Origin of the sequence: Bacillus sp. YBsi01 (assembly GCF_038406745.1) — a bacterium.
Lineage (GTDB): Bacteria > Bacillota > Bacilli > Bacillales > Bacillaceae > Bacillus > Bacillus siamensis.
In genome coordinates, this window is record NZ_CP151679.1 from 1,318,198 (window position 1) to 1,374,006 (window position 55,809).

The 55,809-nt window shown below is 46.5% G+C and carries 66 protein-coding genes, 1 pseudogene and 2 riboswitches (1 of these 69 only partly in view); of the genes and pseudogenes, 9 read left to right on the forward strand and 58 right to left on the reverse strand.

The window, feature by feature from the left end:
• Positions 1–86: 86 nt before the first annotated feature.
• The 7 genes from AADZ70_RS06585 to AADZ70_RS06615 all read right to left on the reverse strand — a co-directional run bounded on the left by AADZ70_RS06585 (position 87) and on the right by AADZ70_RS06615 (position 6,117).
• Positions 87–671: a genetic competence negative regulator gene (locus AADZ70_RS06585; protein ID WP_016939122.1), complete on the reverse strand. Its 585-nt coding sequence runs from the start codon at positions 669–671 to the stop codon at positions 87–89.
• Positions 672–822: 151 nt separating this feature from the next.
• The gene (locus AADZ70_RS06590; RefSeq protein ID WP_342007898.1) at positions 823–1,611 is read right to left on the reverse strand and encodes a metallophosphoesterase; all 789 of its coding nucleotides are present in this window, start codon (positions 1,609–1,611) and stop codon (positions 823–825) included.
• An 86-nt stretch (positions 1,612–1,697) separates the two neighbouring features.
• Positions 1,698–2,156 (reverse strand): YpbF family protein, encoded by a 459-nt coding sequence (locus AADZ70_RS06595; protein ID WP_327815358.1) that lies wholly within the window; start codon positions 2,154–2,156, stop codon positions 1,698–1,700.
• A gap of 63 nt (positions 2,157–2,219) precedes the next feature.
• Positions 2,220–2,996 (reverse strand): LysM peptidoglycan-binding domain-containing protein, encoded by a 777-nt coding sequence (locus tag AADZ70_RS06600; protein WP_016939125.1) that lies wholly within the window; start codon positions 2,994–2,996, stop codon positions 2,220–2,222.
• On the reverse strand, positions 2,974–3,561 hold the full coding sequence (locus AADZ70_RS06605; RefSeq protein ID WP_047475711.1) for a CPBP family intramembrane glutamic endopeptidase: 588 nt from the start codon (positions 3,559–3,561) through the stop codon (positions 2,974–2,976). Before AADZ70_RS06605 ends, AADZ70_RS06600 begins: the two co-directional genes overlap by 23 nt.
• A gap of 14 nt (positions 3,562–3,575) precedes the next feature.
• Complete coding sequence (locus AADZ70_RS06610) at positions 3,576–5,066, reverse strand: ATP-dependent DNA helicase RecQ (RefSeq protein ID WP_342007899.1); 1,491 nt, start codon at positions 5,064–5,066, stop codon at positions 3,576–3,578.
• Positions 5,059–6,117: a helix-turn-helix domain-containing protein gene (locus AADZ70_RS06615; RefSeq protein ID WP_064779062.1), complete on the reverse strand. Its 1,059-nt coding sequence runs from the start codon at positions 6,115–6,117 to the stop codon at positions 5,059–5,061. The genes AADZ70_RS06610 and AADZ70_RS06615 overlap by 8 nt, the downstream gene beginning before the upstream one ends.
• A 270-nt stretch (positions 6,118–6,387) precedes the next feature.
• Between AADZ70_RS06615 and AADZ70_RS06620 the strand changes: the two genes are divergently transcribed.
• Positions 6,388–6,636, forward strand: a complete 249-nt coding sequence (locus AADZ70_RS06620) for a ferredoxin (protein ID WP_003153403.1) — start codon at positions 6,388–6,390, stop codon at positions 6,634–6,636.
• Positions 6,637–6,776: 140 nt separating this feature from the next.
• On the opposite strand, the gene AADZ70_RS06625 is transcribed toward AADZ70_RS06620, so the two are convergent.
• Positions 6,777–7,349, reverse strand: a complete 573-nt coding sequence (locus tag AADZ70_RS06625) for an ECF transporter S component (protein WP_015240114.1) — start codon at positions 7,347–7,349, stop codon at positions 6,777–6,779.
• Positions 7,350–7,496: 147 nt separating this feature from the next.
• Positions 7,497–7,631, reverse strand: a riboswitch (FMN riboswitch).
• A 205-nt stretch (positions 7,632–7,836) separates the two neighbouring features.
• On the opposite strand from AADZ70_RS06625, the gene serA reads away from it, so the two are divergent.
• Positions 7,837–9,414: a phosphoglycerate dehydrogenase gene (serA, locus tag AADZ70_RS06630; RefSeq protein ID WP_016939129.1), complete on the forward strand. Its 1,578-nt coding sequence runs from the start codon at positions 7,837–7,839 to the stop codon at positions 9,412–9,414.
• Positions 9,415–9,459: 45 nt separating this feature from the next.
• On the opposite strand, the gene AADZ70_RS06635 is transcribed toward serA, so the two are convergent.
• From AADZ70_RS06635 to AADZ70_RS06700, 14 genes are all read right to left on the reverse strand, one after another.
• Entirely contained in the window at positions 9,460–10,512 is a 1,053-nt protein-coding gene (locus AADZ70_RS06635) for a sugar dehydratase (RefSeq protein ID WP_342008048.1), read from the reverse strand.
• A complete protein-coding gene (gene sigX, locus AADZ70_RS06640; RefSeq protein ID WP_016939131.1) occupies positions 10,487–11,071 on the reverse strand; it encodes an RNA polymerase sigma factor SigX in 585 nt (194 codons plus the stop codon). The genes AADZ70_RS06635 and sigX overlap by 26 nt, the downstream gene beginning before the upstream one ends.
• Before the next feature lie 190 nt (positions 11,072–11,261).
• Complete coding sequence (locus AADZ70_RS06645; protein WP_016939132.1) at positions 11,262–13,043, reverse strand: ATP-binding protein; 1,782 nt, start codon at positions 13,041–13,043, stop codon at positions 11,262–11,264.
• Positions 13,040–13,762 carry a DNA-binding response regulator ResD gene (gene resD, locus AADZ70_RS06650; RefSeq protein ID WP_045925486.1) on the reverse strand — a complete coding sequence of 241 codons (723 nt, stop codon included), beginning with the start codon at positions 13,760–13,762 and terminating at the stop codon, positions 13,040–13,042. The genes AADZ70_RS06645 and resD overlap by 4 nt, the downstream gene beginning before the upstream one ends.
• Positions 13,763–13,842: 80 nt before the next feature.
• Complete coding sequence (ccsB, locus tag AADZ70_RS06655; RefSeq protein ID WP_342007900.1) at positions 13,843–15,018, reverse strand: c-type cytochrome biogenesis protein CcsB; 1,176 nt, start codon at positions 15,016–15,018, stop codon at positions 13,843–13,845.
• A gap of 18 nt (positions 15,019–15,036) precedes the next feature.
• The gene (locus AADZ70_RS06660; protein WP_095241741.1) at positions 15,037–16,665 is read right to left on the reverse strand and encodes a cytochrome c biogenesis protein ResB; all 1,629 of its coding nucleotides are present in this window, start codon (positions 16,663–16,665) and stop codon (positions 15,037–15,039) included.
• Positions 16,662–17,201: a thiol-disulfide oxidoreductase ResA gene (locus AADZ70_RS06665; protein WP_047475705.1), complete on the reverse strand. Its 540-nt coding sequence runs from the start codon at positions 17,199–17,201 to the stop codon at positions 16,662–16,664. Before AADZ70_RS06665 ends, AADZ70_RS06660 begins: the two co-directional genes overlap by 4 nt.
• Before the next feature lie 84 nt (positions 17,202–17,285).
• On the reverse strand, positions 17,286–18,020 hold the full coding sequence (gene rluB, locus AADZ70_RS06670; RefSeq protein WP_016939136.1) for a 23S rRNA pseudouridine(2605) synthase RluB: 735 nt from the start codon (positions 18,018–18,020) through the stop codon (positions 17,286–17,288).
• Between the two features lie 92 nt (positions 18,021–18,112).
• Entirely contained in the window at positions 18,113–18,649 is a 537-nt protein-coding gene (gene spmB / locus AADZ70_RS06675) for a spore maturation protein SpmB (RefSeq protein ID WP_003153387.1), read from the reverse strand.
• A 4-nt stretch (positions 18,650–18,653) separates the two neighbouring features.
• A complete protein-coding gene (locus AADZ70_RS06680) occupies positions 18,654–19,244 on the reverse strand; it encodes a nucleoside recognition domain-containing protein (protein ID WP_003153385.1) in 591 nt (196 codons plus the stop codon).
• Positions 19,232–20,383 carry a D-alanyl-D-alanine carboxypeptidase family protein gene (locus AADZ70_RS06685; RefSeq protein WP_342007901.1) on the reverse strand — a complete coding sequence of 384 codons (1,152 nt, stop codon included), beginning with the start codon at positions 20,381–20,383 and terminating at the stop codon, positions 19,232–19,234. The genes AADZ70_RS06680 and AADZ70_RS06685 overlap by 13 nt, the downstream gene beginning before the upstream one ends.
• A 113-nt stretch (positions 20,384–20,496) precedes the next feature.
• A complete protein-coding gene (locus AADZ70_RS06690; protein WP_045925491.1) occupies positions 20,497–20,982 on the reverse strand; it encodes a DUF3907 family protein in 486 nt (161 codons plus the stop codon).
• A gap of 90 nt (positions 20,983–21,072) precedes the next feature.
• Positions 21,073–21,666, reverse strand: coding sequence for an SMC-Scp complex subunit ScpB (gene scpB / locus AADZ70_RS06695; RefSeq protein WP_342007902.1), 594 nt, complete (start codon positions 21,664–21,666; stop codon positions 21,073–21,075).
• The gene (locus AADZ70_RS06700; protein ID WP_016939140.1) at positions 21,656–22,411 is read right to left on the reverse strand and encodes a segregation/condensation protein A; all 756 of its coding nucleotides are present in this window, start codon (positions 22,409–22,411) and stop codon (positions 21,656–21,658) included. The genes scpB and AADZ70_RS06700 overlap by 11 nt, the downstream gene beginning before the upstream one ends.
• Before the next feature lie 208 nt (positions 22,412–22,619).
• Here AADZ70_RS06700 and AADZ70_RS06705 point away from each other — a divergent pair, with 208 nt between their 5' ends.
• Both AADZ70_RS06705 and AADZ70_RS06710 read left to right on the forward strand, forming a co-directional pair.
• Positions 22,620–22,709 carry a YjcZ family sporulation protein gene (locus AADZ70_RS06705; protein ID WP_016939141.1) on the forward strand — a complete coding sequence of 30 codons (90 nt, stop codon included), beginning with the start codon at positions 22,620–22,622 and terminating at the stop codon, positions 22,707–22,709.
• An 86-nt stretch (positions 22,710–22,795) separates the two neighbouring features.
• On the forward strand, positions 22,796–23,317 hold the full coding sequence (locus AADZ70_RS06710; RefSeq protein WP_047475701.1) for a DUF309 domain-containing protein: 522 nt from the start codon (positions 22,796–22,798) through the stop codon (positions 23,315–23,317).
• A 65-nt stretch (positions 23,318–23,382) separates the two neighbouring features.
• Here AADZ70_RS06710 and ribT read toward each other — a convergent pair whose 3' ends face one another.
• The 9 genes from ribT to AADZ70_RS06755 all read right to left on the reverse strand — a co-directional run bounded on the left by ribT (position 23,383) and on the right by AADZ70_RS06755 (position 30,043).
• A complete protein-coding gene (gene ribT / locus AADZ70_RS06715) occupies positions 23,383–23,757 on the reverse strand; it encodes a GNAT family N-acetyltransferase RibT (RefSeq protein ID WP_003153373.1) in 375 nt (124 codons plus the stop codon).
• Positions 23,758–23,873: 116 nt separating this feature from the next.
• Positions 23,874–24,338: a 6,7-dimethyl-8-ribityllumazine synthase gene (gene ribE / locus AADZ70_RS06720; RefSeq protein ID WP_003153372.1), complete on the reverse strand. Its 465-nt coding sequence runs from the start codon at positions 24,336–24,338 to the stop codon at positions 23,874–23,876.
• Positions 24,339–24,370: 32 nt separating this feature from the next.
• Positions 24,371–25,567, reverse strand: a complete 1,197-nt coding sequence (locus tag AADZ70_RS06725; RefSeq protein WP_045925493.1) for a bifunctional 3,4-dihydroxy-2-butanone-4-phosphate synthase/GTP cyclohydrolase II — start codon at positions 25,565–25,567, stop codon at positions 24,371–24,373.
• A 14-nt stretch (positions 25,568–25,581) separates the two neighbouring features.
• A complete protein-coding gene (gene ribE / locus AADZ70_RS06730; RefSeq protein ID WP_045925494.1) occupies positions 25,582–26,229 on the reverse strand; it encodes a riboflavin synthase in 648 nt (215 codons plus the stop codon).
• Positions 26,210–27,325: a bifunctional diaminohydroxyphosphoribosylaminopyrimidine deaminase/5-amino-6-(5-phosphoribosylamino)uracil reductase RibD gene (gene ribD, locus AADZ70_RS06735; protein ID WP_342007903.1), complete on the reverse strand. Its 1,116-nt coding sequence runs from the start codon at positions 27,323–27,325 to the stop codon at positions 26,210–26,212. Before ribD ends, ribE (AADZ70_RS06730) begins: the two co-directional genes overlap by 20 nt.
• A gap of 131 nt (positions 27,326–27,456) precedes the next feature.
• A riboswitch (FMN riboswitch) is annotated at positions 27,457–27,603 on the reverse strand.
• 119 nt (positions 27,604–27,722) lie between these two features.
• The gene (locus AADZ70_RS06740; RefSeq protein ID WP_049628716.1) at positions 27,723–28,067 is read right to left on the reverse strand and encodes a hypothetical protein; all 345 of its coding nucleotides are present in this window, start codon (positions 28,065–28,067) and stop codon (positions 27,723–27,725) included.
• 246 nt (positions 28,068–28,313) lie between these two features.
• The gene (gene lepB, locus AADZ70_RS06745; protein WP_032864909.1) at positions 28,314–28,889 is read right to left on the reverse strand and encodes a signal peptidase I; all 576 of its coding nucleotides are present in this window, start codon (positions 28,887–28,889) and stop codon (positions 28,314–28,316) included.
• 80 nt (positions 28,890–28,969) lie between these two features.
• Positions 28,970–29,461 (reverse strand): CcdC protein domain-containing protein, encoded by a 492-nt coding sequence (locus tag AADZ70_RS06750; protein ID WP_016939148.1) that lies wholly within the window; start codon positions 29,459–29,461, stop codon positions 28,970–28,972.
• Positions 29,462–29,611: 150 nt separating this feature from the next.
• Positions 29,612–30,043 (reverse strand): peptidylprolyl isomerase, encoded by a 432-nt coding sequence (locus AADZ70_RS06755; protein WP_038463262.1) that lies wholly within the window; start codon positions 30,041–30,043, stop codon positions 29,612–29,614.
• A 283-nt stretch (positions 30,044–30,326) separates the two neighbouring features.
• Here AADZ70_RS06755 and AADZ70_RS06760 point away from each other — a divergent pair, with 283 nt between their 5' ends.
• On the forward strand, positions 30,327–31,229 hold the full coding sequence (locus AADZ70_RS06760) for a DUF1002 domain-containing protein (protein WP_016939151.1): 903 nt from the start codon (positions 30,327–30,329) through the stop codon (positions 31,227–31,229).
• A 45-nt stretch (positions 31,230–31,274) separates the two neighbouring features.
• On the opposite strand, the gene lysA is transcribed toward AADZ70_RS06760, so the two are convergent.
• The 24 genes and pseudogenes from lysA to AADZ70_RS06880 all read right to left on the reverse strand — a co-directional run bounded on the left by lysA (position 31,275) and on the right by AADZ70_RS06880 (position 51,462).
• The gene (lysA, locus tag AADZ70_RS06765) at positions 31,275–32,594 is read right to left on the reverse strand and encodes a diaminopimelate decarboxylase (RefSeq protein WP_047475694.1); all 1,320 of its coding nucleotides are present in this window, start codon (positions 32,592–32,594) and stop codon (positions 31,275–31,277) included.
• Positions 32,595–32,717: 123 nt separating this feature from the next.
• Positions 32,718–34,199 (reverse strand): spore germination protein, encoded by a 1,482-nt coding sequence (locus AADZ70_RS06770; RefSeq protein ID WP_342007904.1) that lies wholly within the window; start codon positions 34,197–34,199, stop codon positions 32,718–32,720.
• Positions 34,153–34,761, reverse strand: coding sequence for a stage V sporulation protein AE (locus AADZ70_RS06775; protein WP_095241744.1), 609 nt, complete (start codon positions 34,759–34,761; stop codon positions 34,153–34,155). Before AADZ70_RS06775 ends, AADZ70_RS06770 begins: the two co-directional genes overlap by 47 nt.
• A 3-nt stretch (positions 34,762–34,764) precedes the next feature.
• On the reverse strand, positions 34,765–35,115 hold the full coding sequence (gene spoVAE, locus AADZ70_RS06780; RefSeq protein ID WP_007409415.1) for a stage V sporulation protein AE: 351 nt from the start codon (positions 35,113–35,115) through the stop codon (positions 34,765–34,767).
• Complete coding sequence (gene spoVAD / locus AADZ70_RS06785) at positions 35,116–36,132, reverse strand: stage V sporulation protein AD (protein WP_342007905.1); 1,017 nt, start codon at positions 36,130–36,132, stop codon at positions 35,116–35,118.
• A gap of 11 nt (positions 36,133–36,143) precedes the next feature.
• On the reverse strand, positions 36,144–36,596 hold the full coding sequence (spoVAC, locus tag AADZ70_RS06790) for a stage V sporulation protein AC (protein ID WP_007612334.1): 453 nt from the start codon (positions 36,594–36,596) through the stop codon (positions 36,144–36,146).
• Between the two features lie 12 nt (positions 36,597–36,608).
• A complete protein-coding gene (locus tag AADZ70_RS06795; RefSeq protein ID WP_007409413.1) occupies positions 36,609–37,034 on the reverse strand; it encodes a stage V sporulation protein AB in 426 nt (141 codons plus the stop codon).
• On the reverse strand, positions 37,024–37,644 hold the full coding sequence (locus AADZ70_RS06800) for a stage V sporulation protein AA (RefSeq protein WP_016939157.1): 621 nt from the start codon (positions 37,642–37,644) through the stop codon (positions 37,024–37,026). Before AADZ70_RS06800 ends, AADZ70_RS06795 begins: the two co-directional genes overlap by 11 nt.
• Before the next feature lie 126 nt (positions 37,645–37,770).
• The gene (gene sigF / locus AADZ70_RS06805; RefSeq protein WP_003153348.1) at positions 37,771–38,538 is read right to left on the reverse strand and encodes an RNA polymerase sporulation sigma factor SigF; all 768 of its coding nucleotides are present in this window, start codon (positions 38,536–38,538) and stop codon (positions 37,771–37,773) included.
• Between the two features lie 11 nt (positions 38,539–38,549).
• Entirely contained in the window at positions 38,550–38,990 is a 441-nt protein-coding gene (gene spoIIAB / locus AADZ70_RS06810; protein WP_016939159.1) for an anti-sigma F factor, read from the reverse strand.
• Entirely contained in the window at positions 38,987–39,340 is a 354-nt protein-coding gene (gene spoIIAA / locus AADZ70_RS06815; RefSeq protein WP_016939160.1) for an anti-sigma F factor antagonist, read from the reverse strand. The genes spoIIAB and spoIIAA overlap by 4 nt, the downstream gene beginning before the upstream one ends.
• Before the next feature lie 95 nt (positions 39,341–39,435).
• On the reverse strand, positions 39,436–40,605 hold the full coding sequence (locus tag AADZ70_RS06820; RefSeq protein ID WP_045925499.1) for a D-alanyl-D-alanine carboxypeptidase family protein: 1,170 nt from the start codon (positions 40,603–40,605) through the stop codon (positions 39,436–39,438).
• A gap of 136 nt (positions 40,606–40,741) precedes the next feature.
• Entirely contained in the window at positions 40,742–41,560 is an 819-nt protein-coding gene (locus AADZ70_RS06825; RefSeq protein WP_045925500.1) for a purine-nucleoside phosphorylase, read from the reverse strand.
• Between the two features lie 11 nt (positions 41,561–41,571).
• Complete coding sequence (gene deoB / locus AADZ70_RS06830) at positions 41,572–42,756, reverse strand: phosphopentomutase (RefSeq protein WP_342007906.1); 1,185 nt, start codon at positions 42,754–42,756, stop codon at positions 41,572–41,574.
• A gap of 169 nt (positions 42,757–42,925) precedes the next feature.
• On the reverse strand, positions 42,926–43,816 hold the full coding sequence (xerD, locus tag AADZ70_RS06835) for a site-specific tyrosine recombinase XerD (protein WP_045925501.1): 891 nt from the start codon (positions 43,814–43,816) through the stop codon (positions 42,926–42,928).
• A 7-nt stretch (positions 43,817–43,823) separates the two neighbouring features.
• On the reverse strand, positions 43,824–44,051 hold the full coding sequence (locus AADZ70_RS06840) for a YqzK family protein (protein ID WP_003153331.1): 228 nt from the start codon (positions 44,049–44,051) through the stop codon (positions 43,824–43,826).
• 114 nt (positions 44,052–44,165) lie between these two features.
• A complete protein-coding gene (fur, locus tag AADZ70_RS06845; RefSeq protein WP_016939165.1) occupies positions 44,166–44,615 on the reverse strand; it encodes a ferric iron uptake transcriptional regulator in 450 nt (149 codons plus the stop codon).
• 112 nt (positions 44,616–44,727) lie between these two features.
• A complete protein-coding gene (spoIIM, locus tag AADZ70_RS06850) occupies positions 44,728–45,372 on the reverse strand; it encodes a stage II sporulation protein M (protein ID WP_016939166.1) in 645 nt (214 codons plus the stop codon).
• 86 nt (positions 45,373–45,458) lie between these two features.
• Positions 45,459–45,677, reverse strand: a pseudogene (locus tag AADZ70_RS06855) (hypothetical protein); the annotation flags it as partial.
• 56 nt (positions 45,678–45,733) lie between these two features.
• Positions 45,734–46,024, reverse strand: coding sequence for a hypothetical protein (locus AADZ70_RS06860; protein WP_016939168.1), 291 nt, complete (start codon positions 46,022–46,024; stop codon positions 45,734–45,736).
• Between the two features lie 111 nt (positions 46,025–46,135).
• Positions 46,136–47,449 (reverse strand): NAD-dependent malic enzyme, encoded by a 1,314-nt coding sequence (locus AADZ70_RS06865; protein ID WP_016939169.1) that lies wholly within the window; start codon positions 47,447–47,449, stop codon positions 46,136–46,138.
• A gap of 12 nt (positions 47,450–47,461) precedes the next feature.
• On the reverse strand, positions 47,462–48,868 hold the full coding sequence (gene nhaC, locus AADZ70_RS06870; protein WP_016939170.1) for a Na+/H+ antiporter NhaC: 1,407 nt from the start codon (positions 48,866–48,868) through the stop codon (positions 47,462–47,464).
• 140 nt (positions 48,869–49,008) lie between these two features.
• Positions 49,009–50,436 carry an aspartate ammonia-lyase gene (gene aspA, locus AADZ70_RS06875; RefSeq protein ID WP_003153322.1) on the reverse strand — a complete coding sequence of 476 codons (1,428 nt, stop codon included), beginning with the start codon at positions 50,434–50,436 and terminating at the stop codon, positions 49,009–49,011.
• A 36-nt stretch (positions 50,437–50,472) separates the two neighbouring features.
• Complete coding sequence (locus tag AADZ70_RS06880; protein WP_016939171.1) at positions 50,473–51,462, reverse strand: type I asparaginase; 990 nt, start codon at positions 51,460–51,462, stop codon at positions 50,473–50,475.
• A 175-nt stretch (positions 51,463–51,637) separates the two neighbouring features.
• Between AADZ70_RS06880 and AADZ70_RS06885 the strand changes: the two genes are divergently transcribed.
• Positions 51,638–51,991 carry a helix-turn-helix domain-containing protein gene (locus AADZ70_RS06885; protein WP_016939172.1) on the forward strand — a complete coding sequence of 118 codons (354 nt, stop codon included), beginning with the start codon at positions 51,638–51,640 and terminating at the stop codon, positions 51,989–51,991.
• Positions 51,992–52,000: 9 nt separating this feature from the next.
• On the opposite strand, the gene AADZ70_RS06890 is transcribed toward AADZ70_RS06885, so the two are convergent.
• On the reverse strand, positions 52,001–53,164 hold the full coding sequence (locus tag AADZ70_RS06890; protein ID WP_064779048.1) for a TIGR00375 family protein: 1,164 nt from the start codon (positions 53,162–53,164) through the stop codon (positions 52,001–52,003).
• Complete coding sequence (locus tag AADZ70_RS06895; protein WP_064779047.1) at positions 53,164–53,718, reverse strand: NUDIX hydrolase; 555 nt, start codon at positions 53,716–53,718, stop codon at positions 53,164–53,166. The genes AADZ70_RS06890 and AADZ70_RS06895 overlap by 1 nt, the downstream gene beginning before the upstream one ends.
• Positions 53,719–53,796: 78 nt before the next feature.
• Here AADZ70_RS06895 and mciZ point away from each other — a divergent pair, with 78 nt between their 5' ends.
• Entirely contained in the window at positions 53,797–53,919 is a 123-nt protein-coding gene (gene mciZ / locus AADZ70_RS06900) for a Z-ring formation inhibitor MciZ (protein WP_003153315.1), read from the forward strand.
• Between the two features lie 62 nt (positions 53,920–53,981).
• A complete protein-coding gene (locus AADZ70_RS06905; protein WP_342007907.1) occupies positions 53,982–54,902 on the forward strand; it encodes an aldo/keto reductase in 921 nt (306 codons plus the stop codon).
• A gap of 32 nt (positions 54,903–54,934) precedes the next feature.
• Here the strand turns inward: AADZ70_RS06905 and AADZ70_RS06910 are convergent, their stop codons facing one another.
• Positions 54,935–55,159 carry a YqkE family protein gene (locus AADZ70_RS06910; protein ID WP_016939176.1) on the reverse strand — a complete coding sequence of 75 codons (225 nt, stop codon included), beginning with the start codon at positions 55,157–55,159 and terminating at the stop codon, positions 54,935–54,937.
• Between the two features lie 107 nt (positions 55,160–55,266).
• Between AADZ70_RS06910 and AADZ70_RS06915 the strand changes: the two genes are divergently transcribed.
• Positions 55,267–55,809, forward strand: the 5' portion of a protein-coding gene (locus tag AADZ70_RS06915; RefSeq protein WP_342007908.1) for an alpha/beta hydrolase. It continues 372 nt past the right edge of the window; the window shows 543 of its 915 coding nt (coding positions 1–543); it begins with the start codon at positions 55,267–55,269; the stop codon falls past the right edge of the window.

Sequence of the window (55,809 nt, forward strand, 5' to 3'; positions counted from 1 at the left end):
TCCGTGCATAGAAGAAAGACAATGATTTTTCCATTATTTCGCTAAAAAAAACGGCCGCTGAAAACAGCGGCCGCTTCATATCTTTTTTATGAAAAATGTTTCTGGATGGTCTCTACAGCATTGCCGTCCATGATGAGTTTTCCGTATTCATGGAGCCGGTAAATCGTGATCGTCGCCGGATGCCCGTATTCGGCCAGCACCGCGACAACGCCTTCGGCAGAACGGGAGCCGAGGTCTTCAAGACTTACATAGTACTGGTTCTCATAGTGGTAGACGGTTCCGCCGGTAATCCCGATGCGATGAAGGCTCCCGGCAAGCTGAATGATATCTTCAAACGAATGGAACTGATAAATAATATCCGGGCTTTCGTCAAGTTTGACCTGCATCTCGATATAATCATCGTCATATTCGTCATCTTCTGCGTCCGCGTCATGATTTTTCGTTACAATCACAACCATGCCTTGTGCCTGAAGAGAATATACTTCCACCGCGATCGGACCATTCGCTTCAAAGCCGAGCTCTGTATTTGCTTCATTCATCATATCTTTAAATAACTGGTGGACTTTAAACGAGTCCTTCCAGAGGTCTTCTTTTGTCAATCCCCGATCAGTGAGATCGTCGAGGGTTAAAAAGATTTTAATCTTATTATAGTTCAGACGCTCAAGCCGCATAATGTTCCCTCCTGCCTCTTCTTGCACACAAATCATATAACACAGTATATGAATAAATGAGTCATAGGTTCTTAATTTGTTATCAGTTTACACCGTGTACAGCGGGAAGACAAGCAGAATGCCGTTTTTTATCGGAACGGCCGGGTTTGTTTCAGGAAAACGGCTCATCAGGTCCGCACAGTGTAATCATATGCGTCTCCGGTTTCGCTCCGAGCCTCAGCGGAACTTTTGTCGTGCCGTAGCCGTTGCTGATCAGGTAATGCGCTTTCTTTACCGTTCCCGTCCCGCCCAGCTCATACGGCCCGAACCGGCCGAAACGGATTTGGCCGCCGTGCGTATGGCCGCTGAACACAGCATCAATTCCGTCAGACTCATTCATCTGCTCATGGATTTCCGGGTTATGGCAAAGCAGGAGATTTACTTCGTTTGCATCCGTATGTCTGACCGCAGATTCGTAATCATCCATCATCATCCGGATATCATCCACGCCGCAGATCGTAACGGTTTCCCCTTTATAAGCAAACTGAACCGATTCATTTCTCAGCGGAATCACTTTATATGCCCTTAAAAGAGAGAGCAATTTTTGCTGGCTGACCTCGTAATCATTATTTCCCCACACATAAATGACAGGCGCAAGAGCCGTCAGACGCTTGATGTTTTCTTCAATTCTGGCGTAAGGAACTCCGCCCTCCGCCAAATCACCGCCGAGCAAAACGGCATCCGGCTTATAAACCGATGCTTCCCAGAGAAGCTTTTCATCAATTAAACGGCGGTGCACGTCAGATATAAAGAAGATGGTGAGCGGCTTCATCCCTTTCATTTTATCAAGCTTAAATGTATGTGTTTTCAGATGGCTGCCGTTTGCCGTTTTGTACATGACGGCCGCCATAACTGCAGCCGCTCCCGCCAATGAGCCGAGAATTCCCGCTGTAAGCTTCATAAATGCACTCTCCATTCTGTCATTGTCTTACATTAGACGGACAAACAAAAAAAGACGTTTCTATCCTTTCCGGAAAACGCCTCTTTTTATTTGCTTTCAAAATAAAGATTGATATCATACCGATGTTTCATCAAGTGAAAAACGGATTCTCTCGCCCGCCATTTTTCCGGCTGAGGCCATAAATCCGTGCTTTTTTGGATAATTTCACATCTCAGTTTATGAAATTCACCCTCAGCTTTTTCTTCCTTTTTTTTAAAATAATAAGAAGTGCAATACGCAAAAGCGGAAGCCATAATCCAGCACAAATAAACCGTATGGCCTAATATTTCCTGCAGAATCAGCTGCGGAGAAGCTTGAGGGGCATTAAAGCTTTTAAACATCAGCAGTACGCACATCAGGGAAAAGCAAACGAGGGACGCCCACTGCCATCTTCGGCATTGCGCGGCATAATTTTCGTATTTTAATTTCCTTTTCACCAGTGCCTGAAGCATTTGTTTTGTCGGTCCGTCAGCAAATCGGTCTAATTGCTTCCATAAAGAATCCATGCGCTTCACACCTTGTCCGTTTTCATTGGTACACTATATGAAAGCCGCGGTGAAAATATGTATTTATTCGGACAGCGGAATGTTCAGAACCTGGCCGGTATACACGTCGTTTCCGTTTAACCCGTTGTAGCTGCGGATTTTTTCTTCGCCCGCCCGGCTTTTATAATATTTCATTGAAATGCGGTAAAGCGTTTCTTTCGGCTGTACAGTATGCTGGACGGTTCGCACTTTTTGCCGGACGGTTCCGGCTTGATCACTGCCGGCAGCCGGAACCGCTTTTTCACGGACAGCCGGCGGAGACTGCTGTTTGGCCTCTGCGTATTCGGTTTCTGTCGGCTTCACCACCTGTTTTTCTGAAGCCGTTTCCGTTTTTTTCGGTGTTTTTTCAATCGGTTTTTCTTTCGTTTTTTCAGATGCGGCCGTTTCTTTTTTTTCTTTGGCCTCAGACTTTTTTTCCGGCTCTTTTAAAAGAGCGGTTTCGGATGTTTCTTTCTGAACGTCCGCTTTCGGAGTAACGGCAGGCGCGCTTTCACTGTGATCTATGAAGACATCTTCATAATCCTTCGGGTCAAATCTGCTGCTGTTCGTCATATACAGAAGACCGAAAAAGACACCGATTGTCACAATAATAAACAGAACGGTCAGGAAAGTGAACAGCGGTGTTTTTGTTTTGGTTTTTTCCTTCACCTGCTCTTCCTTTTTTTTACGCTCCTCTTTTACAGACTGTCTTGTCGGGAGGCTGTCTTCAAGATATTCAATTTGTTCATCCGCGGCCGCGGCAACCTGCTGCTCGGCACGCAGCTGAGCTTTTCTTCTTTCAACTCTTGACATTTCCGTCATGCAAACCCCTCCTCACATATTGAAAACGGATTTGACAGGCAAATACCGCATCAATAATAAAATGCGCTGTAACCGGAACGAATAAATTGCCGGTCCATTCATAAATAAGTCCCAGCAAAAGACTGATGCCCGCAACCATAATAAACAGAAGCCACTTCGCCAAGTATCTGAAATGAAGCACGGTGAAAATCAAGCTGGCGGCCCATAAACCGATATGTGTCTGCAGGACGCCTCTGAATAAAATCTCTTCGCTGAACGAAATGAGAAGCGTCAAAAACAAAATGTGCAAAACCGGCCTGTTCTTAAAAAGCAGTGTATTAATACCGCCGTCATCATATAAATGCGAAGGACACCATTTCATCACCGCCAGATCGGCAAAAATGACAAGGACGGCAAGAGTTACACCGTACCATATGATTTTATCGTCACGTATATGCCAAAGCTTTAAAAAATCGTGAACATCAGTGAAAAAGAAAAAGCCGATAACGGCTGAAGCCGCCAATATGAGCAATTGGGTAACATAAAGCTGTATGACAATCTCACGGTCTGAGAGCTGATGGATCAATTCGCTTTGCCGTCTCAGCTCAACTCACCCGCAGACTCTAAACCGAAAATCCGGCCTAATTCCATCTTCCAATCTTCAAACCGCTCCATGTTTTTCTGTTCTCCTTTTTGCTCGTACGGGGCCAGATCAATTCCGCAGCTGCTGCAGCATTGTCCTGTTTGATCTTCAGGCTCATACGATTCATCAAAGTAAGCCAACAGCGCTTTTCTTATACATTCTTTCCGCTCCAATAACGCCGAAAAGCGGTTCATTTTATGCAGCTTCTTTTCCACACGGTATGTCAGTTCTTCCTGCAGCTGCTCTTTTGTGGTCTTTCCCTGCAGATACAGGTGGATGGCCGTTCGCGCCTGCGTTTCCTGAACGCCCTTACTTATAAGAACGTCCCGAAGCTTTCGCTCATCGCTCGTACCGGCGTCCCGGATGATGGCCAGAATGCCTTCCAGATCATAATCAGACAAGCTTTCTGTCTGAATAATCTGCTGCTGAAGCTCTGTATCGCCAGGCGCTCTCAGCAAAATACTGACACTCGGGCTGCCGTCGCGTCCCGCTCTGCCGATTTCCTGCATAAAGGCCTCAGCCGTTTGTGGAGGATAAAAGTGAATAACAAAGCGGATATCAGACTTGTCCACACCCATGCCGAACGCATTGGTGCAGCAAATGCAATCAAGCTGGTTATGGATAAATTGCTGCTGGATTAAAATTCTGTCGCCTGTGTCCATCCCTCCATGATAATAATCCGTCCGCTTTCCCGTTTTTTCGTTCAGCTCAGCCGCAAGCTCTTCCGCCCACTTTCTGGTCGGACAATACACGATGCCCGGGCCTTCAAGCTTTTTGACGAGATCCGTGATCCTGCTTATTTTTTCGGCATTATCAGCCAAATGTTCAACCGTCAAAAGAATATTCGGCCGGTTGACAGAATATAGATGGCGCACTGCATGCTCAAGTCCGAGCACGTCCGTCACATCACTGAGCGTTTCTTTTGTCGCTGTTGCGGTCAGCGCCAATACAGGCGGCTTGCCGAGTGCTTGCCTGAAGGGCCCGAGCTTTGAATAATCAGGCCTGAAATCATGCCCCCATTCTGATATGCAATGAGCCTCATCAATGACAAACAAACTGACCGGGACGTTTTTCAAACGGTTCAGCACATAAGGTGACGAGAGAGCTTCAGGGGACATATAAAGAAATTTGTACCTGCTGATGTTGCTGAGAATAAAATGCCGCTCGGCAGCATTCAGCATGCTGTTTAATGCCGCAACCCGTTTTTCTCCTTTCGCTTTCAGCTGCTGCACCTGATCTTCCATTAATGAAAGGAGCGGCGAAATAATCAGCACGAGCCCGTCCATTATGTAACCCGGAAGCTGATAGCATAATGATTTTCCCCCGCCGGTCGGAAGCATGGCGATCGTATCCTTTTTCTGGAGCACACTAGTCATAATCTCTTCCTGCCCTTTTTTAAACGAACGCAAACCAAAGTGCCGGTACAAAGCTTTATGGAGCTCAGTCATGCTGTTTCACCGTCTTTGCCAGCGCCAGCCTGATCTGAAAATAGCTGAAGCGCATCTGCATTCCTTCGCGAATCCGTTTAATTTTATTCGTTTGATGCTGTTTTGCAAATGCCGTTATCATACGCTGGTCCTCTTCAGAAATGTACTGTTCTATAAAAAATGCAGGCTGATGCAGTGATATTTCTACAATATGATCTTCGATGGTGGCGGTTTTTAAATTTCTGACCGCAGCGATTCTTTCAATCGGAAACCCTTTTTCCAAAAGCTCCAAGGTTTTTCTGGCAGACTGTGTCAGCGCGCTTTCCGCCCGCAAATCGGACAGCAGCTCGCCTAGAGCCGGATGTGCACATTGCGGAAGGGATTGAATAACATAATGTACCGCTCCCCAAAACTGGACGGACACATACCATTCGTCTTCGTTCAGCTGAGAAGCGAGCTGCTTATTCGTTTTGCCGATTCTGTCGAAAGATGTTAAAGAATAGACAAAAATAAGGGCCTGCCGTTCACTTACGCCTTGCAGAAGCTGAAACAGCGCGTCATGCATTTGAACAGAGAGCTCTTTGGCGTCTCTGTTTTTGCGCATGAACCGTTTGACCCATCTCAGCGCCTGCACATCGTTTGTAACCGGGATATATTGACTGCATTGGCGCTCTTTGTTTGACAGGACTTGAATGAGCAGGGAAAGCCGCTTCCACAAGGTAACGGCCGGCGTTTGATAATTCGCGCCGTGACAATGCTTCGGCCAAGGCCGCTCGGCAAATGCCCGTTCGAGCTTTTGAACGCCGCGTGCAGTCACTTTACACGTTCCCTCTTCTTTTCCGGCTGTAATGTATGAGTCCCCGGCGAGTTTATGCATAGAATCCGCAATGTCGCCGCGTTCACACTGAGAAGCCATGCCGAAATATTTAGCAATCTGAAACAAGCCGGCATCCTGAATGGTTTGAGACGACTTTTTTCCTTTTAATAAATGAAACACAGCACTCGGAGTCCGTTCGCCGTCTATTTTGTCCAGACAGTCGAGAACCACGGTATCAAAGTAGTTTATCGCCAATCTAAACACACCTACATTTCTTCTGTGACAAGTTTCGTTTTTTGGTTCTTTTTATTTTAACAGATTTTCATATAAATTTGACGTTTAAAGTCATCTTTTGGGGGGAAGTGCTAAAGAGAATCCCTTATGTGATAAGCATTCTCAATCATTTTTCTGTTGAAATTTGACACTAACATCATTACAATAAGTAAGAGGAATAGGTGTTATATTTAAAAAATATATAAGGTAAACCATTTGTTCCAACACGAACAATCTGGGAGGTTTTTTTTCATGGCAAAGTACACAATCGTAGATAAAGATACGTGTATTGCATGCGGCGCCTGCGGAGCTGCGGCACCAGACATTTATGATTATGATGATGAAGGCATTGCATTCGTTACACTTGACGAAAATAAAGGTGTCGTCGAAGTTCCGGAAGTGCTGGAAGAAGATATGATTGACGCATTTGAAGGATGCCCTACTGATTCAATCAAAGTTGCGGATGAGCCGTTCGAAGGCGACCCGCTGAAATACGAATAAAAAAGCCCTCCCCGTGAGAGGAGCTTTTAGTTCTTGAATAAGACTCCGGCTGTTATCGGCCGGAGTCTTATTTTTTTGCGTGATCAAACAATCAAAAAAGCGCCCGGCCTGTGTTTTACAGAGCGGGCGCTTTGAAGCGGCTATTGTGTCTGGATGCTGCGTTTTTGTTCAATCCAAGGTTTAAGCTTCGTAAAGATGAACGTAAAGACGATGGTGATGATAACGCCTTTTACAATGTTAAACGGCAGAATTCCTGCCACAACCGCCGTTTTTAATTGGCTGTTTGACAACGCCGGTGAATGTAAAAACCAAGTATAAGCGGGCAGGATGAGAATATAGTTCAAAATACTCATCAGCACGGTCATCGCTGCGGTTCCGGCCAGCAGGCTCACCGCAAGTCCTTTAGCAGATTTGAGCTTTTTAAACATAAACGCCGTCGGCAGAATAAACAGCGTCCCCGCGATAAAATTGGCTGCCTGCCCTACAGGCACGCCGGCCATGCTTCCTTGAATGATATACTGCAGAATATTTTTAATCGCTTCAACCGCAATCCCCGCCGCAGGCCCGTAAACCAAAATGGCAATAATTGCAGGAACGTCACTGAAATCAATTTTCAAGTAATCCGGCAGACCCGGAAACGGGAAATTTAGCAGCATAAGCACAAACGCAATGCTGCTAAGCATACTGATGACAACTAATTTTTTTACTTTCACAATGCTCTCTCCTTTTCGATCAAATCTCTCGAAAAGAGGAAAGGTTCTTTTGCACCTCAATAAAAAAACCGCTTTTATTAAAAAGCGGGAGCTTACTAAGGCTTGGCAAAGAAACGTTTGATATAAGCATCAAAACGTCTGCTGAACCTCCATCTTCTCCCATCCAGACTATACTGTCGGCTCCGGAATCTCACCGGATCCTGCCGCCGAAGCAGCTCGCGGGCTTAGAGCATGACGCTCATCACCGCCGGTAGGGAATTTCACCCTGCCCCGAAGATTGATCTTATGAATTTATTCACATTATATATGATCAAATTGTAATTGTATAGAGAACTGCTCAATTTTATATAAAATATTGATAAAGCCCATTTTAACTGAATTATCGGCTTCCTTTTCTCCTTTACTGCGTCAATACACATTGACACTCAATTAAGAATATGATAAATTATCAGATATTTAGTCAGCTAAACTAGGAGGAAATCTAACAATGTTTCGAGTTTTGGTCTCAGATAAGATGAGCAATGACGGCTTAAAGCCGCTGATGGAATCAGACTTTATAGAAATTGTTCAAAAAAACGTCGCGGATGCAGAAGATGAATTACATACCTTTGATGCCCTGTTAGTCCGCAGTGCCACAAAAGTAACCGAAGAATTGTTTAAAAAGATGACTTCTTTAAAAATCGTCGGCAGAGCCGGTGTCGGCGTAGACAACATCGACATTGACGAGGCCACAAAACATGGAGTTATCGTGATAAATGCGCCGAACGGAAACACCATTTCAACGGCAGAGCATACATTCGCGATGATTTCTTCATTAATGAGACACATTCCCCAAGCTAATATTTCAGTCAAATCAAGGGAATGGAACCGGACGGCTTTTGTCGGAGCGGAACTTTACGGAAAGACTTTAGGTATTATCGGTCTGGGCCGGATCGGAAGCGAAATCGCCCAGCGCGCCAGAGCATTCGGTATGACTGTCCATGTATTCGATCCGTTCTTAACCGAGGAGAGAGCCGGCAAAATCGGCGTGAACAGCCGGACATTCGAAGAAGTGCTTGAAAGCGCGGATATCATTACCGTTCACACGCCTTTAACAAAGGAAACAAAAGGTCTGCTTAACAGAGAAACCATTGCCAAAACAAAAAAAGGCGTCCGCCTGGTCAACTGTGCAAGAGGCGGAATTATTGATGAAGCTGCGCTTTTGGAAGCGCTGGAAAGCGGGCATGTCGCAGGCGCTGCGCTTGATGTGTTTGAAGTGGAGCCTCCTGTTGAGTCAAAACTCCCAGATCATCCGTTAGTGATCGCCACACCTCACTTAGGCGCATCAACGAAAGAAGCACAGCTGAATGTCGCGGCGCAGGTTTCTGAAGAAGTGCTGCAGTTTGCTAAAGGTCTGCCTGTCATGTCGGCGATCAATCTGCCTGCGATGACGAAGGATGAATTCAAAAAAATTCAGCCTTATCACCAAATTGCCGATAAAATCGGAAGTCTCGTGTCACAATGTATGAAGGAACCCGTCAAGGATGTTGCCATTCAATATGAAGGCACCATCGCGAAACTTGAAACATCATTTATTACAAAAAGCCTGCTGTCCGGCTTTTTAAAACCGCGTGTAGACTCAACTGTCAATGAAGTGAACGCCGGCGGTGTAGCAAAAGAACGCGGAATCAGCTTCAGCGAAAAGATTTCCTCCAATGAAACAGGATATGATAACTGCATCAGCGTAAAAGTGACCGGAGACCGGAGCACCTTTACGTTAACAGCTACGTATATCCCTCACTTCGGTGAACGAATCGTTGAACTGAACGGCTTTAATATTGACTTAAATCCTGCCGGCCACCTCGTTTATATCCAGCATCAGGATACGACCGGTGTAATCGGACGCGTCGGACGCATCCTCGGCGATAACGATATCAATATCGCTACCATGCAGGTAGGCCGTAAAGAAAAAGGCGGAGAAGCCATTATGATGCTTTCTTTTGATAAACATTTAGATGACAAAGTCGTCGATGAGCTGACTTCCATTCAGGATATTGTCTCAGTTAAATTGATTGACCTTCCGTAACAAACAAAAAACCCAAAACATATGAATGTTTTGGGTTTTTTACATTTAATGGTTTGGAAGCGGATTAGGCGCGGCAGGCACAGCGATCGGTTTTGTCACATCATAATTGCCGATTTTCTTTGTATGTGCATGTGTGAACAGCACCTCAGAATAACCGAATTCCTTCGCAGTTAACAGAAGCCCTTCAATCATTAAAATGCCTTCCAACGAATCTTCAATTTTATGTTTTTCGGACAATTGGATCCGCAGCTGCTCGCCGTATTCCCTTTCCGATACCGATGCAATCGCATCTGCTTCTATAACGCTCGCGGTCTGTGAGTCCCCGTCTGTTGTTTTCATCCCGTCAATGGCCTGATAAACTGAATAATAGGTTTGTTCAGACGGGATGAGATACTCTTGTCCCAGACTGTCGCGGTAAGAAAAATACGCCCGGTTGGCCTGCTTATGTACGGACATCTCAGCCGAAAGGCCGGAAGCTTTAAAAAAATCCTGACCGTCTCCGTTTTGAATCTTTGTCAATTTTATCCGCTCGTAAGGACTCCAGGTCAAAGTCTCTTCCAGCATCTTTTTCAATAAATCCGCTTCGGCAGCTGATTCGATTGAAAGCCGTCCGTTTACCTGCACAAGCAAATCTTTCTTAACCGCGGTTACTTGCACACCGTCCAAAAGCTGAGGAACAGAAAGGAAAGATTCGGGCACTTCTAAGTTTTCTGCATCAGAGAATGCCTCTGAAACCGATTCGTCAGGCTTCTTTTTTTCAAAACTGACCGGAATGACGGCGGATGTATCTGAATCGGCAAACGCCAAAGTAATGTAATTGTTTTTGTTTTCGTTAGAAACGACAAAAGTCTTCTGATCCGGCTTAACAGCAGCTGACTGACTGGCTTTTTCAGCTTGACCGCTGTCAGCTGTAAGATCATTTTTTGTCATCAGGTGAGGAGATATAATAAGAGCGATGCACAATGCGCAGATGCCGGCGGCGGCGGGGCCAACCCAGCTTCGGGCCGGTTTTTTCCTGTACTGTCTACCCGTTTCAACATTCCGGTAAATGGCCTCTGGTGAACGATGATCTCTAACCGCCGGAAGTTGTCTTAACAACTCCTCTACCCTTTCTTCGTTCCAATATGACTTCATCATCCATTAGCTCCTCCCTCAAAAGCTCCATCTGTTTCCGAAGTATTTTGAGCCCTCTGTGTTGGGTCGTTTTGACTTTGCTTTCCGAGAAGCCAAGAGCGGCGGCTGTTTCCTGAATGGAATATCCCTGAATAAATCTCAGGATAATAACAGCTCTTTGATCTATAGTGCAATGATCAAGCGCGGTATAAATTTCCCGGACATTTTCATGCTGTACGGCGAGTTCGTCCGGAAGCAAATGCTGATCTCTGACATCTTGTGTATCCCAATCAAACGTACCCATAATACGCTGTCTGATCGTCTGCTGCTTGCGGAACCAGTCAATCGCCACATGGCGCGCGATGGACAACAGCCATGTTTTTTCACTGCTTCTTCCTTCAAAAGTATGATAAGAATTTAAGACGCGGATATACACTTCCTGCGCCAGATCCTCAGCCTGTGTCTTATCTTTCACCATATAAAATAAAAATTGGTATAAATCTTGATGGTATGAATCATATAATATCTGAAAGGTTTCTTCCATGGGAAGCCCCTCCGTTCACTTTTTTGTCGTAAAAATGCGTTGAAAAGTTACATTACAACTATATTACGAGAAACTGGAATTTGGAAGGGAATTTATATTAACATATTCTTAAATTTTTTAAAGAAGAAATAAACAAAAACACCCGCATGTTCTGCGGGTGTTTCGTATGGAACAAGATTGTTCGTCAATTTCAGACGCCATCCTGCACTTTTGTCGGAATATAAAATGTAAATGTCGTTCCTTTGTCAATGCTGCTGTGCACCGCAATTGAGCCGCCGTGGGCTTCCACAATATTTTTTACGATGGCAAGTCCTAGTCCGGTTCCTGCCCTGCCCCTTGTTCTCGCCTTGTCCGCTTTATAAAAACGTTCAAAAATAAAAGGCAGGTCCTCTTCAGGTATTCCCGAGCCGGAATCTTTAATATCGATTTTCAAACCGTCTTTCACGGTCTGAACCGCGATATGAACGTTTCCGCCTGACTCTGTGTGACGCAGCGCATTATCTATAAGGTTGGTAAACACCTGCTCCATTTTGTCTTCGTCAAAAACACACTCCGGCTGAGACACGGCAATGTCTTCTGTAAGCGAAACCTCTTTTTCTTTCGCTACACCGGAGAATTTCCGGGAGATCTTCTCCAGAAATTCATGCAGATTCACCGTCTCATAATGCAGGCCCGTATGTCCGGATTCCATTCTGGCCAAATCCAGCAAATCATTGACGAGCCGGCCCATGCGAAGGGATTCATCATAAATGATCTGCGCGATTTCTTTTTTCTCCTCTTCGGTGCTTGCAATGTCGTCCACTATTGCTTCGCTGTATCCCTGCAACATAGAAATCGGGGTTCTGAGTTCATGACTGACATTGGCAATGAAATCTTCACGCAGCTTATCAAGCCTGCGCTCTTCGGTCATATCACGGAGCACGGCTACGGCGCCGCGGACGTGTGATTCCGCATAAAGAGGCGACATTAATAAAACCCATGACCTTCCTTGAAGCGTCATCTCAATCATTTGCTCTTTTTCTGTGCTCACGGCATTTTGGAAAAGCTCTTTCGCCTCAGGCGGAAGATTATCGCCTTCTTTAATATTCATATTCTGCTCATAATACCAGGCCTGCAGAAAGCGTTCAGCCGGCGGGTTAGTCACCAAAATGGTGCCGTCGATATTAATGGTGATAACTCCGTCTGCCATACTGCTTAAAATATTGGACAGCTGTTCTTTTTCCTGATTCAGCGCGTTGATATGAAAATTGAGCTGCCGGCCCATCTGATTAAAGGCGATGGCAAGCTCCCCGATTTCATCTTGAGTAAGAATCGGAATCTTTGTATCAAACTTTCCTTTCGCCAAATCCTGGGCGCCTTCCCGCATTTTCCGAAGCGGGTACGTCACCCTGCTGGACAAGAAGAAGGCGAAAAACGTTGTTAATACGATGGCGATGCCCGCCGCAAGAAAAATATAGCGTGTCGTATGTTTCGTCGTATCTTTGACGGCAAGCAGCGACTGAGATAAAAAGACCATGCCTTTTTTGCCGTCTTTTTCATAAGGCACTCCGACGATCAGCCGTTCGTTATCCGAACCGGCATTGTTGGGCACCGCGCGTTTGCTTACTTTTTTGCGGTCTGTCAGCGCCTTGTGCAGATCCCGGTCGTGTTTGATCTGTTCCAATGTAATAGAGGATAAATGATTATCGTCATTGGGCGAATACCAGACATGCTTATCATCCTGAATGATCGCGATGCTCGTTAAATTGTCGGCCAGCTCCCACGTGATGGATCTGGCAAGCGGCTGGTCTTCATGATTTTCTATAATGACCGCAATTTTATCGGCAAGCTGCGTTAAATCTTTTTCCGCTTCTTCTACGTGGTAATTTTCTATAAACTCCAGAAGCAGCACCGTTAAAATAAATAAAACAATTAATACGAGTGAAAGAATGGTAAACCAAAGCTTTCCTACTACGCTTTTCCAAAACTTCATTCAGCGCCTACCTCAAATTTGTATCCGACTCCCCAGACGGTGACAATTTTTTTCGCCGCTCCCGGGGATACTTTGTTTAATTTTTCACGGAGCCGTTTGACATGAGTGTCAACCGTTCTGAGATCACCGAAGAATTCATACTGCCACACTTCTTTTAAAAGTTTTTCTCTGTCATACACTTTGTCCGGTGTTTTTGCCAGGAAGTACAGCAATTCATATTCCTTCGGCGTCAGGCTCACCTCTGTGCCGTCTGCGGTCACTCTGTGAGCATCGTGATCGATAGAAAGATGTGAAAAGACAAGAACATTTTTTGTCGGCGTATTGGCTGACAGATAGGATGTTTGGGAAGCTCTTCTTAAGAGCGCCTTTACCCGGAGCACCACTTCTCTCGGGCTGAAAGGCTTCACAATATAATCGTCCGTGCCAGCTTCAAACCCCTGGACGCGGTTGGCTTCTTCCCCTTTTGCCGTCAGCATGATAATCGGCGTCGCTTTTTTTTCTCTGAGCTGCCGGCATACTTCTATTCCGTCCGTTCCCGGCATCATTAAATCCAAAAGCACCAGATCATAATCTGATGCCAGCCCCATTTTAATGGCCTCATCACCGTTTTCCGCTTCTTCAATCACATAGTTTTCCCGTTCAAGGTACATTCTTAAAAGGCGTCGAATTCTGGCTTCATCATCTACTACTAATATTTTAGTTTCATTTGTTTGATCCATCGTTTTCCCCCTGCTTTCCTTCTGTTACTATCATTTTAACAAACTGTACGGCTGCTTGAGAACTGTATCGGCTTTCGGCTCTATGCGTACGAATGAAGTCCGGCAAGCACGAGATTCACAAAAATTAAGTTAAACATAATAATGGCGAAACCGATGACGGCAAGCCACGCGGACTTTTCGCCATGCCAGCCTCTCGACAGCCGCAAGTGCAAGTACGCTGCGTAAAATAAAAAGGTGATCAGCGCCCATACTTCTTTCGGGTCCCAGCCCCAAAAACGCGTCCATGCAAGCTGCGCCCAGATCATCGCAAACACAAGCGCGCCGAGCGTAAATACCGGAAAGCCGATAGAAACGGCGCGGTAGCCGACTTCATCTACCAAGTCCAGATTCACATTTTTGACGAGCGGGCTTAAAAGAGCGCTGATTCTCTTTCTGAATATCAGTCTGAGGGCGCCGTATAAGACGAGACCCGCGCCAAACGACCAGATCACCGTATTGACCTTTCTGCCTGAAAAAATAGCCGGAAGCTCAATAAACGGCTTCATCGCGCCTTCTGTAAGCAGTTCTCCCTCATGCGGGCCGACAAGCGCAGGCATATCATATATCATGACGCTTTTGGCGTCTTTTTTATCCACCCAATTAAATTCGGCTTTGTAGTCCGCCAGCCGGAATGCCGAGGTGACGGCGATAAATGCCACGGTCGTCACGATAATAAACATGATGAACTCGAGCCAGAACGTTTTTTTGCCCGGTCTGGACTGGTCGACATGCTTTAACAGGAAAATGACGCCAGCTACAAAGCTGATCGCAAGAATCGCCTGCCCGAGCGCCGCCGTCGTGACGTGAATGTACAGCCAATTGCTCTGCAATGACGGAATAAGCGGCGTAATATCAGTGGGAAACATGCTTGCGTACGCGATCAGCAAAAGCGCGACAGACAATGTGAACATGCCTAAAGACGGCAGTCTGTAAATAAAGTAAATAATAATAAAAGCGAGAACAAGCATCATGCCGAATGACGTTGTAAATTCAAACATATTGCTGACAGGCGCATGTCCGCTTGCCGACCATCTCGCAATGAAGTAGGCGAGATGGCAAAGAAATCCGACAATGGTTAACGTGATTCCGATAGCCGACCAGCGGCCCTTACTGTCCTTTGCGCCTTTTGTTCCCCGGATGGCGCCGCCGAAAACCGGGACGGCGATTAAATAAATCAAAAAGGCAACATAAAGAAAATTTGCGCTCAGCTCCGCCATGACACCACTCCTTTTTCATTAGGCCTGATTTTTGACCAGTTCTTTTTGATCGGCCGGTTCTTTAATCTCCGTCCCGCTAAGAACATATCCGATATCCTTTTTCAAACCGAACCAGTTTTTGTTCGTATGTCCTGCCACAAGCACTTCGCTGTCACCGGTTTTGATCCAGATCCTTCTGTGCTGCCAGTACATCCCTTGAATGACACCGATCATAAAGATCGCGCCCCCGACGGCAAGCACCCATAAGGTTAAGTCTTTTCTGACGGTGAGACCTGTAATGTTTTTCGTTTCCACATGGTCGAATTTTAATTTGTACTTGTTATTTGCGGAACCTTCAACAGTCTGCTGAATCGCAACAAAGCTTTTCTCCCCTTTCGGCTTGTCAGGAGCCGTGACTTTAAAGACGAAAGCCGGATTGTTTGGGACCTTTGTTTTCGTGCTCGGTTCGCCGTCCTTATTAAAATAAAAATCGGGAAGATAACTGGCAATCTGCACTTTGTAACCGTTACCAAGATCATAGTCCGTGTCGGGATCAAGAAGATTGATCTTCAGTTTGCCGAATGACCGTTTTGTTTTTTGGTCGATCAGCTGGAATACCATCCGATCGAGCTGGTTTTCTTTATAGTCCACCTGATACACAGAATAGGAGTCAAACCGCAGCGGTTCATTGACGCGGATATCGTTTTCTTTGACTCTTTTAAGCTTTGGCTTTTCACCGAATACGATGTCGCCCTCCCTCTTGTACAAAACCGCATCCGTTGTGAAGGATTTTGCGACTTTGCCGTTTCCGGCTCTGTCAATGGCATCGGCGAATACTTTTTTCTCAGTGTTTTTATTATACGTCTCCATGGTGAACCGGTTGTTTTTTAAGTAATATTGGCCGTCGGTGCCGGGAATCTGGGCGGTTTCGCCTTCACGGACCCAGAGCGTTTCATCGACGTACATACCGGGTACAAATCTCAGCATGGCTCCGATCAGAAAAATGATCAGGCCGATATGATTAACGTAGGGGCCCCACCTTGAAAAACGGCCCTTTTCTGCGAGAATACTTCCCTCTTGTTCCCGCACTCTATAATGCTTTTTTTTCAATCGTGTTCTGATGCCATCAGCCGTATCCCTGCTCAGCTCAGTTTCTGTCCGGCTGTATAGACGCTGCCGCCTTAAAAAGACCGGATTCCGCTGAACGCCTTGGTTTTTCAGCGCCCTGTACAACGGAATCACCCGATCCAGGCTGCAGATGACAAGTGATACGCCGATTGATGCGATCAAGAGCATATACCACCATGAACCGTACAGGTGATGAAACCCCAGCAGATAATACAATTGGCCGATTGTGCCGTACTGCTGTTCATAGTATGTATCCGGCTGAGCGCCCGGCGGCAGATAAGCTTCCTGCGGAAAAACCGTGCCGAATGCCGACGCCGCCAGAGTAATGACGATCAGCCATATTCCGACTTTAACGGAAGAAAAGAAATTCCATACCTTATCTACAATTGTTTTGTTATATGTTTGCGAACGTCTTGCGCTGCCGTCGTACCGCATATCGGCAAGCGGCGACTTTTGATCATCAAGCGGCTTTCCGCATGACTCGCACAATACCGTCCCGGCTGGATTCACGTGTCCGCATTCACATTTGACCTTTTTCATGAAGACGCCTCCGGCTTAATTAAATTCATATAGTCATGAACCATGCGTTCTGTCATCGTGCCGGTCACCACTTTCACGACTTTTCCGTCGGGATTGATCAAAAATGTCGTCGGGATAGGCGAAACGCCGTACGCGTCCAGCACTTGCCGGTCAGTATCAAGCGCAACAGGGAAATTGACGCCGTATGTTTTCATAAAATTATGTACTGCAATTTTTGATTCGCCGACATTTACCGCAATCACTTCGACACCGAGGTCTTTAAAATGCTTGTATTGATTCTCCATATAGGGAAATTCCTGCTTGCACGGCTCGCACCACGTTCCCCAGAAATTCAGAAAAACACCTTTTCCTTTTAACTGACTCAGTTCTATGAGTCTGCCCTCTGTATCTTTCAGCGCGAAATTCGGGGCTTTGGACCCCTCAGATATACGCTCGCCGTTTGAGTAAACAGCATGATAGACGGTATATCCGAGCGCGCAGAGTAAGATGAGAAGGATGCCGGTCCGAATGAATAAACGCCGCCGTTTTTTGTTCATTGTACACTGCTCCCCTCCCCTGCCTGCAAATCCATTCAATTATATCATCTTCGCGTTTTGTAATTTTTGAAGGTTATGTGAAAATTAGAAAGCGTTTTTACCGTGTTCAGCTAAAGCCCGCAGCCTTTTCACCTCATGCGGCGTCAATTCTCTTGCGTCTCCTGTGTGAAGGCCTCTTAAATCTAAAAAGGCGTATTCTTCACGTTTGAGCTTCAGCACGTCATGACCGATCGCCTCAAACATGCGGCGGACCTGTCTGTTCCGTCCTTCATGAATTGTCAGCTGAATAATGCTCGTCTGCTTTCTTTTGTCCAGAGAAAGCATTTTCGCTCTGGCCGGCGCTGTCTTGCCTTCTTCAAGCTGAATGCCGCGCTCAAGCTTCCGCAGAAGTTCCTTGGAAGGAATCCCCTTCACTTTGGCGACGTACGTCTTATCAATTTCGTATTTCGGGTGCATGAGTTTGTTGGCAAACTCGCCGTCATTTGTCAGTAATAAAAGACCGCTCGTATCATAATCAAGTCTGCCGATCGGATAAATACGCTGCGGCACTTCTTTGAAAAAGTCGGTTACCACTTTCCGCCCTTTATCGTCATCAGAAGCTGAGATCACTCCTCTCGGTTTATAAAGCAGAAAGTACACGGGTTCTTCCCGCTCCACCTTTAATCCGTTTACTTCAATCTGATCAGAACCGGTCACTTTTACGCCGAGCTCTGTTATTACTTTTCCATTCACCTTTACTTTTCCTTCTTTTATCAGCTCTTCTGCCTTTCTGCGTGATGCCACGCCGGCATGAGCAATAACTTTTTGCAGTCTTTCCATGTCGTTCACCTCAAGTATAATCTTACTTTTTTCCCCTTGAACAAACAAGCTTTTTCAAGGAGCATTATTCTGATATATAAAAAGCGCCTCAATCAGGCGCTTCCAAATAATAACGTAACTATGATGATTGATGCAACCACCCCGATCAAATCAGCAAGAAGACCAACCTTTAAAGCATCCCCCATTTTTTTGATGCCGACCGCACCGAAATACACAGTCAGGACATACAGCGTCGTGTCAGTCGATCCCTGCATGACCGACGCCAGTCTGCCGATAAATGAATCAGGCCCGTACACGGCGATCAAATCCGTCGTCATGCCGAGCGCCGCCGTACCCGAAATCGGACGGATCAGAGCAAGCGGCACGACCTCTGCGGGAATGCCGAGCGCCGTAAAGAAAGGCTTGCAGAGCCCCATGACAAAATCAAGCGCGCCCGAGGCTCGGAATACGGTTATCGCCACAAGCATCCCGACCAAATACGGAATGATGGAAAACGCAATCTCAATTCCTTCTTTTCCGCCTTCAACGAATGATTCATAAGTCGGCACTTTTTTGATCGTGCCGTATATCAATATACCGGCGATAATAATCGGAATCATGGCTAAAGACAGCCAATTCACCATTTCCATTCGCTTACCTCCCTTTTCTTTTGCGGCGGTACCAGAAGTAGCGGTCAATGAAAATCGCGCCGATACCCGAAATTAAAGTCGCTAAGATGGTCGGTCCGACGATATCGGTCGGTGATTTCGCCGAATAAGCCATGCGGACGGCAATGACGGTTGTCGGTATCAATGTAATGCTCGAAGTATTTACCGCCAAAAAGGTAATCATGGAACGGCTGGCCTCAGACTTGCCTCCGTTCAGCTTTTTCATCTGCTCCATGGCTTTAATGCCGAGGGGCGTCGCCGCGTTTCCCAATCCAAAAAAGTTTGCCATGAGATTTGATAAGATGTATCCCATTGCCGGATGATCAGGGGGGATATCAGGAAACAGCTTAGAAATAAACGGACGGCACATTCTGCTGAATATATCCAAAAGACCGGACTGCTCAGCTATTTTCATCAGTCCGAGCCAGAACACGAGGACGCTCATTAATCCGAACGAGATCGTAACCGCTTCTTTTGCTCCTTTAAAAACCGCTTCATTCACATCCTGCAAGGTTCCGTTAAACATCGCAAAGACCAGTCCGATTACCGTCAGACAGACCCAGATTAAATTGACCATGCTGAACCGCCCGCCGCGCTCATAAACAGGCTCGTAAACGTTTCAATGAAATGCTTTTTCGGTTTTTTAAGGTGCTCGTTTTCATAATAGACGGGGACCTTGGCGATCACTTTCCCATCAAGCATAACAGTCATCCGGCCGACGACATCAGGAATGAGAGAAGCATCCTTTTTCCAGGCTTTTTTCGGCTTTATTAAGGTTGTGCTGATTTTCACATCATCGATTTCATCCTCTTTTAACAAATACTTGACATCCCGGGAAATAAAAGCGTGTTTTCCGTAAAACGTCTTTTTCAGCTTCGGGATGCCGCCTTTTTTGGCGACGATATAGGTTTTATAGTGCTCAAAGACATAATTAAACATATTCATATGGTCATCCCAGTCATCCGGATCATTTATGGTGACTGCGATAAGATCCGTTCCGTCTTTTGAAGCCGTCGAAACGAGTGTCCGTTTCGCGATTTTTGTGTAACCCGTTTTTCCGCCTGTGCTGTAACGATAAAGCCCTGTCAGAAGCTTGTTTTTATTTTTCCATACCCGGTCCATCGTTTCCGCTTTATACACTTTGGTGCCCGAAACAGTCCGGTATTCCTTGATCTTCATCGCGTATTTAGTCAAAAGGGCCATATCATACGCCGTTGAATATAAATTTTCATGGTCGTCCAGCCCGTGGGGGTTTTGAAATTTTGTATTTTTCATTCCGATTTGCTCGGCTTTTTGGTTCATCATAAATACAAAACCGTCAAGACTTCCGCCGACATATTCAGCAATGGCCGCAGCGGCGTCATTTCCCGACCTCAGCATAAGCCCGTAAACGAGATCTTTCAGTTTCACTTTTTGTCCCGGCTGAAGATAAATGGCTGAGCCTTCCGTTTTTACGGCATTCGGCGAAACCGTCACCATCTCTTCCATCTTCCCTGATTCAATCGCCAGCACCGCCGTCATGATTTTCGTAATGCTCGCGATCCGCCGCTTATGGTGTTCGTCCTTAGCAAACAACACCCTGCCTGATGCACCGTCGATAATAATTGCGCTTTTTGCGCTGACATGTATTTGGGCATGTGCCGTATTTCCGTCTGTAATGGAAAACAAAATAACAAAAGTCAAAAGAAATACGGCAGCTTTTTTGAGAAAGCGCATGAATGCTCACGTCCTTGTTGTGGGTTTGTACAAGTTTATGCGCATGTCCATGACTTATGAATACCAATTGCATCTCTTTTACGTAAAAAAACTCTCCCTTTTGGGAGAGTTTTTTATCTGGATGATACCATATTCGAGCCTGATGCTTCATATTGCGCCAATTCTTCACGCATGCGCAGAAACTCACTGCTCAGTGAAAGCAGAAGGCTCCGCAGCGAATCGGGCACATGCTGATAAAATTCAATCGCACTTTGGCCTGTATAAGCGGCGCGGCTGTTTTCGTACCACGTATCCTTTTTCGGCATGAAAAATTCTTCCACGCACTGATGATACACTTTATAAAGCGTTTTTTCCGCTCTCGACTCATGAAACGGCTCCTGTATTAAGAGCCGGCGGCAGGCTTCCTGGGCGCCTTCGCAAAAGACGGTCATCCTTCTCAGCACACTGAGCACGTCGCGGCAGTATGCCTCATCCGCCTTTCCAGAAGCCTGCATTTCCGGTAATGTCGTATGATTTAAATAACTGTTGACCATCGTGACAACCTCGGCTAAAAATTCACCAGTTTCTTCAGTATGGGCCCTCACAATCGAATTTCCCATTTCCGTCCGTTTCCTTCCTCTCTTGTACTTCGTCAATTTGCGTTATTCATCAATGGCCTTTCCCTATTATCGTATGATGAAAAACCGTTATTATTTAATATCCTCAAAAGTTTGGTTGAAGTTTTCAAAGAATAAGTCGGCTTCCTCATGGAGAACGTCTTCTTCCGCATTTTCAGGAAGAGGCGGAAGCTCGTCCAGTGTTTTCAAGCCGAATTGTTCAAGAAATACCGGGGTCGTGCCGTATAAAATCGCCCGGCCGGGACCGTCGGCGCGTCCCACCTCACACAGCAGCGCTTTTGACACGAGACTGTGCAGAATCCGCTCAGACTTCACGCCCCGGATATCTTCAATTTCCGCCCGTGTAATCGGCTGCTTGTATGAAACGATCGCCAGCACTTCTAAAGAAGCCTGTGACAGTCCCTTTGACGGCACCTCGATTAATTTTTTCAAATAAGGCACGAATTCTTTTTTCGTTGCAAGCATATACGTATCCGCATATTCGGTCAGCTCAATGCCCCTGCCGTCTTCCTTGTACTGGGCGGCCACTTCTTCCATGATTCCGGCCAGTTCCGCTTCTTCTATTTCAAGCACCGTCACCAATTGCTTTTTGGTCAGCCCTTCATCACCCGCCGCGTACAGCAGGGCCTCCACAATCGCTGTCCAATTCACGATATCAAGCGCCATGAATGGATTCACTCCCCGTAATGTATATATCTGAAAAGTTTTCTTCCTGTTCGATGATAATCTGCTGATTCTTCATCAGCTCCAGAACGGCTAAAAACGTCACGACGAGATGGTCTTTTTGCCGAGAAGGAAAAAGCTCCGTAAAGTTGATTCTTCTTCCCGCCGTCTTTAAGCTTTTTACGATTTCGTTCATTCTGTCTTCAATCGGTATTTCCTGTCTTGTAATGGTGGTTTCTTTCGGCCGCGAGATTTTTTTACGCTGAAGCACCTTTTGAAACGCACCGATCATGTCATAAACGGTCACCGACAGCCTCTGCTCCGTCTGTTTGATTTCTTTTGCATACTCACTTAAATCACTCGGCGGCTTTGTAAATGACTTTTGTCTTTCTTCTTCCCGCTCTTTTAAATCCTTCGCAGCGGTTTTATATTTTCTATACTCAATCAGCTTTTCAATCAGTTCGTCCCGAGGGTCTTCCTCTTCAAGCATTTCATCTTCAAACAGCTCTTCCTCTTGTTTTGGAAGCAGCATTCTGCTTTTAATGCTGAGAAGCGTCGCCGCCATGACCAGATATTCACTGGCGACATCAAGTTCAAGCACTTGCATTGTATGTACATATAATAAATATTGTTCAGTAATGGTTGCCACGGGTATGTCGTATATGTCGATTTCAAGACGGTTAATCAGATGAAGCAGCAGGTCCAATGGGCCTTCAAACGTATCAATTTTCACTTGATATTCTACCATTATCTCACCATTTTCAATATCACTCTCATTGCCGGAAAAACTGGCTACCCTTTAGTATAATCCACCGAAATGCTCTCGTCCAATACTTTTCTAATTGTGCTTCGTTATTTAGAAAATACTGAAAAAAGAAGGTATACGCCTATACCTTTAAAGGCGGATGCACATATGATAGCCGTGTAAACATGAAACAAAGGGAGGCTGATTTCAGATGGGCGGAGCTTGTTTCGGCGGAGGTTTTGCATTAATTGTCGTTCTGTTTATTTTGCTTATTGTCGTAGGGGCATCTTATATCTGCTAGTTCTTCACGTTTCAGACACCAAGCCGCTCTTTTTTTCCTTTTCATAACGCTGTGGTACACTGGTTTTAGCAAAAGGAGGAAGCGGCTTGTATCCAAAAGCTTATATCGGCTTTTTGGCCGAATTTCACGCATCAAGAGATTATTTTGAGTGTCATGAACTGTTAGAAGAATATTGGAAAGAAAGCCCGCCTGAGGAGCGGAGCATTCATTGGGTCGGCCTGATTCAGCTAGCCGTCGCTCTGTATCACCAGCGGAGGGGAAATGAAGCCGGAGCGAAACGGCTGATCGCCAACAGCTTACGCATTCTGAGGGCTGAAAAACAGGCTGTCAGCTCTCTCGGCCTCAGCCATCCAAAGCTGATAGAGCTGATAGAATCGCTGTCAGACGATATAAAAGCCGGCCGGCCTTACAAAAGTGTTATGCTGCCGATTACAGATGACACTCTGAAAGAAGCGTGTCTTGCCGAATGCCGCCGCAAAGGCTATACATGGGGGCAGGCCGGCGTATCAGATACCTTTCTTATTCATAAACACCGCCTGCGGGACAGGACGGATGTCATTAAGGAACGCGAACGGGAAATGGAGAGAAGAAAAAAAAGCAGAGGCTGACGGACAGCCCTGCTTTTTCTGCATAAAAACAGCTCCCGAAACCGTGAAGATTCCGGGAGCATTTGTCAGTTATTATATGAAATATCCTGATCTTTTTGATGTTGACAGCGTTCAAAAAAGCTTTGCGTTAATTCATTCGGAACGAGTGCCTCCGTTTTGAACAGACGTTTTAAGGCGTCCATCATTTGCTTTCCGATTCCTTGATGGCGGTGAGAAGGATTCACGCTGATATGGCGGATTTCAACCTCTGAGTCTTTTTTTTCAACTCCGATCGCTCCGACGATATCTTCATCCTCTTTCCAAAGAAAGAGCTGGCGGCCAGTATCCGTTTCATAGTCCTTTATTGTCTGCTGAAGCTGCTTGAGATCTTTTTCATTCGGCATAAATGACAGAAGACCCATTGCAATCTTTTCAAACGATTTTTTATAACGAATTAACATAAAAACCCCTCTATATCCAAAATGTCCATTCATGTCCTAGCAAACGGATGAATAAAGGCGATCCGTTTCCTCACATTATATCATTTTCGCCGCTGTTTTAAACGCTTTTCAACAAATTATTCAAATGAACGGTTTAGATTCGCCATTTCAATGGCGGATACTGCGCAATCCGCTCCCTTATTTCCGGCTTTTGTTCCTGCGCGTTCGATCGCCTGCTCAATGGTTTCAGTCGTTACGATACCGAAGATAACCGGGACGCCCGTCGCCGTGCCCGCTTGAGCGATGCCTTTTGCCGCTTCGTTGCAGACATAGTCATAATGCGTTGTCGCTCCTCTGATCACCGTGCCGAGTGTAATTACGGCATCGTATTTTTTCGTTTCCGCCATTTTTTTTGCCGCAAACGGGATTTCAAACGCTCCCGGCACCCAAGCAACGTCAATGTCATTTGATTCTACACCGTGGCGAAGCAATGTATCTTCCGCTCCGCTTAACAGCTTGCTCGTAATAAATTCATTAAATCTGCCGACGACGATTCCGATTTTAAGTCCTGTTCCTACTAAGTTACCTTGTATGATATTCATATGTTATCCATCCTTTTTTGTGAGATTTGTTTTTAGAAATGAAGCAAGTGTCCGAGTTTGTTCATTTTGGTTTGTAAATAATTCCTGTTATGCTCACCCGCCTCCATTTGAAGCGGCACCCGTTCTGAAATGCTCAGTCCGTATCCTTCAAGGCCGGCGATTTTCCGGGGGTTATTGGTTAAAAGTTTCATATGCTGAACCCCCAAATCGCGGAGAATCTGGGCGCCGATCCCGTAGTTGCGCAGGTCAGGCAGAAAGCCGAGCGCTTCGTTCGCTTCAACCGTGTCATACCCCTCTTCCTGCAATCGATACGCTTTCAGCTTATTGATTAAACCGATTCCTCTTCCTTCCTGACGCAAATACAATAAGACGCCTCGGCCCGCTTCGGCAATTTGCGCAAGCGCGGCATGAAGCTGAGGCCCGCAATCACAGCGGTGGGATGCAAACACATCGCCCGTCAGGCATTCTGAGTGCACTCTGACAAGAACGGGTTCGCTGCTAAACGGGACATCGCCCATAACAAAGGCGAGGTGTTCTTTTCCGTCAACCTCGTTTGTATATCCGTAAACCCGGAACGTGCCGAAGTCAGTCGGCAGCGTAATGTCAACTTCTCGGTTCACAAGTGTCGTAATGTTGTAACGGTATTCTATTAAGTCTTTTATCGTAATCATTTTCAGCCGGTGGCGTTTGGCGATTTCTGATAACTCCGGCACTCTGGCCATTGTGCCGTCTTCATTCATAATTTCACAAATGACGCCCGCTCCTTGAGAGCCGCATGCTTTTGCAAGGTCAACGGCTGCTTCCGTGTGGCCCGCCCGCTTCAGGACGCCTCCTTTTTTTGCGATTAAGGGAAAAATGTGGCCCGGACGCTGAAAATCGTCAGACACAGATTCCTCGTTCAACAGCGCCTGAATCGTAAAAGAACGTTCTTGAGCGCTGATTCCTGTTTTTGTCAGTCTGTGGTCAATGCTGACCGTAAACGCGGTTTCATGTGAGTCCGTATTATGATCGACCATCGGGTGAAGATCCAGCCGGGCGGCAATATCTTCAGAAAGCGGCGTGCAGATCAGGCCCCTCCCATGGGTCGCCATAAAATTGACCACTTCAGGTGTGGCATGCTCAGCGAGCGCTACGAAATCTCCTTCATTTTCTCTGTCTTCATCATCGACAACGATGATGACTTCACCTTTTTTCAGCGCCTCTAACGCCTCTTCTATTGGATGAAACATATTGATCTTCCTTTCTAAAAGCCGTTCTCGCTTAAAAAAGCTTCTGTGATCGTTTGATTGCTTTTCGTTTGTTCTGTTTTGTGCAAAAAGCGGTATAAGTATTTGCCGATCATGTCACACTCAATATTTACGGTCGAGCCGACTGTTTTCGTCTGAAAAATCGTTTCTGAGATGGTATGCGGAATAACAGATACCGTCACGCTTTCGTCTGATAAACCGAAAATCGTCAGGCTCACGCCGTCTACCGTAATTGAACCTTTCAAGACGAGCGTTTTCGTCAATTCAGGCGAAAGTTTCAGATCGTAATAAACCGCGTTGCTTTTTTTCTCAATCCGGGTAATTTCCGCCGTTCCGTCCACATGCCCGGATACAAAGTGGCCGCCGAAGCGTCCGTTGGCGGACATCGCTCTTTCCAGATTGACTTTGCTGCCTTTTGACAAGCCGTTCAGCGAAGTGGCTTTTACGGTTTCCGGCATGACATCAACCGTAAATTGATTATCAGAAAATCCGGTTACGGTCAGGCAGATGCCGTTTACCGCGATGCTGTCGCCAAGTTTCACATCGCTTGTCACTTTTGAAGCGGCGATGGTTAATGCCATGGAAAGGCCTGTCTTTTTGATTGCTTGGATCGTGCCTGTTTCTTCAACGATTCCTGTAAACATCGTCACCATCCTTTCCGTCTTTAGGTATGGCCGTCAGTTTTATATCCGGCCCGATTTGGGTGATTTGAGTGAATTGTAAATGGGGGACATCTTTCATTGATTGAAAACCTTCACCGGAGATCAAGCTGGGAGCAAACGTTCCTCCGATTAATTTAGGGGCGAAATAGAAATGAAGCTCCTCGAAACAGCCTTCCTTGACAAAACTTCCGTGTACGGATGCGCCGCCTTCCACATAAACGGACATTATGCCGTTTTCAGCGAGAATGCTGAGCACCTCAGGAATGTGAATGCGGTCTGTTTCAAGCGAAAAGACTTTTATTCCGAGTGCGGTCAGCCGCTCTTTCTTTTGCACGTCAGCGTCTTTGGCCGTAAATATCCATGTCGGCGCGGCGCCGTCAGTGACCACATTTGCCGTTTCCGGAATGGTCAGCTTTGTATCGAGAATGACTCTGACCGGCTGCTTGACCGCACCGGGCAGCCTGCAGGTCAGGCTCGGATTATCGGCTTTGACTGTGCCTGCTCCGACAAGAATGCTTTGATGCGATTTCCTGTATTGCTGGGCATCAAGCCTTGCCGCCTCTGAAGTAATCCATTTGCTGTCACCGGTTTCAGTCGCTGTTTTCCCGTCAAGGCTTGCGGCCGCTTTCAAGGTGACATACGGAAGTCCGGTCCTCATGAAGTGAAGAAACATTTTATTCAGCTCTTCTGCCTGCTGCCTGAGAATTCCGGTTTTCACTTCGATGCCCGCTGCTTCCAGCATTCTGATGCCTTTTCCGGCGACTAGCGGATTTGGATCCGTCATAGCGACAAATACCCTTTTTATCCCCGACTTTATCATCAGTTCGGCGCATGGCGGTGTTTTTCCGTAATGGCTGCAAGGCTCCAGCGTCACATACATATCTGCGTCTTTTGTGTGACTGCCTGCCATATTGATCGCGTGCACTTCCGCATGGGCTTCTCCGTATTGCAAATGGGCGCCCATTCCGACGATCTGGCCGTTTTTGACGACGACAGCACCGACAAGGGGATTGGACTGCGTCTGCCCTTCACCGCGTCTGGCAAGCTCTATTGCCGTATTCATATAATATTCTTCCATCGTTATCCCTCCCTTCTTCCACGCAATTTGGCGTCAAAAAAGCCCCGAATGTTTACACAGTTCGGGGCTTTGCCAGTTTTAATCCATAGGAAATAAGACTATACAGTATGATTATTTTTTGCATAGCTTCTCTCATCCTTCTCCCATCCAGACTTTCACTGTCGGCTTCAGCTTTTCACTGAATCCACCGTATACAGATGCATACGGGTCACGGGCTGTAAAGCGCAAAACGCCTTATTACCGCCGGTCGGGATTTTCACCCAGCCCCGAAGGATACAATCAATATTTTTTTGTCCTTATCCGCTATTATAACATCCTTTGCGGCAGGCGCAATGAATTTGCACCCGCTTTTTCAGAAAAAATAAAAAGCGCCCCTTTCCCAAAAAGGCGCCTTTATTTATTCGTTTACTTTAACAACCTTCAATAAGCCGTCAATCCGATTTGATTTGCTGAAATACGCTTTAATCTTATCTCCTTGTTTCACGTCGGAAAGATCCTGCTTCAGCTTGTCGCCGTTAAAAATGATTTTTGTGCCGTTTGCTGCCGTGCCGTGGTATTCGGTTCCTTCTATTTTCGTAATTTTATATGTTTTCACTGTATATTCTTCTTTTTCTTGAGACAGGGTTTGTCCGATAGCCGTCGGCACGTCTTTCAGCTCAATATCGTTTATGACCATAAAACCGCCCGCCAATAACAGCAGCAGTACAAGTAAAATGGCTGCTTTTGTTTTAATTCTTCCCATTTTTCTACCTCCAGCCGTATCAATCTATTCATTACTATGTCATATTCCTTTTTTTCATGAATAGAAAACCGTTCTTCCCTGCGTGAGTTATTCATATAACGTTTCGTCAAGGGAAGATGTTTCATGTATCTGTAAAACTTTCTATCTATTAAATAGATATACGAATTTATGTTCTGTTTTTGTGGGTGGGGAGATTAATTTATATAAAAAAAAGCAGTTTTCTCATAAAGAAAACTGCCGTACGGTTTATTTCGTCTTGCGGATTTCGTTAAACGGGAAGAAGACGAATTTTGATGTGCCCGCGATTTGTTTTTTCGTAAAAAGACCGAGGCCGTTGCGGCTGTCCATAGATTCTCTGCGGTTATCACCCATGACGAAATATTTGTCGTCCGGCACTTTCACCGGGCCGAAGTCTTCCGTCAGACGGTCATAGCCGCCTTGCTTCGCTTTTTTCTTGTTTGCCGCTAAATACGGTTCGGACACTTTTTTGCCGTTGATGTACAGCTGGTCGTTTTTCATTTGCACCGTGTCGCCGGGAAGTCCGATAATCCGTTTGACATAGTGTTCATTTTCTCCGTTCAGAACGACGATCTGGCCGCGTTTGAAGTCGCTTATGTATTTGACCGTCATATTGACAAAGATTCTCTCGCGGTCATGCAGCGTCGGTTCCATTGATCTTCCGTCAACGAGATAAGGAGCAAATAAAAAGTTGCGGATGAGCAATGCGAGAACGACAGCGATGATAATGGCTTTCGCCCAATCAAGTACGGCGCTTTTTTTAGAAGTTTTTTCTTTTTCTGATTTCAAGTGATTTCCTCCCATTAGCCATGGTCGTTTTTATTTTACCATGAATCCCTGCACAGAGGGCAAATAAGCCCCGCACCTCATCCATTTTTTTCATTTTATAAGCCGGATCTGCTGATTTTACGGTATTTTACGAAGCTTCCGATCCGCCAAATGCACAAATACACAAAAGCAAGCTCCATTGTTAAAACGGCAAATTCCGTGGCGTCAATGTTTTTGAAATATTGACTGAGCACGATACGGATCGCAATAATCGCGATAATGACATATTTAAAGTTTTTATTCCGCTTAGAGTACACAAAGCCGTCTTCCCGGATTTCATATGCGGTTTGCGACAGCATGATGAAGCCAAATACTGCGCCTAACAGCCCGGCGATGGCGAGCTCCCAAACAGCGGGAAGATGAAACGGCTTTCCGGGGATATTCATGAGCTGGCTGATGCTCAATGAAAAAATGACGGCGATAATCAAAAGCGGGAGAATGATGCCGAAGCCGCCGCCTTTAATCGGCCTGTTTCCTTTTTTCAGCCTGAACCAAAAAATAAGTGCGATAATGATAATGACAAATAAAACGGTTGCCAATTGAACCAACGTTTTTACCTCTTTTCATTCTTGTAATCGGTCTTTTACACTATACCAGAGTGACTGCCGAAGTTCATATATGTATTTTTTCATGATTTACACATGAGAATTTTCATATACATAAAAAAACCCGCCTCCAAAAGGCGGGTTTTTCCGTCATTAACCTTCTACACGGACTTCTTTCATTTTGTCTCCGTTAGACATGTTTTTCGCGTGCTCTAAACCGCTTGTCACTTTTCCGAATACAGTATGAACGCCGTTTAAATGCGGCTGCGGCTCATGTACGATGAAGAATTGGCTTGAACCCGTGTCTTTACCGGCATGCGCCATTGATAAAGAACCGGCTTCGTGCTTATGCGGATTGCCTTCTGTTTCACATTTGATCGTTTTTCCGCTTCCGCCCATGCCTGTCCCAGTCGGATCTCCGCCTTGGCTGACAAAGCCCGGAATCACGCGGTGGAAAATAACGCCGTCGTAGAAGCCTGTATTCGCCAGGTTTTCAAAGTTAGCGACTGTATTAGGCGCTTCATTCGGATAAAGTTCAAATTCGATTCTGCTGCCGTTCTCCATTTCGATGTAACCAGTTTTCATTCTCATTCCTACTTCCATATGTTTTTTGTCAAAGCCTTCTTCAATATGAATTTCAATTGTAAGCCGGCTTTCTTTTTGATATTCTTTTGAAGGAAGATGCGTCTGCTCTTCTTTTCGCGGCTATTATACCACACCTTCAGCCGGAAAACGAATCTCCCCGCTTCCAAAGAAAGAAAATGAAACCAGAACAGCTTCACAGCCGTCTATGTAACGGAACTGCTTCACGCAGTCCCTCACAAACCGCTTCAAAACGGCATTTGTGAAAAGAAGGAGGTTAACCGCTTTGAAAAAAATGTGGATTGGATTGCTGGCGGCGGCCGCAGTATTGTGCACAATACCGAAAATCAGCCTGGCCGATGCCGCAGTCGGAGATGTTATCGTCACACTGGGGGCAGATCTGTCAAACGCAGACCGTCAGAAAGTGCTTGACGAATTAAATGTCCCTGATAACGCGACAAAGGTGACAGTCACGAATAAAGAAGAACATGAATATCTGGGAAAATATATATCGAATGCCCAAATCGGCACAAGAGCCATTTCTTCATCATCCATCACGGTGGAAAAGAAAGGGTCCGGACTTGACGTCCAAACCCATAATATTGATTCCATTACGGATGAGATGTACTTAAACGCCCTGATGACAGCAGGCGTGAAAGATGCAAAAGTATACGTGACGGCGCCGTTTGAGGTATCAGGAACCGCCGCATTGACAGGAATCATTAAGGCGTATGAAGTGTCATCAGACAAAGCGATTTCAGAAGACGTAAAACAGGTCGCCAACCAAGAGCTTGTTACAACTTCAAATCTCGGGGAAAAAATCGGAGATAAAAACGCCTCCGCGCTTATCGCAAACATTAAAGACGATTTTGCGAAAAACGGTGTGCCCGATACAAAAGAAGGAATCGAAAAAAAAGTCGATGATGCGGCATCAAACCTTAACATTACACTGACTGACGCTCAAAAAGACCAGTTAGTTTCATTGTTTAATAAAATGAAAAATGCCAAGATTGATTGGGGCCAAGTCGGCAATCAGCTCGATAAGGCAAAAGACAAAATCACAAAATTCATTCAATCCGATGAAGGCAAAAGCTTTATCCAAAAAGTCATTGATTTCTTCGCTTCAATTTGGAATGCGATCGTGTCTGTATTTACAGGAGACAGCGGATCAACTTCTTCAAACAGCTGAGACAAAAAAGAGACCGGACTCCATTGTCCCGGTCTCTTTTTTTATTTATTGTTTGACCCCCGTCTTAAACGGCAGATCCAGCTTTACGATGTCTTCATAGGTTTCCCTTTTAATGACAAGATGCGCTTCGCCGTCTTCCACAAATACGACGGCAGGCCGCGGAATACGGTTGTAGTTGTTAGCCATGCTGTATCCGTATGCCCCCGTGCAGAAGACGGCGAGAAGATCGCCTTCTTTCACTTCCGGAAGATCTATATCCCAGATGAGCATATCCCCGCTTTCACAGCACTTACCCGCAATGGACACCGTCGTGTCGTGGTGTTCTCCGATTCTGTTTGCCGAAACGGCTTCATATTTGGCCTGATAAAGCGCAGGACGGATATTGTCGCTCATGCCTCCGTCAACCGCTGCATATTTACGGGTGCCGGGAACTTCTTTTTGCGAGCCGATGGTATAAAGCGTCGTTCCGGCGTCGCCGACGAGCGAGCGCCCCGGTTCAATCCAAATTTCCGGAATGTCAAAAGCATGCAGCGCTGCGTTTTCTTTTACAGCTTCGATTATTTTTTCTACGTAGACGGCAGGATGAAGAGGTTCATCCTCTTCCGTGTAACGGATGCCGAAGCCGCCCCCTAAATTCAGCACTTCAGAGACGAAACCGAAAGATTCTCTCCATTCACTCAGTTTAGCGAAGATTTTTTCTGCGGCCAGCACAAAGCCCGCCGTATCAAAAATTTGTGATCCGATGTGGCAGTGAACACCGAGAAGATGGATATGGTCTGACTGCAGCACTTGCTCTATCGCCTTTTCTATTTGCCCGTTATGCAGATCAAAGCCGAATTTGGAATCTTCCTGTCCGGTCGTAATATAATCATGCGTGTGCGCCTCTACCCCCGGGGTGATCCGCAGAAGCACATCCATGGTGCGCCCTGATTTGCTGCACAGTTCCGCGAGTAAGGATATTTCATAAAAATTATCAACGACGATGCAGCCGATTTGATGATCGAGTGCCATTTTCAATTCTTCTCTGCTTTTGTTATTGCCGTGAAAATGAATCCGTTCAGCCGGAAAACCAGCCGAAACCGCCGTAAACAGCTCTCCGCCGGATACAACGTCCAGTGAGAGCCCCTCCTGCTCAGCAAGCTGTATCATTGCAACGGAGGAAAACGCCTTGCTCGCGTATGCGACCTGCGCTTTTAAATCCGCGTCAATGAATGCCTGTTTAAAGCTTTTAGCGCGCTCACGTATTAAAGCCACGTCATAAACATAAAGAGGCGTGCCGTAATGCTCCGCTAAATACAGGGCATCCACACCTCCGATTTCCAGATGACCTAGTTTGTTTTGTCTGCTTGTGCCATGTAAGAACAATGCTCATTCCCTCTTTCTGATCCGCATATGGGTGAAAAGGACAGCTTTTTTGAGCTGTCCTTATACAAGTCCCGCATAAGTTAAGACATACAATATCATAATCTTCTGTCGGTTTCAATGCGATTATGAACCGCTTGGCTGTCTTTGACGGTCTTTCGGGTGAACAATGCTCGGTCTGACTTTCGCTCCCGGCACTGTCGTCCTGACGAGCACCTGCCACAGCGCCTTTCCGTTAAACGGTAAAAACGGCCATAAATACGGTGTATGAAACGAGCGGATACCCGCCATTAAAATCAGCAGCAATGTAAAGCCGATAACAAAACCTTTTACTTTAAAAATGGCCACGAGCACCATTAAGATGAGACGTATCATTTTATTAGCGAGGCTGAGTTCATAGCTCGGCGTGGTAAATGATCCGATTGCGGCGATCGATACGTACAGAATGACTTCGGCGGAAAACAGCCCCACCGCTATGGCAATTTGTCCGATCAGCACTGCCGCTATCAGGCCCATGGCAGTCGATAAGGCGGTCGGCGTATGGATCGCGGCCATCCTGAGAAACTCAATCCCCAAATCAGCCAGAAAGATCTGCAGAATGATCGGAATGTGCGTATTTTTATTTAAGCCGATAAAATCCAATCTTTCAGGCAAAAGTGACGGGTCGAGAACAAAGAGGAACCAGATCGGAAGCAGAACAGTTGAAGCGATAATACCGAAAAACCTGATCCATCTTAAAAATGTTCCGACAGAAGGCGCCTGTCTGTATTCTTCCGCATGCTGAACGTGGTGAAAAATCGTTGTGGGCGTTATGATTACGCTCGGTGACGTATCAACGACGATAATGACGTGCCCTTCTAATATATGATTGGCGGCCACATCAGGACGCTCCGTGTATCTGACCATCGGAAACGGGTTGTAGCCTTGTTTGACGATAAATTCTTCCACCGTTTTATCCGCCATCGTCAGTCCGTCAATGTCAATCGCATTCACTTCGTTTTCGACGATGCTGACAAGGTCCGGATCCGCGATGTCCTCTATATACACAATGGCAAGATCCGTTTTAGAACGCTCGCCGACTTTCGTAATTTTGACGCGGAGCCTTTCGTCTCTGATCCTTCTTCTGATTAACGCTGTATTAATGACGATACTTTCGATAAATCCGTCTCTTGCCCCGCGAACGACCTTCTCTGTATCCGGTTCTTCGGGTGTGCGTCCGGGGTAATTTCTGACATCAACGACGAAGGCGAAACCGGCGTCTTCTACGATAACGGCCACAAGTCCGGAAAGCACTTGATCCGTCGCTTCGTCGAGCGTTTTGACTTTTTGGACCTGCTGGTTCACAAGCCTGTTTTCAACAACATCAAGCGCTTCATCCGCGTTCTCGTCATAATTATTGACATCGACGAGCTGTTCTATTAAATGAATGATAAACAATGTATCGGTTAACCCATTGACAAAGTAAATCTGGACTTCCCTGTCTAATACTTGAATTTTGCGGACTCCGATATCGTAGCTCGTCCCCATACCGACGCGGTCTTTAAAAAATTGTTCATTTTTTCTAGGATCCCGGTATACTTTTATCATGTTTTCCGGTTTTTCCGGCATGATATTCGCTCCTTTCTAAAATGAATTCGACAGCCTTCATCGTGATTGGCGAGCCCTTGGATATGTCATCTTTTCTTCCCATTTTTCCTATATCGCCGATGCCCACAACGAGGGGAACGTCCAGTTTGTCAAGACAATACACCGTATCTCCGTTCATTCTGTGCTCGTCCATTTCTCTCATTCCGGTTTTATCGACGCCAAACTCCGTCACTTCTCCATCACGGTCAATGGAGACATCGACTTTTGTCCATTCAGCCTGATGGGTTTTAGAAGCGACGGCAATCACCCCAAGCACTTCAATGTCTTGATGTGAGGCGACATATTTCAGCGCCGTTTCGCCCGGCCCTTCCCCTTGCAGGCCGGAATCGTCAAACATGACAAACACCGGGTCATGCGGCGCGGCTTTAATCAGCTGAACGAGTTCCGGACCGGTTCTGGTTGACGGATTGCCTTTTGATTGGGAAATACATCGTCCGCCTGCTTTTTCCGCGGCATATTCAATCGTTTTAGCGGCGTATACGTCTCCGTCTGTCACAAGGATGACCTTCCGTTTCGTCATCAGACATTATCCTTTCGGTTTAAAAATAACGGCAACAAGAAATGCGAATAAAATCGCTGAAGATATACCGGCGGAGGTCAGTTCAAAAATCCCCATGGCGATCCCGATAAATCCATGCTCGTGAGCCTGATGCATGGCGCCGTGCAATAAGCTGTGACCGAAGCTGACGATGGGAACCGTCGCGCCCGCACCTGCGAATTCGATAAATTTGTCATATATTCCGAACCCATCCAACAAGGCGCCGATGACGACAAAAGTTGTCATCACATGGGCGGGTGTCAGTTTAAAAATGTCAAGCAGCAGCTGACCGATAATGCATATGATTCCCCCGCAAACAAAAGCCAACAGATATTCCATTTATGATGCACCTCCCGCCCGCTCAAATACCACACCGTGCGCGATGGTCGGAATGGTTTCCTTCTGCTGGATCATTGTCGGACTTAAAAGCGCACCTGTCGCGACAACGAGTACCCTGTTCAGAGCCCCTGCTTTTAATTGATTAAAAATATGTGTGTACGTAACAAGCGCGGAGCAGGCGCAGCCACTTCCGCCCGCAAACACCTGCTGGTCCGGCGTATAGATGAGAAGACCGCAGTCATCGTGTTTCGTTCCCGCGGGATAGCCTTCTTCCTTAAGCAAATCTTTTAAGATCGGCGAGCCTACGCCTGAAAGGTCTCCCGTTAAAATCAGATCGTAATCATCCGCCGTGCGGTTCAAATCCTTCAGGTGCTGTTTGATTGTATCGGCGGCAGCGGGCGCCATGGCTGAGCCCATATCAAACGGGTCTGTAATTCCGAGGTCGCTTACTTTTCCCACTGTCGCGCTTGTAATCCGGATATCAGAAGGGTTTTGGCTGATGATGACCGCCCCGCCCCCCGTGACCGTCGAAGTGGCAGTATCCGGCTTTTGCCCGCCATACTCCGTCGGATTACGGAATTGTCTTTCAGCCGTCGCATTATGGCTGCTCGTCGCTGCAATCGCCCGGTTCGCAAAACCGCCGTCAATAAGCGCGGATGCGACGGCGACCGTTTCCATTGACGTCGAGCAGGCGCCGAACAGGCAGAGGAACGGAATTTTCAGATGTCTTGCGACGTAATTGGCCGTCACATTTTGATTTAAAAGATCGCCAGCGAGTAGCAAATCGATGTCGCTCTTTTTCAAATTCTGTTTTTGCAAAGCGGAGTTGATGGCATCTTCCATTAATTGACGTTCCGCCATTTCCCAGTTTTTCTGATTGCAATGCATTTCATCGTATGTTTTATCAAACAGCGAGCCGAGCGGGCCGTCTTTTTCTTTCGGTCCGGCTGCCGTTCCCGCCGCATTTATAAATAACGGGTTTTCAAACACCCAGGTTTGCTTTCCGGTCAATTTCATTTTTTCTCCTCCTATGAAAACAGTTTTTCACAAGCAAACCGTATCAGGCCTACGATATAGGCTGCCACGACGCCGAATACAATGACGTTTCCCGCCAGTTTAAACATGTTTGTCGCTACACCGAGCACAAGCCCTTCACTTCTGTGTTCCAGAGCCGCGCTTGTCATACTGTTTGCAAACCCCGTCACCGGCACGGCTGAACCCGCTCCGGCAAACTGACCGAGCCTGTCATAAATGCCGAATCCGGTCAAGAGGGCGGAAATTAAAATAAGAGTGGCGGACGTCGGGTTTCCCGCTGTTTTCTCATTAAAATTAAAAAAATGGATGTAAAAGTCTTGAAGAGCCTGCCCGATCAGACAAATCAAACCGCCGATCAGAAAGGCTTTGACACAATTCCAGACGTATGGCGGTTTCGGCTGATAGTCTTTCACTTTTGTTTTGTAATTTTCTTTTAAGTTTGTCACGTCTGTTCCTCCTTATGAATGATGGATAAAATACAGCCAATGAAATAATGAGCCGGCTATTTTGCCGAACACGATGGCCATCAGCAAAATGATGATTTTGCTCCCGAAACCGATCCGTTTGGCAAGAATGGGAAGCACGTTCAGCACTTCTGTAAGCGCCGCGGCCAGCATGCCGACAAACATGCCGGCCAAAAGCCCGACCGGAACGGCAAGCCATTCAGATAAAAAAAAATGATTCATATTTAAGGTTTCCCAGCCGCCGAACACCGCCCCGGAAATAACAGCCCCTTCGTAGGCCTGTACAAAGCGCATGGTTTTTGTCAGCTGCATAAGGCGGGGGATGATTCCCATAACGGTTAAAAAAGCCACAAAGCCCGCTCCCACGGTCAGCCCGCCGCCAAGCCCGACAAACATAACGAAAAGAATGCTAACGATCATGCAGATCTTTCATCGTCTCTTCGTTTTCGTGTATTGCGACATAATGATCGAGATCAAGCTGATAATTAAACATCTCGACCTCCAGCGGGCTTGGCTCTTCATTCAGGCGTTTTTTAAAGATGTGATTAAAAAAGACGATCATCCCGAGACCGAGGCCGATGCTGTACGGAATCTGAAGCAGGTACGGATACTCATTGCGCCTGCCTGTTATGATTTCATATAAGGCGATATGAACTTCTCTCATGCTGACATCTTCATGAAAATTCATAATGGCGAGACATGAACCGATAAAAAGCAGCAGCCAGACACCGACAAACAAAACGGCTGACAGCTGCTTTTTCTGGTAATGGATTTCCACTATCGTTTCAGCGCCGCCGACGGTCTGCACATCAAGAGCGGGAAAAGCGGTATGAATGGCCTTCAGCACTTTTATGATGTCCAGCACGACGATATTTTTGTCTTTTTTCGTGATCTGATACAGCGGCAGTGCCGACAGTTTTTTTTTCAGCTTTTGCTGTCCTGCGATCTGGGCGGCGTCACCGACTGTGATGATATCTCCGGTATGAGCCTTCACGCGGTGGCGAAGTCTGAGAAATATTCGTCTTTCCATCTTGCATCACCATCTTTCGGGTGGTTATATATGTAGTATGTGGTTCACTTTTGTTCTCATTCATCAGCAGCAAAAGACCATAAATTACCATTTGGGCACAAATAAAAAAAGCCGGCCTGTAAAAGGTCAGCTTTCAGTATGATCCATCTGCACTTTAATCTGCTTTAATATTTTTTTCTCCAGCCTCGATACCTGAACTTGTGAAATCCCGAGCCGTTCGGCTACTTCCGACTGCGTCTGATCCTTGTAATACCTCAGATAGACAATGAGCTTTTCCCGTTCTTCCAAATCACTGATTGCTTCCTTGAGAGCGATTTTGTCAAACCACTTCTCTTCTGAATGATCGGCGATCTGATCGAGCAGGGTGATCGGGTCTCCGTCATTTTCATACACCGTTTCATGAATGGACGAAGGCGCCCGCACCGCTTCCTGCGCAAGCACCACGTCCTCCGCGTCAATTTCCAGGTGGTCAGCGATTTCCTGGACTGTCGGCACTCTTCCGTATGTTTTTGACAGTTCATCTTTCGCCCGGCGGATTTTATTGCCAAGCTCTTTTAAAGATCTTGATACTTTGACGGTTCCGTCATCCCGGATGAAGCGCTGGATTTCTCCGATAATCATCGGCACGGCATAAGTTGAAAAACGTACATCATAGGACAAATCGAATTTATCAACGGATTTTAACAACCCGATACAGCCGATCTGAAACAGATCGTCCGGCTCATAGCCTCTGTTTAAGAACCTTTGCACGACGGACCATACAAGACGCATGTTTTTTTCTATGAGGAGGTCTCTTGCCTGCTGGTCGCCCTCTTGGCTCTTTTTGATCAATTCTTTGACTTCATGGTCCTTGAGCTGCGCGTTTTTGCTGTTTTTCTTAACCTCCACATCCATAACAAATCTCCTTAATTACAAAGCGCTTTGCTTTTTGATAGGTGTTTTGTTAAGCGTATCGTCGTCCCCATCTCCGGCGAGGAATCAATCGAGACATCATCCATGAAGTTTTCCATAATGGTAAAGCCCATTCCGGAGCGCTCAAGCTCGGGTTTTGTCGTAAAGAGCGGCTGGCGCGCTTCCTCAAGATCCGTGATCCCGAGGCCTTCGTCACGTATGGTCAGATAGACGACATGATCCTCCAGGGTAACGGAGATGTACACCTTTCCGTCGCAGTTTTCTTCATAGCCGTGGATGATTGCGTTTGTTACCGCTTCTGATACGACGGTTTTGATTTCCGTCAGCTCGTCCATCGTCGGGTCGAGCTGCGCGATAAAAGAAGCAACCGTTACACGCGCAAACGATTCATTCTGACTGAGGGCTGAAAATTCAAGATGCATCTCGTTTTTCATGATGCCACCCCCAGCGTTAAAAGCGCTTTTTGTTCTGATTGTTCGAACCTGATGATTTTAAACAGGCCCGACATGTCAAACAGACGTCTCACCGCAGGCGAAATCGCGCACACGACCATTTCTCCGCCGAGCTGTTTAATTTGTTTATAACGCCCTAAAATCACGCCGAGGCCGGAGCTGTCCATGAAGGAAAGATCTTCAAGGTTCAGCACGATGTGACGGATGCCGTCAGCCTCCAGCGATTCAGCAACCTTTTGTTTTAATGATTCTGCCGTATGGTGGTCGAGTTCACCAGTTAATCGAATACAAAGCACGGATTCTTTGACATGCAAGTCAATTCCAAGGCTCATGCTCATTCCTCCTTGATATGATCGGATAATGAGTGTTTCGATTTTCGGGAATGCAATTCCTTCACCATGACAAAACTAGTGCCCGTTCGCCACGATTATTTAAATTTTGTCCAATCTCCCATCGTCCGCTTCAGAAAAGTGAGAAAACCCGCTTTTTCCATGTCGTCTTTTGCCGTGACCGGGCTTTCAACGAGCACTTTTCCGTCTTTTTTCAGCACGAGGCTGCCGAGCACCTCCCCTTTTTTAACCGGGGCCGTTATATTGCTGTTGATTTTCACTTCTTTTTTTACTTTGTCCATGTTCTCTCCCTTTTTGGCCAGGAGGGAAATCGGTTCAGATGTGGTCAGCTTGATCAGTTTCTGTTTTCCTTTTTTCACTTTTACCGTTCCGATGATTTGATTCCGTTTATACAGCGGGTGTGTTTTGAACTGGCTGAAGGCATAATCAAGCATTTTTGTCACTTGGGCATTTCTTTCTTTCGGAGTGCTGGCTCCGAAAACGACTGCGATGACCCTCATATTTCCTTTTTTAGCGGTGGCGGTTAAACAATACTTTGCTTCACCTGTAAAACCCGTTTTCACACCGTCAACACCCGGATAAAATTTGATCAGCCGGTTTGTATTGACGAGCCAGAACTTTTTGTCTGTGTTTTCTCTTAAATAATCTTCATACGTTCCCGTAAATTGAGTGATTTTATCATACTTCAATAATTCCTTCGCCATTTTCGCCATGTCATAAGCAGAGCTGTAGTGGCCTTTTTCAGGCAATCCCGTCGGGTTTTTGAAGGAGGTATCTTTCAATCCCAATTCTTTTGCTTTTTTGTTCATCTGATTGACGAAATCCTCTTCCGAACCGGCGATATACTCTGCCATCGCGACGGATGCGTCATTTCCGGAAGCTATCGCAATTCCTTTGAGCATTTCTTTTACCGTCATTTCCTCACCGGGTTCGAGGAAAATCTGCGATCCGCCCATGGACGCGGCATGCTCACTCGTCCTGACTTTATCGCTCATCTTAATGTTACCTTTGTCAAGCGCTTCCATGATTAAAAGCATGGTCATGATTTTTGTCATGCTCGCCGGCGCCAGACGCTCCCGGCTGTTCTTGTTGTAAAGAATGTTTCCCGTATCGCGTTCAATCAGCACGGCGCTTTTGGCTTCATGAGCGAGCTCCGATGTATGTTTTCCGTCCGGCTTTGCAAAAGCGGACGGTGCTGATGCGGTTATTAAAATGCCAATCAACAAAGTGGATATAAGACGTTTCATCTCCAAAGCCCTCCATTTCATAATCCTTTTTATTTTTTCCAAGCCCGGTGGTTTTATACGCCTCATCTGGAAAATGTTTCGTTTTGAGGACATAAAAAAACAGCTGCTTCCGAAGAAACAGCTGATCTATGCTGATTTAGTTTTGAGATCGTGCGACTACGGCTTTTACAAGCTTTAAAAAGCCGCCTTTTACTTTTTCCGTCATTTCCATTACTTCATCATGGGATAACGGCTGGTCAAGAATGCCGGCTGCCGCGTTGGAAATGCACGAGATGCCGAGCACACGCATTCCCGCGTGGTTGGCGACGATGACTTCCGGCACGGTCGACATTCCGACAGCGTCAGACCCCATCGTTCTTAAAAACCGGACTTCAGCCGGCGTTTCGTAAGATGGACCCGTAACAGCCGTGTACACACCTTTTTGAACAGGGATGCCAAGCTCAGCCGCCGTTTTTTCAGCCAAGCCTGACAGCTCTTTGTCATAGGCTTCTGACATGTCCGGGAATCTGGCTCCGAATTCCGCTTCGTTCGGACCGATTAACGGGTTGGTGCCCGTAAAGTTGATATGGTCGGTAATAATCATCAGATCACCGGCGCGGAAGTCAGTGTTGATACCGCCCGCTGCGTTCGTCACGATGAGAGATTCAACGCCGAGCGCCTTCATCACGCGGACCGGAAACGTTACCTGATCCATTGAGTAGCCTTCATAATAATGAAAGCGGCCCTGCATCGCGATGACCTGCACACCTTCAAGCGTTCCCATCACAAGCTGGCCGGCATGGCCTTCTACCGTTGAGACCGGAAAATCAGGGATCGTTTCATATGTAAGCTTGACGGCTCCTTCAATTTCATCGGCCAATACGCCGAGCCCTGAACCTAAAATCAGACCGATCTTCGGTGTTTCTTTTACGTGTTCTTTAATAAATGCAGCAGCACGTTCGATCTTTTGTTTCAAAAAAAGTCCCCCTACTGTAATCTTGATAAAAAGCTTTTTCCGTATTCCGGCTTTTCCGTTTTGAAATTATCCGCAATGGTTGCGCCGATATCGGCAAATGTATCCGCAAGCGGCAGCTGTTCAGTGTGTTTATGCTTTTTGCTGTAGACAAGAAGCGGCACATACTCCCGCGTGTGGTCCGTCCCGTGATGGACAGGATCATTGCCGTGATCCGCCGTGATGATGAGCAGATCGTCCTCTTTCATTTTTTCAAACACTTCCGGAAGCCTTGCGTCGAATTCCTCAAGCGCTTTTCCGTACCCTTCCGGATCACGGCGGTGTCCGTACAGCGCATCAAAATCAACGAGGTTGGCAAAGCTCAGGCCCGTAAAATCTTCATCGAGCGTTTCAATCACTTTGTCCATGCCATCCATGTTAGATACCGTGCGGCGGGATGATGTGATGCCTTCTCCGTCGTAAATATCAGAAATTTTTCCGATGGAAATGACGTCTAATCCGCTGTCTTTCATTCCGTTCATTACCGTGCGGCCGAACGGTTTGAGCGCATAATCATGGCGGTTCGGCGTGCGTTTGAAGCTGCTCGGTTCTCCGATGAACGGTCTTGCGATAATCCGGCCGACCATGTACTTCGGATCAAGCGTCAGTTCTCTGGCTGTTTCACAGATGCTGTACAGCTCGTCAAGCGGAACGACATCTTCATGAGCCGCAATCTGCAAAACGGAATCTGCTGATGTATAAACGATCAGCGCACCCGTTTCCATGTGTTCTTTTCCGAGCTCGTCCAGAATCGCCGTCCCTGAAGCCGGCTTATTCCCGATGATTTTGCGTCCGGAACGCTTTTCAAGCTCCTGAAGAAGCTCATCCGGAAATCCTTCCGGGAACACTTTAAACGGTTTTTCAATGTAGAGGCCCATAATCTCCCAGTGCCCCGTCATCGTATCTTTTCCGTTTGACGCCTCCTGCATTTTACCGTAGTACGCCAGAGGCTGCTCCGTTTTTTCCACACCCTTAATATCCCCGATCAGTCCGAGACCGAGCTGTGCCATATGGGGCATATGTAAACCGTTCATGTGCTCTGCGATATGTCCGAGCGTATTTGCGCCTATATCATTAAAATCGGCGGCGTCCGGCGCTTCACCGATTCCGACCGAATCCATTACGATCAAAAACACACGTTTATATTTGTATTCAGACATCATAAAAGCCTCCTTTTCTTCCATCTGTCCATTTTAGCTTACAGAGGTCAGACAACTCAAGTATAAACCGTTTACATTCTTGTTGACAATGCCTATTCAAATAATAAGAACCTTCTCTGTATTCCGCCAATCCGACAGAAAAAAGCCGCGGCACCTTTGCCAGCGGCTCCTAGGCGCGCGGATGATACTGCTTGTACACGTCCTTCAGCCTTGTTTTCGTCACATGCGTGTAAATTTGCGTCGTAGAAATATCAGCATGTCCGAGCATCTCCTGCACGGCGCGCAGGTCCGCCCCGTTTTCAAGCAGGTGCGTTGCAAAAGAGTGCCGGAGCGTGTGCGGTGTCAGTTCTTTTTTAATGCCTGCCTCAAGGGCGATTTTCTTCAGGTTTTTCCAAAATCCCTGACGGCTGATCTGCCTGCCGTGATGATTCAGAAAAAGCGCTTCGGTCACATTTTTCTTTAATAATTTCCCTCTGGCTTTTTCGATGTATGCTTCGATCGCATGGGAGGCGGCTTCACCGATCGGCACAATCCGCTCTTTCCGGCCTTTTCCGAAGCAGCGGACAAATCCCATCGTCAAATGAACGTCGGATAATTTCAGCTCAATCATCTCGCTGACCCTGATGCCGGTTGCATACAGCAATTCGAGCATGGCTTTATCCCTGAGACCGAACGGGCTGTCAAGCTTAGGCGTGTCCAATAACCGCTCTACTTCGTTCAGCGCAAGCACTTTTGGGAGTGCCCGCTCTGTTTTTTGTGTTTCAATATGTACCGAAGGATCTTTATCCGCGGCTTTCTCCCTTAACAGAAATTGATGAAAAGACCGGATTGACGCCAAATGCCTGGCAGACGTCTTCCCTGATTTCCCCGAGTCCTTCAAATGCTTTAAATATTGAATAATATGAAGACGGGTCACATCATTCCAAGAAGTGATCTGAAGGGTTTCAGTTAAGAAGAGAGAATAACTTTTCAGATCACGCTCATAGGACATCATCGTATTTTGGGACAGCCCTCTTTCAACCCTCACATAATGGATGAAATCCTTAATTTGATCCTTCACTCTTGATCTACTCCCCGTTTTGGTAAAAAAAGATCAACCGGCCGAACCAGCCGTCCTTCTCCTCATGTTCCGTTTTGGCCACTTTGACGGCGGAGCCTTCCGGTTTATCGTACCGATGATAGTTTTCATACTCTGAATTCACCCATATCATAGCATAATAGAACAGCGCGGTAAAACCTGTGAACAGAATAAACACTTTGATCGTATCCGCGGCTGTTTTTAGGAATCTGCCCATCTTTCGATCGATCCTTTCTTTGGCGGCTGTTAGTACACCTTATGCCAATTTCATAGGCTTTTATACATAAAAACAGCAAAAAACCCTTTCCTGGCAGAAAAGGTTCATAGGCTTTTATTCTGTTTCATTCCCGCCGCAGCGGTGGCAGATTCCGTGAAAAGTCAATCTATGATCTTTAATTTTAAATTTCCAATCACGTTCAATCACTTCTTCAACGTCTTCAAGCAGATCTTCTTCAATTTCATCGACGGCTCCGCACTCCATGCACACCAGATGATGATGGAAGTGGGCCGCGCCCTCTTTGCGAAGGTCGTAGCGGGATACGCCGTCCCCGAAGTTAATTTTATCAACGACTTTTAATTCTGTTAATAATTCTAATGTACGGTATACTGTAGCGAGACCAATTTCAGGAGATTTCTCTTTTACGAGGAGGTATACATCTTCTGCGCTTAAATGGTCTTCTTCATTTTCAAGCAGCACCCTTACCGTTGCTTCACGCTGTGGCGTAAGCTTGTAGCTTGATGAGTGCAGCTGCTTTTTAATTCGATCAATACGGTTTTCCATGTCTTTCCCTCCTACGCCGCATTCCATGACTCATTATAACAAAATACGCGCAGAGTTCCAACTATAATTATTATAAACTGATAAATAAAAGTATTATTTTGTGATAATCATTCTAAAAGATCCGTGATGAAAGCTTTTCCATAAACAGCGGAGACACATACGCTTCCAGCAGTGAAGCGATGACCGAGAAGAAAATGATGAGAATCAGCACGAAGGCGTAGCGTCCGAACCATTGGATCGGCGTGTCATGGAGGCTGCGTTTGACAAACAGCTGCCGGATCAGTTTCAGCGAAAAAGCGATAGAGCATGTCCCCATGATAAGGTATGCCGGAATGAGAACGATGTTTTGCGGCAGCACCGAGATGAAAGACAGGAAAAATCCGTTCATCCCCATTTGATTCACTAAAAATCCGACGGTAAAACCGACGACGATTCCTTTCAAAAACACCATGATAAAAATCACCGGGAGACCGATTACGGAAATACCCAGAATCCACATCAGCCCCAAATATTTTACATCATGAAAGACGGCCTGCCAAAACATGTCTGAGGCGCCGGCATGTTTTCCGTCAGACAGCTGTCCGAAGAATTTGCTTAAATAATAATACAAATCTTCTTTCTGCGTGATTGTCATGCTGTTGACAATGATCGCGCCGAAAATGACACCCATTAAAAACAAGACAAACACAAATATATAAAGTGACAGATGATCCTTCATATGGCGAAAAAACAGTTCTTTGTACGATTGTTTCCTCATACCGCTTTCCTCCCGCTAATCTATTGACTTGATTTAGTAGATTGTATGAAAGAAAAGAGAAAACATGACAGAGAAATCATAGAAAGGCTCCGAGATTCCGGCAAAAAAAAAGAATCCCCGCCATCACTCCGGTGATCATGGGGATTCCTTTTTTTATGCTTTATTCTCTCCAGCCTGTCTTTTTTGGTTTTTGTCACTCTTTCATGCGTGCTGAAGGACGGCGCCGCCCCTCTTGATAAGACTGCATCACGCATCCCGTTTCTTCTGAGATGCTCCCGCATTTTTTTCGCTTTGCTTTTCGCCATGTGCAGATCGCTCCTTTTTGCCTTTTCTCTATCATAACAAAAAAATCCAGGTGTGTTCATGAATACGGCTCATGTTTCTTCCGGTAGGCGCGCAAAGATGTTTTGGCAGATGAAAAACTCCCCATTGCGGCGTATCCGTAAAAGAATCCCATAAAACTCCCCTCATACACGTGTTCGTGGTGACCGAAAACGATAGACACAATATTTCCGACAACAAGGGCAATCGTGGGAACGAATATGCCGGGAACCCTGCAGAACACTTTGATCAGCTGCGTCACGCATAAGACGACCGGCACGCCGATCACAGCATCCCAAATATTTGTATGGATCAGCGGAAAATAATCCACATTGACACCTCTTTATTCCGTCTTTTGCTATTTGTTAGCCTGCCAAAGAATTCCGCTTCCTATTCATGATAAAAAAAGCACCGGATACATATCCGGTGCTGTGAGCGTTATTTATTTTCCCGCCGCGGCCCGCTCTACAGCTGCCGATACGGCGTGATGCACGTCCGCGTCCAAAGGCTGAGGCACGAGATCACCGTGTTTCGTACAAGAAGCGATAGCTTCAGCGGCCGCCACAAGCATTTCATGGTCAATTTTCTTGCTTTTGGCGTTCAGCGCACCGCGGAAAATACCAGGGAAGCCGAGAACATTATTGACTGAACGGCCGTCGGCTGCATAAGCGGCTCCGGCCTGCAGCGCCTCTTCCGGTTCAATCTCCGGCTTCGGATTAGATAAGGCCAGAATGACTTGTCCTTTTCTGACATCCTCTTTTTTAATGAGCCCCGGAACTCCTGTCGTGCTGATCACAATGTCACACGTGTCCATTAAATCTTTAATGCTTTCAAGCGGCTGACCTCCGTATTGAGCGAGGCGGTTCATTGCTTCTTCTGACTTGTCCGTTCCGCAGACCGCTTTGACTCCGTATGCCATAAACATACGGCAGATGGCGACGCCCGCCGCGCCGAGACCGATCTGTCCGACTTTCGCTTCTTTTAAATCAAGACCTGCGCTTTTACAAGCGGAAATGGCGGCGGCGAGAGTGACGACCGCCGTGCCGTGCTGGTCGTCGTGCATAACCGGAATGTCCAATTCTTCCTTCAGGCGGTCTTCAATGTCAAAGCAGTGAGGCGAACCGATATCTTCAAGCAGAATTCCGCTGAATCCCGGAGAAATATGTTTTACCGTGCGGATGATTTCTTCCGGATCAGAAGTGTCGAGCAAAATCGGAATTCCGCTGATGCCCGCCAGCTGGTCAAAAAGCGCTGCCTTCCCTTCCATTACGGGCATTCCGGCGACAGAGCCGATGTTGCCGAGACCGAGAATCGCCGTTCCGTCGGTGACAATGGCGACAGAATTGCTGATGGTCGTATAGATGGATGCTTTTTCAGGCTCGCTTTCGATCAGTCTGCACACATCGGCCACGCCCGGCGTATAAACACGGCCAAGCTCGGCCAGTGTCCGGATCGGCATTTTGCTTTTCATCTGAATTTTTCCGCCTTCATGAGCAGAGAGCACTTCATCTGAGACGGTATGAAGCCGGATGCCTTCACCGAGAGCTTCAATGGCTTGAATGATTTCCTGCAGCTGCTCCTCATTTTCGGCCTGCACCGTAATGTTGCGCATGGTGTAGTTCGGGCCGACTTTAACGGTTTCAACTTCCCCGATATCTCCGCCCATCACTCCGATGGCTGTTGCTACTTTCCCTAGATTTCCGGGAACAGTCGGCGTTTCTATCATTAACGTCCGAATCATATGCTTTGTAATCATAAAATACCCCCCCTAACCCAGTTTTTGAGATTGCAAGGATTTTTCTTTCGTGTACCAAATGAATTTACCCGTGTATCCGTACAATATGGCCAGTCCGATAGATACAAAACTGAGCCACATGAACGGCAGATAAGAAAACGTGGACACGCCGAGAATGCCGGCCATATAGATGCCGTTGTCAGACCATGGCACCATCCCTGAAGTAAGCGTGCCGCCCACCTCGGCATTCCGGGATAAAATTCTTCTGTCAAGTTTCAGTTTATCATAACTGTTCTCCATAATTTTCGGCGTCAGTATCAATGACACATACATCGCACAGCCGAAAATGTTGGCTAAAAGGGCGACGATCAGCGTCGAAAGCGTTACATTTCCCGGTGTGGTCAGTTTTTTCTCAAAAGTTGAGACAATCACTTTTAATACGCCGAGCTTCTCGAGAATTCCTCCAAACCCGAGACCGAAAAGGATAACGACTAACGTATCCAGCATGCCGGTGATGCCTCCGCGGTTTAACAGGCCATTTAAAAATTCGACGTCCGTTTTAATGGAAAAACCATTGTAAGCAGTCGCGATGGCACTTGCAAAATTCATTCCCTGAAAAACAGAAGCCCAGATGGCGCCAAGCAAGGCACCGATGACGATGACGGGCATAGACGGCTTTTTCAAAATCAGGAGGACGACGACGACAACCGCCGGGATAAGCATCCATATATGAATATCAAACGTTTTCTGCAATGCAGACTTTAAAAATTCCACTTTATCAAGATCAATATTTTTTCCGCCGTATATAAATCCCGTTACGGTAAAAAGAATGGCCGTAATGATATAGGACGGAATGGACAGATACATCATCGCTCTGACGTGTGACAGCACATCCACCTTAGAAAGCGTGGAGGCAAGCACCGTACTGTCAGACAGCGGTGAAAGCTTGTCCCCGAAGTAAGCGCCGGACAAAACGGCCCCCGCTACGATCGGAAGCGGTATGCCCATTCCCTCTCCGATGGCAATCATGGCGATTCCCGCCGTTCCCACGGTTCCCCAGGACGTCCCGGTCGCAACGGACATAACCGAACAAATAACCAATGTAGCAAGCAGGAACACATGAGGATTAATAAACTCTAAACCATAATAAATTAAAGTCGGCACAACGCCGCCGGCAATCCATGTCCCGATAAGGGCACCGACTGAAACTAGGATCAAAACGGCTTCAAGACCGTTTGATATCCCGGTGACAATGGATGACTGCAAGTCTTTATATGAATGTCCCAGCCTGATTCCGAGAATAATAGCGATAAACCAGGATATAAAGAGAGCAAGCTGGATCGGCAAGTCTAAAAACACTGTGAATGACAAAACAAGCGCTAAAAACCCGAATAATAAGATAATAATTTCCAATAAATTTGGCAATCTGACCTCTTTCACAAAAAAATCCCCCTAGAAGAAAAAGCTAAAACGCTTTCATAAAATGATATAACAAATTATACTATACTTCCTCATCCCTTTGTATGGCAACCGCCTATTCACTGAAAAACGTGAAAAGGCGGCTGTTGTTGCTTCAAAATTTATTTTTCTAAAAGGTCTTTTCCGGCAATCCCCGGTTTTGTCATTTCATACGGATTCAAAATGATATCCAATTCTTCTTCTGTCAGTACATCGTTTTGGAGACAGAGATCTCTTACAGATTGCCCCGTCATGATTGCTTCACGGGCAATTCGCGCAGCCGCCTCATATCCAAGGTGCGGGTTGACCGCTGTAATAACGCCGACGCTTTTTTCCACGTATTGCTTCAGGCGTTTTTCGTTGGCTTCAATCCCCGCCAGGCAATGATCGGTAAATGATCGGAAACCGTTGTTCATAATACTGATGGATTGAAGCAGGTTAAATACGAGCACCGGCTCCATCACGTTAAGCTCCAGCTGGCCCGCTTCTGAAGCGAGGCAGATCGTATTGTCATTCCCGATGACCTGGAAGGCGATTTGGTTGATCAGCTCTGCCATGACAGGGTTGACTTTCCCCGGCATAATGGATGATCCCGGCTGACGGGCGGGCAGTGAAATTTCCGCTAGTCCCGCGCGCGGACCTGAGGCCATTAAGCGCAGATCGTTGGCGATTTTAGACATATTCATCATGCATACCTTCAACGCGGCTGAAACTTCCGTATAAGCATCAGTGTTTTGTGTGGCATCAACCAAATGGCCGGCGCCGACAAGAGGCAGTCCGCTGATGTCAGCCAGGTGCTTTACAACCTGTTCTATGTAGCGCGGATCAGCGTTAAGTCCCGTACCTACAGCCGTTGCCCCCATGTTTACTTCATACAGATGCTGGCGGGATTGTTTAATTCGCTTTATATCACGCTCAAGCACGCGGCTGTACGCTTCAAATTCCTGTCCGAGACGGATCGGCACAGCGTCCTGAAGGTGTGTGCGTCCCATTTTAATGACAGAATCAAATTGTTTCGCTTTATCTTTAAAGACACTCAGCATATGCGCCATTGTATCAAGGAGCTTATCCAGAAGTTTTAAGGTAGAAATATGAATCGCCGTCGGGAACACGTCGTTTGTCGATTGTGACATATTGACGTGTGTGTTCGGGCTGAGATGAATGTATTCACCTTTTTTATGTCCCATGATTTCAAGCGCTCTGTTGCCGATTACTTCGTTGGCATTCATGTTCATGGACGTTCCGGCTCCCCCTTGGATCGGATCGACGATGAATTGGTCATGCCATTTACCCTCAAGAATCTCGTCTGCGGCCTGGACAATCGCATTTCCGATTCCTTCATAGAGGCGCTTTACATCCATGTTGGCAAGCGCCGCCGCTTTTTTGACGATGGCGAGCGCATTAATCATTTCTTCATGGATGCGGTAGCCGGTAATCGGAAAGTTTTCTTTCGCGCGCAGCGTTTGGATTCCGTAATACACATCAGCTTCAATTTGTTTTTCTCCAAGGAAATCTTTTTCCTGACGATATTCTTTTTGCGCGTTTGTCATGCTAATACCCTACTTTCTCTTTGATGGTGGTCTTTTTTACAGTACAACGTCGTCTGCGATCGGTGTCTCCATAATGTTTTTGACTTCAGCCAAATTGTGAGACTGGCCGAGCGCCCACATTAATTTCGGCACGATGGCTTCTGTGTTCATATTTCTTGAACGGATGATGAGATCTTGATTGACTCTCCGTCCGACTTCATAGACACTCATGTCTTCTCCTTCTTCAAGACATTGTGTCGTAATGACAACGACAATGCCGCTTTCAATCATTTCATTGACTTTGGCGAGAATGTCTCTTCCTTCAAACGGCACGCCGCCGCTGCCGTAGCTTTCAATGACGATTCCTTTGTACATACCCTTTAACGCGTCAAACATTTCCGGTTTAAGCCCCGGATGAAGCTTGAGCAGGCACACGTCCGTGCAAAGTGATGTATTGACCGTAAAGGCGTCGTCTTTTGGCATGTGCACGTGTTTGTTGTATTCAATTCCGTTTTCGGTAATAAACGCGATATACGGGTAGTTAATGCTCTCAAATGCATCATAGCTTTTCGTTCTTAATTTAATGGCGCGGGTGCCTTGAATGACTCTGCCGTCAAATACGACGTATACGCCGCCCACCCCTTCACATGCGAAGCGGATCGCGTCCGTGATATTTTTTTTGGCATCGGTTTTTTGAAATGTAATCGGGATTTGCGAACCCGTAATGACGATCGGTTTATCGGCATGCTGAAGCATATAAGACAGCGCTGCTGATGTATAAGCCATTGTGTCTGTGCCGTGCGTGATGACGAACCCGTCGTACGCGTCATATTTTTCTTTGACAGCATCAGCTATTTGGACCCAATATTCAGGCTGCATATTGGTGCTGTCGATGTTCATTAACGAATGGGTTTCCATCGTGTAATCGTTATCAAGTTTTGATACGTAGGTTAACAATTCGTCTGCTTTTACCCCGGGTGCAAGCCCGTTTTCTCCTTCGACTGAGGCGATTGTTCCTCCGGTTGTTAACAGCAATAATTTTTTCATACCCTGCACCTCTTCATCATTTCTCAAGATGTTTAAGCATTCGCTTTTCGCATACTTTTAATCAAATTATAGACAGACGAATGAAATTAATCAAGTGATTATTATTCAATTCGCGTACACTTTTACACATCGATATGATATAATTTTGCTCAAGTGAAAAGGAGCGGTTTTGAATATGAATTTAGATCGTTTAACTGAACTGAGAAAAAAGAAAAATTGGTCTCTTCAATATACGGCTGACCGGCTCGGCATCGCAAAAAGCACATACGCCGGGTATGAGTCAGGCTACCGGCGCCCGTCATTCGAAGCGCTGGGCACGCTTGCCGATCTGTTTGACACGACGTGCGACGATTTACTGGGGCGCACTGAAAAAAAGGCGGAGCCGTTTGCCCAGACCATCGAATTAACAAAAGCCGCACAAGGCCGCGGCACACTGACCGTTGACGGGGAGCCGCTTAATCAGGATGAAATCATCGAATTGATTGCGTTTGTCCGCACGAAAAAAAAGGTACAGGAGGAACTCCGCTAAAAACCGGCTTTACGGCTTGATTCGGCCGTATGTTCCTCCGCCTCCCGCCTCAAGGGCGAGCTGCCCGGTGCGCGCTTTATGAATGACAGCCGCTATTTTGGGCTGCACGATGCGTGCCAAGTCCTCTTCTTCTGTCTGATGAAGAATCGCCATTTCCGTCCCGAAAGTCCGCTTTAGTTTTTCCAATGTTTTCGGTCCGACCCCGGGAATGAACTGCAGAGGGATTTGATGAATATACGGAGGCCGCATCACGCGGCTTTTTTTCGGTCCGCTCAGTTCCTCCAGCCGTTCACTGACCCCTTTTGTCATTGTTTTCCCGCCGCATTCCGTACATTTTAAAGCTCCTTTTTCAGCCGGGCTGCCGCAGCGGTCGCAAGCCGTCCTGTAATACTTCCCGAGCTTCGGGTTCAGTCCGTAATTCGCCGTGATTTTTCTTCCGCCCTTCCCTTTCAGAGCCAGCGAAAATTCCGTAAAGTTCGCTTCCTTCAGAAGCATTTCATTATATTCTCTGCCGATTTTTCCTAAGGAATGCGCATCAGAATTTGTTAAAAATGTATACGGATCAAGTTCCGTTAATCGTGAAGCCATGTCAGTGTCGCAGCTTAATCCGAGTTCCGCCGCGTCAATAAGCGCCGGGTCGAAAACTTCTGTCAAAGAAGATCTGACCCCTTTTCCGTACAGGCTTTTATGCGGGGTGAACATATGGGCGGGAATAAACAGCCCGCCCAATTCCTTTGTTTTCTTTTGAAGATTCAAACCGGTCTCGTAAATGCGCTGGGAACTGAGATGGATATTTTTAAGCCTTTTTGCGAGCCACTCAGAAAACATCTTCATTTCGGCAAGAGCCGGCATAAAGACGAGAACGTGAATCGGCCCGCGGCATGTGTGGTCATAAATTTCAAGCTCACTGCCCAACAGAAGCGTCGTATTCCGATAGCGGATGCCGCCTTCTTTCAGCTCACGGTATCTGCCTTCATCAATTCCAAGCTCGATTTCTTCCAAGACTTCCGGGGAATGGCAGTCGATGATGCCCAATAGTTCAATTCCCTTCCCCTCGCTTGCTTCTTCCAAAATCCGCTGCAGCGTCAACGTTTTAGCCCCGGTGATTTTGACCGGTCTCCCCGTATAGGTTCGCCCGATATGAATATGCAGATCCGCATAAACGGTTTTCATCATTTTTCCTTCAGCGCTTCTTTCAGCTGGAGATACTGAATCGCGTATGCCGTTTTAGCGTCATACACCCGGCGGGATTCAACCAGCTTCACGGCCTCTTCAAGCGTGACCTGCATCACTTCGACAAATTCATCCTCATCCAGTTCGCGCTTTTCTTCAAGCAACGAAAGCCCTTCAGCAAGAAAGAGGTGCACGATTTCATCAGCAAATCCGGGTGATGTATAAAAAGCGGTGATTTTCGTCAAGGTTTCCGCCGTATATCCCGTTTCTTCTTCGAGCTCTCTTAATGCGGTATGTTCGGGCTCTTCTCCTTTTTCCAGCTTGCCGGCCGGAATTTCAACGATTGTCCGTTCCAGCGGCTTTCTGAACTGGTTCACCAAAATGATTTTTCCTTCCTCAGTCACCGCAAGTACGGCCACCGCTCCCGGATGTTTGACGATTTCCCGCTTGCTTGTTTTTCCGTTCGGGAGCTCTACATCCTCTAAGTAAAGATCTATGACTTTCCCGTCATACAGCTTTTTTTTCGCAAGTGTTTTTTCTTCTAAATGTTTCATCATGTCATCTCCCGTTCTGTCTCTCTATTATGCCTCATATATTTTATCATACATGCATAAGAGGGAGGTGCTTTTCGATTGAAGGTGTACCGGAAGGATAAGAGCATCGTATTGGTCGGAAAGGCTTGGGAAGTGCGGGCTAAATTGAAAGAGTACGGACGGACATTCCGCTATGTCGGAGATTGGATCACCGGGCCTTAACAGTTGAAAACTTCGCGCCTTTATATTACGGTCAATAAAAGACCATAAAAAGGAGCAAAACGATGAGAAAACGCAAATTGGGACATTCTGATTTAGAAATAAGCGAAATCGGGCTCGGCTGTATGTCGCTCGGCACGGATAAAGCTAAGGCGCTGTCTATTTTGGATGAAGCGATCGAGCTTGGAATCAATTATTTAGATACCGCTGATCTTTATGATTTCGGCAGAAATGAGGAAATCGTCGGGGAGGCCGTCAAAAACCGCAGACACGACATCATTTTAGCCACGAAAGCCGGAAACCGCTGGAATGATGAGAAAGACGGCTGGCATTGGGACGCTTCCAAAGGATACATAAAAGAAGCGGTCAAAAACAGTCTGCGCCGGCTGAAAACCGACTATATCGACCTTTATCAGCTGCATGGCGGCACAATGGAGGATCAGATTGATGAAACGATCGAAGCGTTCGAGGACTTAAAACAGGAAGGTGTCATCCGGTATTACGGCATTTCCTCGATTCGTCCGAATGTCATTAAAGAATATGTGAAAAAATCAAATATCACAAGTATTATGATGCAATACAGCCTGCTGGACCGGCGTCCCGAGGAGTTGCTTCCCCTTTTAGAGGAGAACGGAATCAGCGTCGTCGCCAGAGGGCCTGTCGCTAAAGGGCTTCTTACGGAAAAACCGCTCGATCAAGCGGCCGCAAGCGTAAAAGAGAACGGCTATTTAACATATTCTTTTGAAGAACTGGCAGAAACCAAAAAAGCGATTAACGCTGCCGTGCCTGATCTGAGCATGACGGAGCTTTCTCTTCAATACTTGCTTTCACAGCCGGCCGTCGCTTCTGTCATCACCGGAGCAAGCTCGCCTGAACAGCTGAGAGAAAACTGTTCGGCTGCAGAAGCCCGGCGTTTAAGCAGTCAGGAAATCAAAGCCCTGCAATACCATACAAAACAGGACGTATACGAAGCCCATCGTTCTTAAACAATAAAACCGGCACCTTGTCAGATGCCGGTTTATTTATATTTGTGCCAATCGAGACTGCTTTCATTCAGCAGCTCTTCAAAGCTTTTATTTTTTTCTTTTTCTTTTCGTTTTCTGATTTGTTCCGCCTTTTGCTGCGCTTGTTTTTTCTCGTCTTCTTCCTTCAGCTCACTTTTCATTTGCAAAAGCCTGGCCTTCAGATCTTCCTCCAGATTGTCTTTTAAGCTGTGTTTTTCTTTAGGCAGCTGCTTTTTCATCATTATACCCCCGTATCTGAATAATGGTCAAGTAAGTGTACCATGGAGCGCCGGAGGCCGGCAACGTTCATAGGGAAGGATTTTTCATATTAAAGGAGGGTGCCTGCGTGAAAAAATGGCTGGCGGTGTTCGGTTCGGCTTGTGCGGTCTTTTTGGCCGCCGGATTTGCTTTTACGAATCTGATCATGTTTATGAAGAAAAAGACGGATGAATACATCATAAAAAGAGAAACGGCAGACTGGCGTGGGGTATTTGATTCCTTTCAGGCCATGGAAAAAGAAGAGGCCGTCATCTTGTCACGCCACGGGTATGAGATCAAAGGCTTTTACATTGCCCCGCATCATACGGCAAACACGATGATTATTTGTCACGGTGTTACCGTCAATTTGTTTAATTCACTGAAATACATGGATCTGTTTCTGGATTTAGGCTGGAATGTGCTCGTATATGACCACCGCCGGCACGGAAAAAGCGGCGGCCGAACAACGAGCTACGGTTATTTTGAAAAAGATGATTTGGAAGAAGCCGTGAATTGGGTGAGAAACAAAATCGGGGACGGCGGTCAAATCGGTATCCACGGCGAATCAATGGGAGCGGTGACGGCCTTATTATACGCGGGAGATCATCCGGATGGAGACGGCGCTGATTTT

Bases quoted from the DNA above. Each gene is read 5' to 3' on its own strand.
- AADZ70_RS06585 (WP_016939122.1), bottom strand. From the start codon at position 671: ATGCGGCTTGAGCGTCTGAACTATAATAAGATTAAAATCTTTTTAACC.
- AADZ70_RS06590 (WP_342007898.1), bottom strand. From the start codon at position 1,611: ATGAAGCTTACAGCGGGAATTCTCGGCTCATTGGCGGGAGCGGCTGCA.
- AADZ70_RS06595 (WP_327815358.1), bottom strand. From the start codon at position 2,156: ATGGATTCTTTATGGAAGCAATTAGACCGATTTGCTGACGGACCGACA.
- AADZ70_RS06600 (WP_016939125.1), bottom strand. From the start codon at position 2,996: ATGACGGAAATGTCAAGAGTTGAAAGAAGAAAAGCTCAGCTGCGTGCC.
- AADZ70_RS06610 (WP_342007899.1), bottom strand. From the start codon at position 5,066: ATGACTGAGCTCCATAAAGCTTTGTACCGGCACTTTGGTTTGCGTTCG.
- AADZ70_RS06620 (WP_003153403.1), top strand. From the start codon at position 6,388: ATGGCAAAGTACACAATCGTAGATAAAGATACGTGTATTGCATGCGGC.
- serA (WP_016939129.1), top strand. From the start codon at position 7,837: ATGTTTCGAGTTTTGGTCTCAGATAAGATGAGCAATGACGGCTTAAAG.
- sigX (WP_016939131.1), bottom strand. From the start codon at position 11,071: ATGGAAGAAACCTTTCAGATATTATATGATTCATACCATCAAGATTTA.
- AADZ70_RS06645 (WP_016939132.1), bottom strand. From the start codon at position 13,043: ATGAAGTTTTGGAAAAGCGTAGTAGGAAAGCTTTGGTTTACCATTCTT.
- resD (WP_045925486.1), bottom strand. From the start codon at position 13,762: ATGGATCAAACAAATGAAACTAAAATATTAGTAGTAGATGATGAAGCC.
- ccsB (WP_342007900.1), bottom strand. From the start codon at position 15,018: ATGGCGGAGCTGAGCGCAAATTTTCTTTATGTTGCCTTTTTGATTTAT.
- AADZ70_RS06660 (WP_095241741.1), bottom strand. From the start codon at position 16,665: ATGAAAAAGGTCAAATGTGAATGCGGACACGTGAATCCAGCCGGGACG.
- AADZ70_RS06665 (WP_047475705.1), bottom strand. From the start codon at position 17,201: ATGAACAAAAAACGGCGGCGTTTATTCATTCGGACCGGCATCCTTCTC.
- rluB (WP_016939136.1), bottom strand. From the start codon at position 18,020: ATGGAAAGACTGCAAAAAGTTATTGCTCATGCCGGCGTGGCATCACGC.
- spmB (WP_003153387.1), bottom strand. From the start codon at position 18,649: ATGGAAATGGTGAATTGGCTGTCTTTAGCCATGATTCCGATTATTATC.
- AADZ70_RS06680 (WP_003153385.1), bottom strand. From the start codon at position 19,244: ATGGTCAATTTAATCTGGGTCTGTCTGACGGTAATCGGACTGGTCTTT.
- AADZ70_RS06685 (WP_342007901.1), bottom strand. From the start codon at position 20,383: ATGCGCTTTCTCAAAAAAGCTGCCGTATTTCTTTTGACTTTTGTTATT.
- AADZ70_RS06690 (WP_045925491.1), bottom strand. From the start codon at position 20,982: ATGGGAAATTCGATTGTGAGGGCCCATACTGAAGAAACTGGTGAATTT.
- scpB (WP_342007902.1), bottom strand. From the start codon at position 21,666: ATGGCGCTTGATATCGTGAATTGGACAGCGATTGTGGAGGCCCTGCTG.
- AADZ70_RS06700 (WP_016939140.1), bottom strand. From the start codon at position 22,411: ATGGTAGAATATCAAGTGAAAATTGATACGTTTGAAGGCCCATTGGAC.
- AADZ70_RS06705 (WP_016939141.1), top strand. From the start codon at position 22,620: ATGGGCGGAGCTTGTTTCGGCGGAGGTTTTGCATTAATTGTCGTTCTG.
- ribT (WP_003153373.1), bottom strand. From the start codon at position 23,757: ATGTTAATTCGTTATAAAAAATCGTTTGAAAAGATTGCAATGGGTCTT.
- ribE (WP_003153372.1), bottom strand. From the start codon at position 24,338: ATGAATATCATACAAGGTAACTTAGTAGGAACAGGACTTAAAATCGGA.
- AADZ70_RS06725 (WP_045925493.1), bottom strand. From the start codon at position 25,567: ATGTTTCATCCAATAGAAGAGGCGTTAGAGGCGCTGAAAAAAGGTGAA.
- ribE (WP_045925494.1), bottom strand. From the start codon at position 26,229: ATGTTTACAGGAATCGTTGAAGAAACAGGCACGATCCAAGCAATCAAA.
- ribD (WP_342007903.1), bottom strand. From the start codon at position 27,325: ATGGAAGAATATTATATGAATACGGCAATAGAGCTTGCCAGACGCGGT.
- AADZ70_RS06740 (WP_049628716.1), bottom strand. From the start codon at position 28,067: ATGGGAAGAATTAAAACAAAAGCAGCCATTTTACTTGTACTGCTGCTG.
- lepB (WP_032864909.1), bottom strand. From the start codon at position 28,889: ATGGGAGGAAATCACTTGAAATCAGAAAAAGAAAAAACTTCTAAAAAA.
- AADZ70_RS06755 (WP_038463262.1), bottom strand. From the start codon at position 30,043: ATGAAAACTGGTTACATCGAAATGGAGAACGGCAGCAGAATCGAATTT.
- AADZ70_RS06770 (WP_342007904.1), bottom strand. From the start codon at position 34,199: ATGCCGGAAAAACCGGAAAACATGATAAAAGTATACCGGGATCCTAGA.
- spoVAE (WP_007409415.1), bottom strand. From the start codon at position 35,115: ATGGAATATCTGTTGGCTTTTGTTTGCGGGGGAATCATATGCATTATC.
- spoVAD (WP_342007905.1), bottom strand. From the start codon at position 36,132: ATGAAATTGACCGGAAAGCAAACCTGGGTGTTTGAAAACCCGTTATTT.
- AADZ70_RS06795 (WP_007409413.1), bottom strand. From the start codon at position 37,034: ATGATCGTTAGCATTCTTTTCGTTATGTTTGTCGGGCTTGGCGGCGGG.
- AADZ70_RS06800 (WP_016939157.1), bottom strand. From the start codon at position 37,644: ATGGAAAGACGAATATTTCTCAGACTTCGCCACCGCGTGAAGGCTCAT.
- sigF (WP_003153348.1), bottom strand. From the start codon at position 38,538: ATGGATGTGGAGGTTAAGAAAAACAGCAAAAACGCGCAGCTCAAGGAC.
- spoIIAB (WP_016939159.1), bottom strand. From the start codon at position 38,990: ATGAAAAACGAGATGCATCTTGAATTTTCAGCCCTCAGTCAGAATGAA.
- spoIIAA (WP_016939160.1), bottom strand. From the start codon at position 39,340: ATGAGCCTTGGAATTGACTTGCATGTCAAAGAATCCGTGCTTTGTATT.
- AADZ70_RS06820 (WP_045925499.1), bottom strand. From the start codon at position 40,605: ATGAAACGTCTTATATCCACTTTGTTGATTGGCATTTTAATAACCGCA.
- deoB (WP_342007906.1), bottom strand. From the start codon at position 42,756: ATGTCTGAATACAAATATAAACGTGTGTTTTTGATCGTAATGGATTCG.
- AADZ70_RS06840 (WP_003153331.1), bottom strand. From the start codon at position 44,051: ATGGGCAGATTCCTAAAAACAGCCGCGGATACGATCAAAGTGTTTATT.
- fur (WP_016939165.1), bottom strand. From the start codon at position 44,615: ATGGAAAACCGTATTGATCGAATTAAAAAGCAGCTGCACTCATCAAGC.
- spoIIM (WP_016939166.1), bottom strand. From the start codon at position 45,372: ATGAGGAAACAATCGTACAAAGAACTGTTTTTTCGCCATATGAAGGAT.
- AADZ70_RS06865 (WP_016939169.1), bottom strand. From the start codon at position 47,449: ATGATTACAAAGCATATGATTCGGACGTTAATGATAGAAACGCCGACT.
- aspA (WP_003153322.1), bottom strand. From the start codon at position 50,436: ATGACAAACGCGCAAAAAGAATATCGTCAGGAAAAAGATTTCCTTGGA.
- AADZ70_RS06880 (WP_016939171.1), bottom strand. From the start codon at position 51,462: ATGAAAAAATTATTGCTGTTAACAACCGGAGGAACAATCGCCTCAGTC.
- AADZ70_RS06885 (WP_016939172.1), top strand. From the start codon at position 51,638: ATGAATTTAGATCGTTTAACTGAACTGAGAAAAAAGAAAAATTGGTCT.
- AADZ70_RS06890 (WP_064779048.1), bottom strand. From the start codon at position 53,164: ATGAAAACCGTTTATGCGGATCTGCATATTCATATCGGGCGAACCTAT.
- AADZ70_RS06895 (WP_064779047.1), bottom strand. From the start codon at position 53,718: ATGAAACATTTAGAAGAAAAAACACTTGCGAAAAAAAAGCTGTATGAC.
- AADZ70_RS06905 (WP_342007907.1), top strand. From the start codon at position 53,982: ATGAGAAAACGCAAATTGGGACATTCTGATTTAGAAATAAGCGAAATC.
- AADZ70_RS06910 (WP_016939176.1), bottom strand. From the start codon at position 55,159: ATGAAAAAGCAGCTGCCTAAAGAAAAACACAGCTTAAAAGACAATCTG.